The 54,142-nt window shown below is 71.2% G+C and carries 61 protein-coding genes (2 of these 61 running past the window's edge); 38 read left to right on the top strand and 23 right to left on the bottom strand.

Translation table 11 applies throughout. The features are described 5' to 3' along the window. Positions 1-434, bottom strand: partial view of a response regulator transcription factor gene (locus tag ACFWHU_RS26920; protein WP_385796342.1) — the 5' portion only. Its footprint begins 397 nt before the window's first position; only the first 434 of its 831 coding nucleotides appear in the window; its start codon is at positions 432-434; its stop codon lies beyond the left edge, outside the window. 382 nt (positions 435-816) lie between these two features. On the opposite strand from ACFWHU_RS26920, the gene ACFWHU_RS26915 reads away from it, so the two are divergent. The 7 genes from ACFWHU_RS26915 to ACFWHU_RS26885 all read left to right on the top strand — a co-directional run bounded on the left by ACFWHU_RS26915 (position 817) and on the right by ACFWHU_RS26885 (position 5,328). After that, a complete protein-coding gene (locus ACFWHU_RS26915; protein ID WP_385796344.1) occupies positions 817-1,071 on the top strand; it encodes a MoaD/ThiS family protein in 255 nt (84 codons plus the stop codon). Beyond that, entirely contained in the window at positions 1,007-2,365 is a 1,359-nt protein-coding gene (locus tag ACFWHU_RS26910; RefSeq protein WP_387227830.1) for an FUSC family protein, read from the top strand. Before ACFWHU_RS26915 ends, ACFWHU_RS26910 begins: the two co-directional genes overlap by 65 nt. 137 nt (positions 2,366-2,502) lie before the next feature. Next, a complete protein-coding gene (locus ACFWHU_RS26905) occupies positions 2,503-3,249 on the top strand; it encodes a DUF2993 domain-containing protein (protein ID WP_385796350.1) in 747 nt (248 codons plus the stop codon). Positions 3,250-3,493: 244 nt separating this feature from the next. Then, the gene (locus ACFWHU_RS26900) at positions 3,494-3,601 is read left to right on the top strand and encodes a putative leader peptide (RefSeq protein ID WP_023540667.1); all 108 of its coding nucleotides are present in this window, start codon (positions 3,494-3,496) and stop codon (positions 3,599-3,601) included. A gap of 145 nt (positions 3,602-3,746) precedes the next feature. After that, on the top strand, positions 3,747-4,586 hold the full coding sequence (locus ACFWHU_RS26895; protein ID WP_385796353.1) for a sulfurtransferase: 840 nt from the start codon (positions 3,747-3,749) through the stop codon (positions 4,584-4,586). A gap of 60 nt (positions 4,587-4,646) precedes the next feature. After that, the gene (locus ACFWHU_RS26890) at positions 4,647-4,934 is read left to right on the top strand and encodes a DUF1416 domain-containing protein (protein ID WP_385796356.1); all 288 of its coding nucleotides are present in this window, start codon (positions 4,647-4,649) and stop codon (positions 4,932-4,934) included. A 130-nt stretch (positions 4,935-5,064) separates the two neighbouring features. Continuing rightward, the gene (locus ACFWHU_RS26885) at positions 5,065-5,328 is read left to right on the top strand and encodes a DUF3099 domain-containing protein (RefSeq protein WP_387227827.1); all 264 of its coding nucleotides are present in this window, start codon (positions 5,065-5,067) and stop codon (positions 5,326-5,328) included. 44 nt (positions 5,329-5,372) lie between these two features. On the opposite strand, the gene ACFWHU_RS26880 is transcribed toward ACFWHU_RS26885, so the two are convergent. Continuing rightward, positions 5,373-5,735, bottom strand: a complete 363-nt coding sequence (locus ACFWHU_RS26880) for a DsrE family protein (RefSeq protein WP_385796360.1) — start codon at positions 5,733-5,735, stop codon at positions 5,373-5,375. 121 nt (positions 5,736-5,856) lie between these two features. Here ACFWHU_RS26880 and ACFWHU_RS26875 point away from each other — a divergent pair, with 121 nt between their 5' ends. From ACFWHU_RS26875 to ACFWHU_RS26850, 6 genes are all read left to right on the top strand, one after another. Further along, positions 5,857-6,624 (top strand): hypothetical protein, encoded by a 768-nt coding sequence (locus ACFWHU_RS26875; protein WP_387227825.1) that lies wholly within the window; start codon positions 5,857-5,859, stop codon positions 6,622-6,624. Beyond that, on the top strand, positions 6,621-7,412 hold the full coding sequence (locus ACFWHU_RS26870; protein ID WP_387227823.1) for a hypothetical protein: 792 nt from the start codon (positions 6,621-6,623) through the stop codon (positions 7,410-7,412). The genes ACFWHU_RS26875 and ACFWHU_RS26870 overlap by 4 nt, the downstream gene beginning before the upstream one ends. Then, positions 7,409-8,284 carry a hypothetical protein gene (locus ACFWHU_RS26865; protein ID WP_387227820.1) on the top strand — a complete coding sequence of 292 codons (876 nt, stop codon included), beginning with the start codon at positions 7,409-7,411 and terminating at the stop codon, positions 8,282-8,284. Before ACFWHU_RS26870 ends, ACFWHU_RS26865 begins: the two co-directional genes overlap by 4 nt. 250 nt (positions 8,285-8,534) lie before the next feature. Further along, entirely contained in the window at positions 8,535-9,107 is a 573-nt protein-coding gene (locus tag ACFWHU_RS26860; protein ID WP_385796369.1) for an FABP family protein, read from the top strand. A gap of 138 nt (positions 9,108-9,245) precedes the next feature. Beyond that, positions 9,246-9,683, top strand: a complete 438-nt coding sequence (locus ACFWHU_RS26855; RefSeq protein WP_078076512.1) for a Fur family transcriptional regulator — start codon at positions 9,246-9,248, stop codon at positions 9,681-9,683. Positions 9,684-9,704: 21 nt separating this feature from the next. Further along, complete coding sequence (locus ACFWHU_RS26850; protein ID WP_385796373.1) at positions 9,705-10,685, top strand: YgfZ/GcvT domain-containing protein; 981 nt, start codon at positions 9,705-9,707, stop codon at positions 10,683-10,685. Positions 10,686-10,754: 69 nt separating this feature from the next. Here ACFWHU_RS26850 and dtd read toward each other — a convergent pair whose 3' ends face one another. Further along, a complete protein-coding gene (dtd, locus tag ACFWHU_RS26845; RefSeq protein ID WP_078076514.1) occupies positions 10,755-11,192 on the bottom strand; it encodes a D-aminoacyl-tRNA deacylase in 438 nt (145 codons plus the stop codon). A 134-nt stretch (positions 11,193-11,326) separates the two neighbouring features. Between dtd and ACFWHU_RS26840 the strand changes: the two genes are divergently transcribed. The 4 genes from ACFWHU_RS26840 to ACFWHU_RS26825 all read left to right on the top strand — a co-directional run bounded on the left by ACFWHU_RS26840 (position 11,327) and on the right by ACFWHU_RS26825 (position 15,109). Next, entirely contained in the window at positions 11,327-11,926 is a 600-nt protein-coding gene (locus tag ACFWHU_RS26840; protein WP_385796376.1) for an ABC transporter substrate-binding protein, read from the top strand. 46 nt (positions 11,927-11,972) lie between these two features. Beyond that, positions 11,973-13,010 (top strand): asparaginase, encoded by a 1,038-nt coding sequence (locus ACFWHU_RS26835; RefSeq protein WP_387227817.1) that lies wholly within the window; start codon positions 11,973-11,975, stop codon positions 13,008-13,010. Positions 13,011-13,138: 128 nt separating this feature from the next. Continuing rightward, positions 13,139-14,386, top strand: coding sequence for a GNAT family N-acetyltransferase (locus tag ACFWHU_RS26830; protein WP_387227815.1), 1,248 nt, complete (start codon positions 13,139-13,141; stop codon positions 14,384-14,386). Between the two features lie 75 nt (positions 14,387-14,461). After that, complete coding sequence (locus ACFWHU_RS26825; protein WP_387227813.1) at positions 14,462-15,109, top strand: GntR family transcriptional regulator; 648 nt, start codon at positions 14,462-14,464, stop codon at positions 15,107-15,109. Positions 15,110-15,164: 55 nt separating this feature from the next. Here the strand turns inward: ACFWHU_RS26825 and ACFWHU_RS26820 are convergent, their stop codons facing one another. Further along, positions 15,165-15,356: a hypothetical protein gene (locus ACFWHU_RS26820; protein ID WP_385796383.1), complete on the bottom strand. Its 192-nt coding sequence runs from the start codon at positions 15,354-15,356 to the stop codon at positions 15,165-15,167. A 208-nt stretch (positions 15,357-15,564) separates the two neighbouring features. Between ACFWHU_RS26820 and ACFWHU_RS26815 the strand changes: the two genes are divergently transcribed. The 3 genes from ACFWHU_RS26815 to ACFWHU_RS26805 all read left to right on the top strand — a co-directional run bounded on the left by ACFWHU_RS26815 (position 15,565) and on the right by ACFWHU_RS26805 (position 18,529). After that, positions 15,565-16,521, top strand: a complete 957-nt coding sequence (locus tag ACFWHU_RS26815; protein WP_385796386.1) for a GntR family transcriptional regulator — start codon at positions 15,565-15,567, stop codon at positions 16,519-16,521. 2 nt (positions 16,522-16,523) lie between these two features. Then, positions 16,524-17,264 carry an HAD family hydrolase gene (locus ACFWHU_RS26810; RefSeq protein WP_385796388.1) on the top strand — a complete coding sequence of 247 codons (741 nt, stop codon included), beginning with the start codon at positions 16,524-16,526 and terminating at the stop codon, positions 17,262-17,264. Positions 17,265-17,449: 185 nt separating this feature from the next. Further along, positions 17,450-18,529, top strand: a complete 1,080-nt coding sequence (locus ACFWHU_RS26805) for a phosphotransferase (RefSeq protein ID WP_387227810.1) — start codon at positions 17,450-17,452, stop codon at positions 18,527-18,529. A gap of 42 nt (positions 18,530-18,571) precedes the next feature. Here ACFWHU_RS26805 and ACFWHU_RS26800 read toward each other — a convergent pair whose 3' ends face one another. Next, positions 18,572-19,360 carry an ABC transporter permease gene (locus ACFWHU_RS26800; protein WP_387227808.1) on the bottom strand — a complete coding sequence of 263 codons (789 nt, stop codon included), beginning with the start codon at positions 19,358-19,360 and terminating at the stop codon, positions 18,572-18,574. Then, the gene (locus ACFWHU_RS26795; RefSeq protein WP_385796394.1) at positions 19,353-20,315 is read right to left on the bottom strand and encodes an ATP-binding cassette domain-containing protein; all 963 of its coding nucleotides are present in this window, start codon (positions 20,313-20,315) and stop codon (positions 19,353-19,355) included. Before ACFWHU_RS26795 ends, ACFWHU_RS26800 begins: the two co-directional genes overlap by 8 nt. Positions 20,316-20,453: 138 nt before the next feature. On the opposite strand from ACFWHU_RS26795, the gene ACFWHU_RS26790 reads away from it, so the two are divergent. Genes ACFWHU_RS26790 through ACFWHU_RS26780 form a run of 3 tightly spaced genes read left to right on the top strand, consistent with a single transcriptional unit; the run spans position 20,454 to position 23,519 of the window. Continuing rightward, positions 20,454-21,377: a TetR/AcrR family transcriptional regulator gene (locus ACFWHU_RS26790; RefSeq protein WP_385796397.1), complete on the top strand. Its 924-nt coding sequence runs from the start codon at positions 20,454-20,456 to the stop codon at positions 21,375-21,377. Between the two features lie 9 nt (positions 21,378-21,386). Continuing rightward, entirely contained in the window at positions 21,387-22,964 is a 1,578-nt protein-coding gene (locus ACFWHU_RS26785) for a carboxylesterase/lipase family protein (RefSeq protein ID WP_387227804.1), read from the top strand. Between the two features lie 21 nt (positions 22,965-22,985). Beyond that, positions 22,986-23,519 (top strand): GNAT family N-acetyltransferase, encoded by a 534-nt coding sequence (locus tag ACFWHU_RS26780; RefSeq protein ID WP_385796403.1) that lies wholly within the window; start codon positions 22,986-22,988, stop codon positions 23,517-23,519. Here ACFWHU_RS26780 and ACFWHU_RS26775 read toward each other — a convergent pair. Beyond that, positions 23,500-24,960, bottom strand: a complete 1,461-nt coding sequence (locus ACFWHU_RS26775) for an MFS transporter (RefSeq protein WP_387227802.1) — start codon at positions 24,958-24,960, stop codon at positions 23,500-23,502. The genes ACFWHU_RS26780 and ACFWHU_RS26775 overlap by 20 nt on opposite strands. Positions 24,961-25,105: 145 nt before the next feature. Beyond that, the gene (locus ACFWHU_RS26770) at positions 25,106-25,594 is read right to left on the bottom strand and encodes a MarR family winged helix-turn-helix transcriptional regulator (RefSeq protein WP_387227800.1); all 489 of its coding nucleotides are present in this window, start codon (positions 25,592-25,594) and stop codon (positions 25,106-25,108) included. A gap of 85 nt (positions 25,595-25,679) precedes the next feature. Between ACFWHU_RS26770 and ACFWHU_RS26765 the strand changes: the two genes are divergently transcribed. Together ACFWHU_RS26765 and ACFWHU_RS26760 are read left to right on the top strand one after the other, a co-directional pair. Beyond that, positions 25,680-26,324 carry a TetR/AcrR family transcriptional regulator gene (locus tag ACFWHU_RS26765; RefSeq protein WP_387227797.1) on the top strand — a complete coding sequence of 215 codons (645 nt, stop codon included), beginning with the start codon at positions 25,680-25,682 and terminating at the stop codon, positions 26,322-26,324. Between the two features lie 43 nt (positions 26,325-26,367). Next, on the top strand, positions 26,368-28,452 hold the full coding sequence (locus tag ACFWHU_RS26760; protein ID WP_387227794.1) for a HelD family protein: 2,085 nt from the start codon (positions 26,368-26,370) through the stop codon (positions 28,450-28,452). 93 nt (positions 28,453-28,545) lie between these two features. Here the strand turns inward: ACFWHU_RS26760 and ACFWHU_RS26755 are convergent, their stop codons facing one another. The 3 genes from ACFWHU_RS26755 to ACFWHU_RS26745 form a co-directional block, all read right to left on the bottom strand. After that, on the bottom strand, positions 28,546-29,190 hold the full coding sequence (locus ACFWHU_RS26755) for a dihydrofolate reductase family protein (RefSeq protein WP_387227792.1): 645 nt from the start codon (positions 29,188-29,190) through the stop codon (positions 28,546-28,548). 108 nt (positions 29,191-29,298) lie between these two features. Beyond that, the gene (locus ACFWHU_RS26750; RefSeq protein ID WP_387227920.1) at positions 29,299-30,204 is read right to left on the bottom strand and encodes an aminoglycoside phosphotransferase family protein; all 906 of its coding nucleotides are present in this window, start codon (positions 30,202-30,204) and stop codon (positions 29,299-29,301) included. Next, the gene (locus ACFWHU_RS26745) at positions 30,204-30,644 is read right to left on the bottom strand and encodes a cytidine deaminase family protein (protein ID WP_387227790.1); all 441 of its coding nucleotides are present in this window, start codon (positions 30,642-30,644) and stop codon (positions 30,204-30,206) included. Before ACFWHU_RS26745 ends, ACFWHU_RS26750 begins: the two co-directional genes overlap by 1 nt. Positions 30,645-30,789: 145 nt before the next feature. Between ACFWHU_RS26745 and ACFWHU_RS26740 the strand changes: the two genes are divergently transcribed. Beyond that, positions 30,790-31,284 (top strand): GNAT family N-acetyltransferase, encoded by a 495-nt coding sequence (locus ACFWHU_RS26740; RefSeq protein ID WP_385796417.1) that lies wholly within the window; start codon positions 30,790-30,792, stop codon positions 31,282-31,284. On the opposite strand, the gene ACFWHU_RS26735 is transcribed toward ACFWHU_RS26740, so the two are convergent. After that, on the bottom strand, positions 31,263-32,033 hold the full coding sequence (locus ACFWHU_RS26735; protein ID WP_385796418.1) for a GNAT family N-acetyltransferase: 771 nt from the start codon (positions 32,031-32,033) through the stop codon (positions 31,263-31,265). The genes ACFWHU_RS26740 and ACFWHU_RS26735 overlap by 22 nt on opposite strands. Before the next feature lie 53 nt (positions 32,034-32,086). After that, entirely contained in the window at positions 32,087-32,986 is a 900-nt protein-coding gene (locus ACFWHU_RS26730) for a polysaccharide deacetylase family protein (protein ID WP_385796420.1), read from the bottom strand. Between the two features lie 71 nt (positions 32,987-33,057). Between ACFWHU_RS26730 and ACFWHU_RS26725 the strand changes: the two genes are divergently transcribed. Further along, positions 33,058-34,263: an epoxide hydrolase family protein gene (locus ACFWHU_RS26725; protein ID WP_387227787.1), complete on the top strand. Its 1,206-nt coding sequence runs from the start codon at positions 33,058-33,060 to the stop codon at positions 34,261-34,263. A gap of 9 nt (positions 34,264-34,272) precedes the next feature. On the opposite strand, the gene ACFWHU_RS26720 is transcribed toward ACFWHU_RS26725, so the two are convergent. After that, positions 34,273-35,445, bottom strand: a complete 1,173-nt coding sequence (locus ACFWHU_RS26720) for a DUF4037 domain-containing protein (protein WP_387227784.1) — start codon at positions 35,443-35,445, stop codon at positions 34,273-34,275. 105 nt (positions 35,446-35,550) lie between these two features. Next, complete coding sequence (locus ACFWHU_RS26715) at positions 35,551-36,324, bottom strand: SDR family oxidoreductase (protein ID WP_387227782.1); 774 nt, start codon at positions 36,322-36,324, stop codon at positions 35,551-35,553. Between the two features lie 97 nt (positions 36,325-36,421). Here ACFWHU_RS26715 and ACFWHU_RS26710 point away from each other — a divergent pair, with 97 nt between their 5' ends. Then, positions 36,422-37,309 (top strand): sigma-70 family RNA polymerase sigma factor, encoded by an 888-nt coding sequence (locus ACFWHU_RS26710; RefSeq protein WP_387227780.1) that lies wholly within the window; start codon positions 36,422-36,424, stop codon positions 37,307-37,309. On the opposite strand, the gene ACFWHU_RS26705 is transcribed toward ACFWHU_RS26710, so the two are convergent. Further along, positions 37,254-37,859: a hypothetical protein gene (locus ACFWHU_RS26705; protein ID WP_387227778.1), complete on the bottom strand. Its 606-nt coding sequence runs from the start codon at positions 37,857-37,859 to the stop codon at positions 37,254-37,256. The genes ACFWHU_RS26710 and ACFWHU_RS26705 overlap by 56 nt on opposite strands. 94 nt (positions 37,860-37,953) lie before the next feature. Between ACFWHU_RS26705 and ACFWHU_RS26700 the strand changes: the two genes are divergently transcribed. Then, positions 37,954-38,874: a slipin family protein gene (locus tag ACFWHU_RS26700; protein ID WP_385796435.1), complete on the top strand. Its 921-nt coding sequence runs from the start codon at positions 37,954-37,956 to the stop codon at positions 38,872-38,874. Between the two features lie 8 nt (positions 38,875-38,882). Here the strand turns inward: ACFWHU_RS26700 and ACFWHU_RS26695 are convergent, their stop codons facing one another. After that, positions 38,883-39,485 (bottom strand): response regulator, encoded by a 603-nt coding sequence (locus tag ACFWHU_RS26695; RefSeq protein ID WP_387227776.1) that lies wholly within the window; start codon positions 39,483-39,485, stop codon positions 38,883-38,885. Then, complete coding sequence (locus ACFWHU_RS26690) at positions 39,482-40,636, bottom strand: sensor histidine kinase (protein WP_387227774.1); 1,155 nt, start codon at positions 40,634-40,636, stop codon at positions 39,482-39,484. The genes ACFWHU_RS26695 and ACFWHU_RS26690 overlap by 4 nt, the downstream gene beginning before the upstream one ends. 159 nt (positions 40,637-40,795) lie before the next feature. On the opposite strand from ACFWHU_RS26690, the gene ACFWHU_RS26685 reads away from it, so the two are divergent. Both ACFWHU_RS26685 and ACFWHU_RS26680 read left to right on the top strand, forming a co-directional pair. Continuing rightward, positions 40,796-41,680, top strand: coding sequence for an ABC transporter ATP-binding protein (locus tag ACFWHU_RS26685; protein ID WP_385796441.1), 885 nt, complete (start codon positions 40,796-40,798; stop codon positions 41,678-41,680). Between the two features lie 36 nt (positions 41,681-41,716). After that, positions 41,717-42,436: an ABC transporter permease gene (locus tag ACFWHU_RS26680; protein ID WP_385796443.1), complete on the top strand. Its 720-nt coding sequence runs from the start codon at positions 41,717-41,719 to the stop codon at positions 42,434-42,436. A gap of 75 nt (positions 42,437-42,511) precedes the next feature. Here ACFWHU_RS26680 and ACFWHU_RS26675 read toward each other — a convergent pair whose 3' ends face one another. Continuing rightward, complete coding sequence (locus ACFWHU_RS26675; RefSeq protein WP_387227770.1) at positions 42,512-43,273, bottom strand: hypothetical protein; 762 nt, start codon at positions 43,271-43,273, stop codon at positions 42,512-42,514. 335 nt (positions 43,274-43,608) lie between these two features. Here ACFWHU_RS26675 and ACFWHU_RS26670 point away from each other — a divergent pair, with 335 nt between their 5' ends. From ACFWHU_RS26670 to ACFWHU_RS26660, 3 genes are all read left to right on the top strand, one after another. Further along, on the top strand, positions 43,609-44,088 hold the full coding sequence (locus ACFWHU_RS26670) for a helix-turn-helix domain-containing protein (RefSeq protein ID WP_385796448.1): 480 nt from the start codon (positions 43,609-43,611) through the stop codon (positions 44,086-44,088). A 17-nt stretch (positions 44,089-44,105) separates the two neighbouring features. Next, positions 44,106-44,786 carry a hypothetical protein gene (locus ACFWHU_RS26665; protein WP_385796450.1) on the top strand — a complete coding sequence of 227 codons (681 nt, stop codon included), beginning with the start codon at positions 44,106-44,108 and terminating at the stop codon, positions 44,784-44,786. Positions 44,787-44,889: 103 nt separating this feature from the next. Further along, complete coding sequence (locus ACFWHU_RS26660; RefSeq protein WP_385796638.1) at positions 44,890-45,231, top strand: DUF2516 family protein; 342 nt, start codon at positions 44,890-44,892, stop codon at positions 45,229-45,231. Between the two features lie 27 nt (positions 45,232-45,258). Here the strand turns inward: ACFWHU_RS26660 and ACFWHU_RS26655 are convergent, their stop codons facing one another. The 3 genes from ACFWHU_RS26655 to ACFWHU_RS26645 all read right to left on the bottom strand — a co-directional run bounded on the left by ACFWHU_RS26655 (position 45,259) and on the right by ACFWHU_RS26645 (position 49,066). After that, a complete protein-coding gene (locus tag ACFWHU_RS26655; protein ID WP_387227766.1) occupies positions 45,259-46,545 on the bottom strand; it encodes a PP2C family protein-serine/threonine phosphatase in 1,287 nt (428 codons plus the stop codon). A 301-nt stretch (positions 46,546-46,846) separates the two neighbouring features. Further along, positions 46,847-48,013: a C40 family peptidase gene (locus ACFWHU_RS26650; protein ID WP_385796455.1), complete on the bottom strand. Its 1,167-nt coding sequence runs from the start codon at positions 48,011-48,013 to the stop codon at positions 46,847-46,849. A 201-nt stretch (positions 48,014-48,214) separates the two neighbouring features. Next, positions 48,215-49,066: a class I SAM-dependent methyltransferase gene (locus ACFWHU_RS26645; protein WP_387227764.1), complete on the bottom strand. Its 852-nt coding sequence runs from the start codon at positions 49,064-49,066 to the stop codon at positions 48,215-48,217. A 234-nt stretch (positions 49,067-49,300) separates the two neighbouring features. Between ACFWHU_RS26645 and mshA the strand changes: the two genes are divergently transcribed. The 4 genes from mshA (at position 49,301) to ACFWHU_RS26625 (ending at position 52,909) form a co-directional block, all read left to right on the top strand. Beyond that, on the top strand, positions 49,301-50,644 hold the full coding sequence (mshA, locus tag ACFWHU_RS26640; protein ID WP_385796460.1) for a D-inositol-3-phosphate glycosyltransferase: 1,344 nt from the start codon (positions 49,301-49,303) through the stop codon (positions 50,642-50,644). Then, positions 50,637-51,221, top strand: a complete 585-nt coding sequence (locus tag ACFWHU_RS26635; RefSeq protein ID WP_387227761.1) for a YbjN domain-containing protein — start codon at positions 50,637-50,639, stop codon at positions 51,219-51,221. The genes mshA and ACFWHU_RS26635 overlap by 8 nt, the downstream gene beginning before the upstream one ends. 104 nt (positions 51,222-51,325) lie before the next feature. Next, positions 51,326-51,634, top strand: a complete 309-nt coding sequence (locus ACFWHU_RS26630) for a twin-arginine translocation signal domain-containing protein (protein WP_387227759.1) — start codon at positions 51,326-51,328, stop codon at positions 51,632-51,634. Between the two features lie 12 nt (positions 51,635-51,646). Next, entirely contained in the window at positions 51,647-52,909 is a 1,263-nt protein-coding gene (locus ACFWHU_RS26625) for a N,N-dimethylformamidase beta subunit family domain-containing protein (protein WP_387227757.1), read from the top strand. Positions 52,910-52,913: 4 nt separating this feature from the next. Here ACFWHU_RS26625 and ACFWHU_RS26620 read toward each other — a convergent pair whose 3' ends face one another. Next, on the bottom strand, positions 52,914-54,142 hold the 3' portion of the coding sequence (locus ACFWHU_RS26620) for an MDR family MFS transporter (RefSeq protein WP_387227755.1). The gene runs 142 nt beyond the window's last position; the window shows 1,229 of its 1,371 coding nt (coding positions 143-1,371); its start codon lies beyond the right edge, outside the window — the gene reads right to left on this strand; its stop codon occupies positions 52,914-52,916.

Raw genomic sequence — 54,142 nt, 5'->3', positions numbered from 1 at the left:
CCCTTCAGCTTCGCGCTGTAGGTCGCCTCGTCCACCGAGAGATCACCGTTGCGGATCTCCATCGGGGAGTCGTCGGTCGAGATCTGCTGGCGTCCGGTGGCCAGCCGCAGCCGCGCCTCGACCTCGGCCGGGCCCGCGGTGTCGAGCAGGACGTCGTCGATGCCCCAGTCGGCGGTGACGGCGGCGAGGCCGCCCTCGGTCACCACGAGGACCAGCGGGCAGCCGGGTCCGGTGGAGCGCAGCAGCTGGCAGAGCGACCGCACCTGGGGCAGGTCGCGCCGGCCGTCGATCAGGATGACGTCCGCGCCGGGGGTGTCGACCAGGGCCGGTCCCTCGGCCGGGGCCACTCGCACGTGGTGCAGGAGCAGGCCGAGAGCGGGCAGCACCTCCGTCGACGGCTGGAGGGCGTTCGTGAGCAGCAGCAGAGAACTCATCGCCGCCCACCTGCCTGGGTCGGACATACGTTGTGCGTCTGCGTCATTGGCTCGCCCATTACGTCGGTTCCTCCTCGGTCCCTGCAAGGGGGCACCTCCCACACCCGGAAGCGTGGGGGCGTATGTGGCATCGCCTTCCGTCCCGCGCTCGCGCTCCGGGTCGGAAAGCGCAAAAGGACCCGGGGGCTACATTGCCCGGATCCTCTTCCGGAGCAGAATAACCCACATGTGCTCAGTGTCAGAGGGTGGAAACAGCGGGTCATCTCTTTCCCGGCCCTCTCCGGATGCGGCGGATGCCGTGGCGGGGCTGGGGATCGGCCATCATGGAGGGCCGACGGAATCCGACGAGAAAATTGCCGAGAATTAGATGGAGGAGTACGCCATGGCAGCGGGGATCATCCGCTTCTGGGCCGCGGCCAAGGCGGCGGCGGGCATCGCCGAGGAGCCCTACGCGGCGGACACTCTGGCCCAGGCGCTGGACGCCGTGCGGGACAAGCACCCCGGTGAGCTGGTCCGGGTGCTCCAGAGGTGTTCGTTCCTCGTCGACGGTGACCCCGTCGGCACCCGCGGGCATGAGACCGTACGGCTTGCCGAGGGCGGCACGGTCGAAGTGCTCCCGCCGTTCGCAGGAGGGTGAGCAGCCGAGCATGAGCGACGACCAGCACAACGGACAGAGCCGGTACGACGGGCACAGCCAGCACAACGGGCAGAACCGGTACGACGGGCAGCAGGACTACGGACGGAGTTACGACTCCGAGCCGTACGGGCAGCAGCAGTACGGCGTACCGCGACCGGGCCGGCCGTCCGAGCCGTATCAGCAGCAGTACCAGCCGCAGGCACCGCAGCAACAGCATTACCAGCAGCAGCCGTACCAGGAACCGTCCGACGGTCAGGACGCGCAGACCTGGGAGGGCCAGACCTGGGACACGCAGTACCAGCCGCAGGTCCAGTACCGGCAGCCGCAGTCCCAGCCCCCTCAGCCGGCCGCCGCGGACACGGCCTATCTGCCGCAGCAGTCCGGCGCGTACCCGCTGCCCCCGGAGGTCCCGACCCCCGGACAGCAGCCGTACGTGCCCCCGGCCGCCTCCGCACCCGCACCCGCTCCCGGCCCCGCCGCCGCTCCCGCGGCGCCGGCCGCCGACAGCTACAGCTCGCCCACCACCATGGGCAACGCGCGCATCACCGACGCCCAGCGCGCCCGCGCCGAGGGCCGGTCGCCGATCATCCCGCCCGGCATCCAGCCCGCCGGGCTGACCGCCGTACTCGCCCTGCTGCTCGCGGGCGGCGCGGCCGTCGGCCCGTGGGCGCTGGTCGTCCCGCTCGTCATCCTCCAGGCGGTCACCGCCGCGGGCTGGTTCCGGCTCAACGGCATGTGGCCCGCCCGTCAGGGCATCGCGCTCGCCTTCGCGGGCGCGCTCGTCGCCGATGTCGCGGTCCTCGCCGTCGGCGACGACCACGCGCTCGCCGCGATCCTCGGCACGCTCGGCGCGTGGGTGCTGCTCACGGTCGTCCTGCAACTGCGCAGCTACGCGGGCGCCGACGAACGCATGCAGGGCCTGATGGCCACTGTCGCCTCGGCGGCGCTCGCCATCATCGCCACCGGGAATCTCGCCGCCGTGCCGGACGCCGTGACGGTGGGCGCGCTCGCCGTCGCCGCCGCGACGGTCGCCCGCGCTCTCCCGCTGCCGGGCATCGTCTCGATCGTGGTCGCGCTCGCGGCCGGCGCGGGTGCCGGGGTCGCGGCGGGCGGGCTGACGGACATCGGCGGCCAGGGCGCGCTGCTCGGCCTCGGCGCCGGGGTGTGCGCGCTGATCGGGCTGCGGGTGGCCAGCTACGACTACCCGTCGCGCTTCGTGCACATGACGGCCGGGGTGGCGCTGCCGCTGACGGTCGCCGTCCCCGCGATCTACCTGCTGGGACGGGCCCTCTGAGCCCGTCCGGCGGCTGAGGACGAACCCGCCCCGGGAACCCGCCCCAGGAACCGAACCGCCGCTGCGGACGTCGACCCATTAGGCTCACGGCGTTACGGGGGCTGGGCCGGTACGACCAGGGTGGGGGACACCGAGCAATGCGCGCACTGCGAATTCTGCTGATCTTCGTCGTAATCCTCGGCGGGCTTTTCGTCGCCGTCGACAGGGCCGCGGTGTACTTCGCCGAGACCGAGGCGGCGAGCAAGATCAAGAGCAGCCAGGGCCTCGGCAGCGAGCCCGACGTCTCCATCAAGGGCTTCCCCTTCCTCACCCAGGTCGCGAACTCGAAGCTGGACGAGATCGAGGTCAGCGTCGGCGGGATAACCGCCACCACCGAGGGCCGCGAGGTCGAGGTGACCGAGGTGAAGGCCGAGCTGCGGGACGTGAAGGTGAACAGCACCTTCTCGTCGGCGGTCGCGGGCAGCGCGGAGGGCTCGGCGCTGATCTCGTACGAGGACCTCTCCAAGTCCGCGCCGAAGGGCGCGACGGTCGGCTACGCCGGGCCGGAGCGGGCGGCGAAGGGGCAGGTCAAGGTCTCGGGGCCGCTGGGCGATCTGGTGGAGGGCGCGGGCATCGACGTGCCGGACGCGTTCAAGGGGCTGCTGCGGGACGACTTCACGGCGTACAGCACCGTCTCGCTGGAGGGCGGCGACAAGGTCCGGCTGCGCGCGGAGGACCTGCCGACCCTGCCGGTGCCGGGTGTCGAGGACAAGCTGAAGGACGTCGTCGACTACGACCTGACGATCGACGGACTGCCGTCGACCATCAAGCTCGACAAGGTCACGGCGACGGAGGACGGTCTGCGGTTCTCGGGCACGGGCCAGGACGTGGACCTCACGGGCTGAACGGCCTCACGACGGCCGCGCCGTTGAGCGGCCGGGCGGGCGGCGGAGCGGGCGGCCGGATTCCACCGGCCGCCGTATCGTGAGACGCGGATGTCCATCCCGTAGATGGAACAGCGGTACGAGAGGCCCGGGAATCGGTTCCGGGCCACCGGGAACGCCCATTGGTCCCACATCTCGGACGATCCCGTCTCACGATTCGACACACCGGTGACATCGCACCGTATCCGTCCCTACGATCGGACGCATGCAGTGCTTCATCAGCGGTCTCCAGCAGCGGGGACAGGCGAACCTCACGAAGCGGCGGGCAGTCGACCTGTGCCGCGTCGCCGCCATGCTCTGTCGCACCGCCTGAGCGGGACACGTCCGTCCCGCCACCTCTCTCCGGCCCTTCGACCACGTCAGGGCCACCCCGTGCCGTACGCAGCCCGCCGCGCCTCCGTGCCCGGAAGGCGCCGCCGCCCGCACCACCCGCCGCACACTGCCCCGGAGGAGAACAAATGAGCCGCAGCGACGTCCTGGTAGACGCCGACTGGGTCGAGGCCCACATCGACGACCCGAAGGTCGTCATCGTCGAGGTCGACGAGGACACCTCGGCGTACGAGAAGAACCACATCCGTAACGCCGTGCGCATCGACTGGAAGCAGGACCTCCAGGACCCGGTGCGCCGCGACTTCGTCGACCAGGAGGGCTTCGAGAAGCTCCTGTCCGCGAAGGGCATCGGCAACGACGACCTCGTGATCCTCTACGGCGGCAACAACAACTGGTTCGCGTCCTACGCCTACTGGTACTTCAAGCTCTACGGCCACGACGGCGTCAAGCTCCTCGACGGCGGCCGCAAGAAGTGGGAGCTGGACTCGCGCGACCTGGTCGACGCGGTGCCCGAGCGCGCGGCCACGCAGTACAAGGCCAAGGCCCAGGACACGTCCATCCGCGCCTTCCGTGACGACGTCGTCGCCGCGATCGGCAGCCTGAACCTGGTCGACGTGCGCTCGCCCGACGAGTTCAGCGGCAAGCTGCTCGCCCCGGCGCACCTCCCGCAGGAGCAGTCGCAGCGCCCCGGCCACGTGCCGAGCGCCCGCAACATCCCGTGGTCGAAGAACGCCAACGACGACGGCACCTTCAAGTCGGACGACGAGCTCAAGGCCCTCTACGAGGAGGAGCAGGTCGACCTGGCGAAGGACACCATCGCCTACTGCCGCATCGGTGAGCGCTCCGCGCTCACCTGGTTCGTCCTGCACGAGCTGCTCGGCCAGGAGAACGTCAAGAACTACGACGGCTCGTGGACCGAGTACGGCTCCCTCGTCGGCGTGCCGATCGAGCTCGGCGCCAACAAGTAGTCCAGCCCGCGCGACACCGTCCCGCGAGACCACCTGCCTGACCCGGAGGACAGATCCCATATGTGCGGAGCGAAGGCCGGCGGCCCGGACGCCTCGGCGATCAAGCCCGGTGAGACCACCATCCAGGGTTCCGTGACCCGTGACGGCGAGCCCGTCACCGGTTACGTACGCCTGCTGGACTCGACCGGAGAATTCACCGCGGAGGTTCCGACCTCGGCGACCGGACAGTTCCGCTTCTACGCGGCCGAGGGCACGTGGACCCTGCGCGCGCTCGTGCCGGGCGGTACGGCGGACCGTACGGTCGTCGCCCAGACCGGTGGGCTGGCCGAGGTGGCCATCGCGGTCTGAGGCCGGTTCCCCGGCCTCACGGCCTGAACCTGGCCACGCGGGACACGATCGGCCGGAGGGCCGCACCCCAGGGGGTTGGACGCTTCCTGAGACGGGGTGCGGTCCTCCGTGCCAGTCGTAAGCTCGATGTATGTATACGCGACGCCGTCGCCGCTACTTCGTGCTGATGGGCGGATGCATCGCCCTGTTCGTCAGCGCCTGGGCGTTCGTGCGCCTGTGGTCGGTGCCGGTGGCGATCGGCATGTGCGTGGTGGCCATGGTCATCCCCCCGATCGCCGCGATGATCGCGAACGCGCGCGGCCCCGACGACCGCTGGTGGGACGACCCGTCGGGCGACCCGAAGTCTGACGAGTGGTGGGACGAGCTGGACGGCAGGAAGAAGCCGCCGAAATGACGCGGCACGGGCCCCGGTAGCGGGCGTACGAACGGCGTGGGCCGTCAGTAGACGAGCGCCTGCGCGTCGTCCGCCATTGCCTCGCTGACGAAGACCTGGGCACCCGCGATCCGTACGCCCTCCAGCACGTCCTCCTCCGCGATCTCGCGGCGCGCCGCGCACTGCGTGCAGAGGGTGATCCGGCCCGCCGACTGGATCGACTCGATCAGGTCCGGCAGTGGCGCGGCGTGCGGCAGCTCGAAACCGGCCGCCCGGCCCGGCAGGGCGAACCACGCCGACTCGCCGGTCAGCCAGAGGGAGACCTCCACGCCACTGGCCACGGCGACCGCCGCCACGGTGAAGGCCTGGGAGCAGCGCTCGGGGGCGTCGGCGCCGGCGGTTACCTTGATCACGAGCTTCTTCGCCATGTCCCGAACTGTAATGCGCGCCTGTACAACCCCGTTGGCGCGCGGCAGGTCTGTTGGATGCGCGGGTATCGGAATCCGCGCCTCAGTCCTGTGGGGGGACCTCTTGGAATCGCCCGAAACCGTGCCTGATCAGGGAACTAGCCCTGATCCGGACGGCGCCCCGAGACCGCGCCCGCGCCGGGGACGGCGCACCACGGCTCTGATCGCGGGGGCGGCCGTGCTCGGCGTGCTCGCCGGAGCCGTCACCGGCTACGCGGTGCAGTACCAGCGCGAGCCCACGCCGCTGCCGCCGCTGGCCCAGGCCGAGCCGCGTACGCCGGAGCTCGTCCCGGCCGACGGGAGGACCACAACGCGGACGCTGTCGGCGAACCGGTGGGTCAGGACCGACGGTGACCTGCGCGAGCTGCTGGTGAAGAAGCCGAAGGGCGCGCGGACCGAGCAGAAGGCCGACTGGCTCGATCTCCCCGAGTTCGCGGCCGGGTTCAAGCGGCCCGGCGACGTCTTCGAGGACCTGGTGCGCACCGACTACAGGCGCGCCGCGACCGTCCGCTGGTCGGAGGGAGGCGCCGTCCACGTGACGGTCACGCTCGTCCAGTTCCGGGACGAGCGGAGCCGCGAGGCATCCGCGTTCGCGGCGAGCCAGCAGCGGTACATGGCTGACGACGACTGGGCCGGCAACACGGGCTCGGCCATTCCCGGCAGCGGGAACGGCCGGACGTGGGTGTTCGACGAGCCGGACCGGCAGCCGGGCTACAACCCGTACTACGAGGCGCGCGCCGTCGCCTTCCGGGGCGACGTCTTCATGCACATCCAGTACGACAACAACGCGGGGCCCGTCCCGAAGAAGGCCTTCGAGGCCCTCGCCAAGCGGCAGTTGGAGCTCCTGTGACCGATCAGCGGCCGGAGTCGCCGCAGAGTCCCGAGGACGTCATCGGCTCGGCCGCCCGGCCCCGCCGCCTCCCCAGGAGGACGGTCGTCGGGATCTCGGCCGTGCTCGCGCTCGCCGTCGCCGCCGGCGGCGGGATCTGGGCCGTCGCCAAGGTCGGCGACGCCGACCGCACCGCCCCCACCCGCGCCTGGCCGGCGTCCATGCCGGAGGGGGCGAGGCCCGCCGACGCGAAGCTCCTCGTGCCCGGCGGTGTCGCCGCCGGGCTGCTGCCGGTGGACGACGGTTACCGGCCGGACGGTTATCTGCCGGGGACGGACATCGCGTCGCTCGGCAACGACAACGTGCTGGACGCCGGACGCACCGCCGTGCACGCCAAGGACGCGGTACGAGGGCTCGAGGCGGGGGAGCGGGACCGTTTCACCAGGGCCCTGAAGAAGCTGAAGTTCACGGGCGGGGCCCAGCGCAGCTACAGCGGTGCGGACAACCTGTTCGTCGTGGAGATGCATCTCGCGCAGGTCGAGGAGGGCGGCGCGGAGCGTGCGCTCACCCGGTTCCGGACCGATGTCGGGCCCGTCCTCAAGGGCCTGCGCAAGGGCCCGTCGGCCGACTGCTTCCTGCTGCCGGACGCCGGAGACCCGGATCTCGACGCCATGCTGTGCACTCGGAGCACGCACGGCGTCCTGGCCACTGCGTACGCGTACGGCGCTTCGGGACTGGACACCAAGGAGATCAGCCGCATGTTCACCGAGCAGATCGGCCGTCTCGCGGCCTCCGGGGAGTCCGCGTGAGCGACCGGACCACCGCCATCTCGCCCGTCGAAGAGGTCGTCGCCCCGGCGGACCCGGGCACGGGCACGGACCCGGATACGGCGCCCGCGCCCGAGCCCGCGCCCCGCCGCCGTAGCACCGCGCTGTTCGCCGCCCTGCGCTGGACCGCCGCCGTGGTCGTCTTCGGCGCGCTCGGCACGACCGTCGCGTACGCCGTGACCGACCGCGAGCGCACCGACATCCCCACCCTCGCCACCGAGAGCGACGGCCGCTGGACGTACCCGCCGCTCGCCAAGCCGACCCTGCCCGCGGGCGCGGTCGGCCCGTTCGGCCGCGGCAATCGGGGTGCGATCCACTACGCGGACCTGGAGAGCTTGCTGCTGCCCGCCCCCGGGGGAAGCCGCCCCGACCCCACACTGGACGGCGAGAACAGCAGGGTGCCGGTCAGCCGCTTCCTCCAGGAGTACGAGAAGGATGTCCGCGGCACGATGGCCACCGACCTCCGCGACAACGGCCTGCGCCACATCGTGGCGCGCGGCTGGACCATGGCGGACGACGGCACGTCCACCCGCGTCTATCTGCTGCGTTTCCACTCCACCGCGTCCACGCTGTTCTTCTTCAACAGCCATCTCCGGGGCCCCAAGGAAGCACCGCTGAAGGTGACGGACGTCGAGAAGGTGTCCTCCGCCGACGAGACGTTCCCCTCCGTGGGCGTGCACGGGGCGGAGACGTACATCTACGACGAGGCCGCGCCGCGCGGCCCGGTGCATGTCCGGCACGCGTACGTCGGTGCCGGTGACACGCTCGCGCTGGTCGTCCAGTCCCGTAAGGGCTCCGCGCCCGCCGTCCCGTTCCACCAGACGGTGATCCTCCAGAGCCGGCTGCTCGGCTGAGGGCCGCAGCCGGTGGCCGGTCCCCACCCATTACGCTGGGGACCGGCCACTCACCGCCCCGACGCTCTCCTAGGAGCACCCCGTGCTTGAGAACTTCTTCTCCGCCCTGCTCGCCCTGATCGCGGTGGCGATCCTGGCGTTCACCGTGCTGGTCGTGAAGAAGCTCTACCAGGGCCAGAGCTGATCGAGGCCGGTCCCCGGCCCTCCTGCCCCCTCCCACTCGAACCCCTACAGATCGCCTGAGCTGCTCATGATCGAGATCCCGTCCGACCTGAACCCGGGCCTTGTCCCGCTCGCCTTCCTCCTCGGTGACTGGGAGGGCGTGGGTGTCTTCGACTTCCCCGGTGAGGAGAAGGCCAACTTCGGCCAGGAAGTCTCCTTCAGCCACGACGGCCGGGACTTCATCGAGTACTCCTCGCACACCTGGGCGCTGGACTCCGACGGCGAGAAGATCCGCCCCATCGAGTCCGAGTCGGGCTTCTGGCGCATCGACGAGAACCGCAAGGTCGAGGTCGTCATGGTGCGTGACCAGGGCATCGTGGAGATCTGGTACGGGGAGCTGGCCGACCAGAAGCCGCAGATCGACCTCGTCACTGACGCGGTCGCGCGTACGGCGTCCGCGGGCCCGTACAACGGCGGCAAGCGGCTCTACGGCTATGTGAAGAGCGATCTGATGTGGGTCGGCGAGAAGTCCACCCCCGAGGTCCCGCTGCGCGCGTACATGTCGGCGCACCTGAAGAAGGTCGTCACGCCGGAGCAGGTCGCGGCCTGGGCGAAGGACCTGGGCGATCTGCCGGACGACGGCATCGCGTTCTTCAAGTAGGCGTACGGGATCAAGTAGGCCAACGGGATCGAGCAGGCGTACGGAGGCAGTGCCCGTACGGGAGCCGGTACGCCTGCGGGAGCGATCGCGTACGGCTTCCGCTACGGCGAACCGGGCCGCGCTGCCTACACTGGGTGCGTGGTGAGCACCGACTGGAAGAGTGACCTGCGGCAGCGCGGCTACCGCCTGACCCCGCAGCGCCAGCTTGTCCTCGAAGCCGTCGACACCCTGGAACACGCGACGCCGGACGACATCCTGTGCGAAGTGCGCAGGACCGCGTCCGGCGTGAACATCTCCACCGTCTACCGGACGCTGGAGCTGCTGGAGGAGCTCGGCCTCGTCTCGCACGCGCATCTGGGGCACGGCGCGCCGACGTACCACCTCGCGGACCGGCACCACCACATCCATCTGGTCTGCCGGGACTGTACGAACGTCATCGAGGCGGATGTCTCCGTCGCCGCCGACTTCACCGACAAGCTGCGTGAGACGTTCGGCTTCACGACGGACATGAAACATTTCGCGATCTTCGGGACGTGCCGCGACTGCACCGCCCGTGCGGCGAGCGGCGAATCCTAGACCGGTCGTACGCTTGTCGTCATGCAGCGACACTCAACGACAAGCCCGCTCCTCTCCCTGCCCGGTGCCGTGGCCGCCGAAGGGCAGGACGAAGGTGTCGCCGCGCACTACGGCGATCTGTTCCGCGAACAACGCGCGCTCGCCGACGGCAAGGGCCTGGTGGACCTCTCGCACCACGGCGTCGTCACCGTCACCGGCGACGACCGGCTCAGCTGGCTCCATCTGCTGCTCACCCAGCACGTCAGCGAGCTGCCCGTCGGCCGGGCCACCGAGGCGCTGATCCTCTCCGCCAACGGCCACATCGAGCACGCGCTGTACCTCGTGGACGACGGCGAGACGGTCTGGACGCACGTCGAGCCGGGCACGCGGGAGGCGCTGATCGCCTACCTGGAGTCGATGAAGTTCTTCTACCGCGTGGACGTCGCCGACCGTACGGACGAATTCGCCGTGGTCCACGTCCCCGCCGGGTCCATCGCGGAGGCGCCGGAGGGGGCCGTCGTACGGGAGACGCCGTACGGCCGGGACATCTTCCTGCCGCGCGCCGACCTGGAGTCGTACGCGCGGGAGAACGGCCCCCCGGCCGGGATCCTCGCGTACGAGGCCCTGCGCATCGAGGGCCACCGGCCGCGTCTGGGCTTCGAGACCGATCACCGGACCATCCCGCACGAGCTGGGCCTGATCGGCACGGCCGTTCATCTGGAGAAGGGCTGCTACCGGGGCCAGGAGACCGTGGCGCGCGTCCACAACCTGGGGAAGCCGCCGCGCCGGCTGGTCTTCCTGCACCTGGACGGCAGCGAGGTGTTGCTGCCCGGGCACGGCACGCCGGTACGGCTCGCCGCCGACGGCGAGGAGGGCCGCCAGCTCGGCTTCATCACGACCTCGGCCCGCCACCACGAACTGGGGCCGATCGCGCTGGCGCTGGTCAAGCGCAATGTGCCGGTGGACGCGCCGCTGATGGCGGGGAACACGGCGGCGTCGCAGGAAGTGGTCGTGGAGGCCTGAGCCGCCGCCGCCCCGGTCCTCGGGTTTCTCCGGGTCCGGGGGCCCGGTCCGGGAGCGGATGCCGGGTGCTCACATCTCCAACTGCACCGTGAACGGGCCGTGGTTCGTGAGCGAGACGCGCATGTCCGCTCCGAACCGGCCCGTCCCGACGGTCGCCCCCAGCTCACGCAGCCGCGCCACGACCTCGTCCACCAGCGGTTCGGCCACCTCGCCCGGCGCCGCAGCGTTCCAGGTGGGGCGGCGGCCCTTGCGGGCGTCCCCGTAGAGAGTGAACTGCGAAATCACCAGGAGCGGGGCGTTCGCCTCGGAACAGGACTTCTCGCCCTCCAGGATCCGTAGCGTCCAGAGTTTGCGGGCCAGTTGGGCCGCCTTCTCCTTCGTGTCCCCGTGGGCGACTCCCACCAGCACACACAACCCCTCGCCGACGATCTCGCCGACCGTCTCGATCCCCGAATCCGTCACCACGGCGACGCTCGCGCCGTCGACCCTCTGCACCACTGCTCGCATACGGCCAACCTATCCGGGCCCTGTTCGGGTCCCGTCCGGCGCCCATCCAGGGCCGAACGGGTGCAGATCGCCTGCAGGTGCACGTGCAGGAGTGGCACGATGCACGCAGGCGGAGCGAGGGGAAGTAAGCACGCATGAGCACATCTGGTGCCGGGCAGTCGCCCGGTCCTGTACCGATCACCGGCAGTACGGCGTCCGGCGAGGGCGCCGGGGCGAGTGCCGGTGCGGCGACGGTCCGGCCCCCCGCACAGCGGGCCACGGGCGGTGAGAACGCCCTGCGGCTGCCCGAGTTGCGTGCCCTGCGCCGGGACGCGACGCGTGACGAGGCCGACCTCAGCTATCTGCGCCGGCTGCTCCAGGGCCGGATCGACATCCTGCGGGCCGAACTGGCCCGCCGGTCGGCGCCCGAGACGCCGGTCGTGGACCGGCTCTCCGAGATCCTGGCCGACACCCCGTCGCTCCACCGCTCCTCCGCCCGGCATGTGACTCTTTCCACACCACGCAACGAGGAGTTCCGGCTGCTGGCCGCCGAAGCGCTCGCCGAAGTGGAGCTCTCCGACCTGGAGGCCCGTACGGATGAGGAGTTGCGGGCCGCGATGGGCCGGCTGGTCCGCCACGAGCAGCAGATTTCGAAGCGCCGGCACGATCTCCAGCGGACGGCGGACGATTGCAGCGCGGAGATCGCCCGCAGGTACCGTGAAGGCGAAGCACAAGTAGACGACCTGCTCACGTAACGCCGTGGCTGCCTTCCGGAGCGGTCCCCGCCCGGAAGGCCCGTTGATGACGACTCGCAGGACGACGACGCCCACGACCGGGGCGGCGACCAAGGGCGCGGCCGCCACCGCCGCGGCGGCCGAGGTCGCGACGGAGGTCACCACTGGGTCCCCGGTCCTCGCGGAGATCGTGCGCTCCGGCTTCGTGGAGGGCAGGCACCGCGGCTCGCTGGTGCTGCTCGCGGCCGACGGCAGCGTGGAGTTCGCGCTCGGCGACCCGGACCTGCCGGTCTTCCCGCGCTCCAGCAACAAGCCCCTCCAGGCCGCCGCCGTGCTGCGCGCCGGGGTCGAACTGTCGGGTGAGCGGCTGGCGTTGGCGGCGGCGAGCCACTCCGGCGAGGACTTCCACCTCGCCCTCGTACAGAAGATGCTCGCCGAGTCCGGACTGACGGCGGACGATCTGCTGAACCCGGCCGACCTGCCGCTGGACCGGGTCGAGGCCGAGGCGTATCTGGCGGCGGGACGCATCCGGGACCGCGTCACCATGAACTGCTCCGGCAAACACGCGGCGATGCTCGCGGCCTGTGTACGCAACGACTGGCCGCTGGACACGTATCTGGAGCCGTCCCACCCGTTGCAGCGGCTCGTGGCCACAGTGGTCGAGGAGACGTCGGGGGAGCGGGTCGCGGCGGTCGGTACGGACGGCTGCGGCGCCCCGCTGATGGCCATCAGCCTCACCGGACTCGCCCGCTCCTTCCGCCACTTCGTCCTCGCGGAGCCCGGCACGGCCGAGCGCCGGGTGGCGGACGCGATGCGGGCGCATCCGTCGTACGTCGCCGGCACGCGCAGGGCCGACACCTGGCTGATGCGCGAGGTGCCGGGCGCGCTGTCGAAGATGGGCGCGGAGGCGGTGCAGGCGGTGGCGCTGGAGGACGGCCGCGCGCTGGCGTTCAAGGTGGACGACGGCGGCCTGCGCGCGCTGGGGCCGGTGCTGGCGCGGGCGCTGGGACTGCTGGGGGTCGAGGGACCGATACTGAAGCGGATCGGCCGGGCGCCGTTGCTGGGGGGCGACGCGGAGGTCGGCCAGGTACGCGCGGCGTTCTGACCACTGGCCCCTCGGGTGGCGGGTGCGAGGGCCCGGCGGCGGGCGTGCGGGCGGCGGACGGCCCGGCGGGCGTGCGGGCGGCGGAAATCCGCAGGACTTTCCACCCCGCCTGTGTTTAGCGTACGAGCATGGCCATCGACGTCCGTGTGATCAGCGAATCCGACTTCCCCGCCTGGCTCCGCGCCCTGAACACCGGCTTTCTCAGGTCGCCCGCGGTGAGCGAGGAGGCCGTCGCGGACCGCGGGGCGTACATGGACACGCGCCGTATGCGGGGCGCGTTCGACGAGGGCCGCTGTGTCGCGACGTACCGCACCTTCCCGCAGGAGCTGACCGCCGTCGGCGGCGCCCCGCTGCCGTCCAGCGCCATCTCCAACGTCACGGTCTCGGCCACGCACCGCCGCCGCGGGCTGCTCAGCCGGATGATCAACGACGATCTGGCGGAGGCGAAGGAGCGCGGCGACGTCGTGTCCACGCTGATCGCGGCGGAGTACCCGATCTACGGGCGGTACGGCTTCGGCCCGGCCGCCTGGATCACCGACTGGTCGATCGACGTGCCACGCGCCGGCCTCGACCCGCGCGCGTCAGGCCAACCGGACGACGGCGGCCGGGTCGACCTGGTCGACGGCGCGGACGTGACGAAGCTGGGCCCCGAACTGCACGACCGGCTGCGCTCCCTGAGGCACGGCGTGATCAGCCGCAACGAGCGCTGGTGGCGGGTCCACACCGGCACGGCCACCTCGCACGGCGCACCGTGGACCGAGCCGTTCTACGCGGTGTACCGCTCGGCGTCGGGCGAGGTGGAGGGCCTGCTGACGTACAAGGCGGACGAGGTGTGGGGCGACGCCAAGCAGCCGCTGAACACGGCGACGGTGCTCGACGCGATCGCCGTGACGACGGCGGCGGAGCGCGCGCTGTGGCGCTACGTCTGCTCGATCGACTGGATCACCACGGTCCGCACCGGCTACCGCGCCCCCGACGACCTGCTCCCCCTCTTCCTCCCGGACCCGCGCGCGGCCAGGATCGTCACGCACGCGGACTTCCTGTGGGTGCGGATCCTCGACACCGTGCGGGCGCTCGAATCCCGCACGTACGCGTCCTCCGGCACCCTGGTCCTGGACGTCCACGACCGCTCGTCCCTCGCCTCGGGCCGCTACCGCCTGGACACGTCCCCAACGGGCACGACCTGCGCCCCGACGACGCGGTCGCCCGATCTGACGCTGGACGTCCGGGAGTTGGGCGCGCTCTACCTGGGCGACGAATCGGCGGTCCGGCTGGCGGCGCTGGGCACGGTGACGGAGGAGAAGCCCGGCGCGGCCTCCCGCACGGACGCACTGTTCCGCACCTCACGACGGCCCTGGTGCCCGGACATCTTCTGAGCGGGGCATCCGCCGGTCAACGGTCGGGCGTCACGTCATCTCCCGCTTGGTGGGGCCGAGTTGTAGCGTCGTTGTGTGACCTCTGAGCGCAGTCAGGGCGACGGCACTCCCCGGCAGACGATGGTCGCGCTGGGCCCCCGGATCAGCGCGGCCTTCGGCGCCGAGGACGTCCGCATAGACGCGCTCTGTCTCACGGCCGAGTCGCTGAGCGCGGCCCTCGGCGAGCAGCGGACCCTCATCCACACGCGCAGGTCCATGCCGGCCACGATCACGGTGCGCGTGCTGCTGCCCAACCGGGACATCGACCTGGCCTTCCCCCGCATGATCAGCGACCCGGAGGAGCCCGACCCCGTCCACCGCCGCTGGCTGGCGCAGCGCAACGCGCACGGCATCGTCCTCAGCGACCATCTGCGGGGGCTGGGCGCGGTGCACGGAATCGACGTGGACATCCAGTTCAAGGCGCTGCCCTTCACCCCGCCGGTGAAGCTGTATCTCCTCAACGGCACGGAGGCGCTGTTCGCGTACTACCAGGTCACGGAGCGCGAGGAACAGATCGGCCGGGAGTCGGTGGCGATGTACGACGCACTGGGGGGCGTGTCGCCGCTCTTCTCGTTCGGCGCGGGAGACAGCCAGGCTCGTCGGGACCACGCGTTCGTGGTGCAGTCGCAGGCCTGGTTCGACGCACTCTGGACAACCATCGCGACCGACCTCGTGCTCTCTTGACGGTCGGCCGATGCGTGGATGTCCCTTGACGGGTCGGCCGGTGGGTCCGCTGTGGTCAGCCGGTGCCCGGTTGCATCAGCAGCAGGGCCAGCACGACCGCGCCGATGCCCGCGCAGGTGGGGTTCTTGGCCTTGATCCCGATGCTCAGCAGGACCAGTGCGATGACCCCCATGGCACCGAAGTGCCAGGCGACGAGCTGTTCGAAGCCGAGGGCGAAGGTGGCGAGGACGAGGGCTATCAGGGGCATGACGGTTCTCCTTCAGGCGGACTGCCGGGGAAGTAAGCCGATCAACTCCCGTACAACTTGCTGTAGTTGACTGCATTGTTCATGCCCGCTGGCAAGCACCCGGCAAACTTGTGTAGTTGTATGTCTTTTAGGCAGGCAAGGTCGGGTGAGTTGGGCAGGTTGTCGGTCTCATCTACACGCAACTGAGGCGTGGTTGTACGGTTGCGGGGTGGTACATCGAGAGTCAGGTCACGAAGAGCCCAGGTACCGGTACGCGACGATCGCGGATGGTCTGCGTGCCGCGATCAATCGCGGCGACTTCCGGGCGACCGGACGGCTTCCGACCAACGAGGAACTGGTCGAGCGTTTCGGCGCGTCCAGGTCGACAGTCCTGAAGGCGCTCGACGTGCTCCGAGAGGAGCGGCTGATCGAGAGTCGGCGCGGCAGCGGGACGTTCGTGGCTCCCGGGCTGCCCGGCGGCGCGGCGCCCGCTGAGGCGGAGGGTGAGGCCGTCGCCTCGGAGAGCGTGCCCGCGGTGATGCTGGGTCCGTCTCTCGACAAGGCGTTCAAGGCGCCCGCGGTGACGCTCGACGTCTACTCGATGACCACGGAGGTGCTGGCGAACCGTATCTCGGACCAGGCCCAGCGTATCCAGGAGGACAGGGCAACGGCTGCCCCGTCGAGCATCACGGCGCGTCTGATGCTGCCGGACACCCGCGCCAAGCTGTGGGTGCCGACGAACGTTGACGATCCCGAGGACCCGCGCCCGCTCCAGCGGCTTCAGGGCATCCTCTACCGAAGCGTTTCGCAGATCCGGCAGGCACTGTTCGATCTTCAGGCCAAGAATTTCGTCCCTGAGGTAACGGTCGACGTCAGGGTCGTGTCCTCGATTCCGGACTTCAAGTTGTACATCCTGAACGGGAACTTGGCCCTTCAGGGGCTCTACGAGATCACGGAGCACGACGTCATGTGGGAGAAGACCGGAGAGGTGATGACGATCAAGGACGCCATCGGTCTGGGATCGGCCTCACTGCTGCATCCGTACCGTGCGGGCGCCGACTCCCCGCCGGGCGCCGACGCCTTGCCCGGTGCCGGCTCCGCGTCCAGCCGGATGGGTTTCGTGGGACGGGCGCAGAAGTTCTTCGACTCGCGCTGGGAGCACCTGGCGACAGAGGCGGACTTCTGATCGTGGCTTCTCTTCCGCAGGTTGCCTCCTCCCGGCACCAGGCGCTGAAGCTGGTGCTGAGCCGCGCCAGATGCGTCGTACTGGACCTGGACGGGCCCGTCGTACGGTTCTTCGCCCGGCCCGACGGGTCGCCGGACAGCGTCGCTCCCGCCATCGCCGCCGAACTGCTCGACATCGCGCGGGTGAACGGCACCGTACTGCCCGAACTGGAAGGCGTGGAGGACCCCCACCGGATCCTCACGGTCCATGACCGGCACCCGGGAACCGGCGTATGGCGCAGGGTCGCCCTGGAGATGCGTGACACGCTCGACAGCGCGGAGTGGAAGGCGGCGGAGCACGGCACGGAGACCGACGGTGCCACCGACTTCATCCGGGAGTGGCGGGGGCGGGGGCGGCATCTCTCCGTCGCGTCCAACAACCACCCGGTCGCCGTCACCCGCGTCCTGGAGCGGCTGCGTGTGCTCGACAGCTTCGACGGCCCGGTCGTCGGCCGCGCCCCGGACACCAGGCTGATGAAGCCTCATCCGCACGCGCTCCGGCTGGCGATGGTGCCGGCGGCGGGAGGCCCCGAGCGGCACGTGATGATCGGTGACTCGCGGTCGGATCTCGCCACGGCCCGGGCAGTGGGCATGCCCTTCATCGGCTACCACCGCAAGGCGGGGGCGCGGGAATTGCTCGCCGCCGCGGGCGCCCCCGTGGTGCTGGAATCGATGAGGGAACTGCTGGCTGCCCTCCCGGACTGAGCACGCTGCCCCGGGGAGCGTCCTGTCCCCCTGGTGCCCTCCTCTCGTTTACATGTTCCCTCCCTATTGGGAGTGGTTGAGGGCAAGATGGTGTATAGAGGCGCCGCTTTCGTGCCCCTCCGACCCGACGGACGGAGCGACGTGACCGACCCGAACATGACCGACCCGGTATGACAGTTGACGCGGTGTCCGACGTACGTCGGCGGGCGGCCGGGTTGAGTGGCGGAGACCACGAAGTCGTACGGCCGCTCACGGGCTACCACCACGAGGCGTACGCCATTCCGCTACCGCGGGGGAGCGCGCTCGGTGGCCGCTACGACCGGGCCAATCTCCGGGTCCCGCGGCCGGGGGTGCTCTGGTTCGACAGGCGGTACTTCGCGTCGGAGGACCGGCTCCTGTTGGCGTTGCACGGCCGGATCGACCGGATTCCCGAAGTCATACGCACCGACGGCAGCGGTGTCCTACGGGGTTTTGTCGAGGGCCGGACCCTGGGGACCGGGTGGCCGGGAGGCCGACGGCTGTCCGCGCTTCACCTCAATCAGCTGGGCTCCTTCTTCCACCAGTTGGTCTCCGTCGATCCGTACGGCGCGGACATCGCGCGGGTCCCCGTGGTGGGGCCCGGACCGGACGACGGGGATTCGGCCGCCGCACTGGGACAACTCGTTGACTTCACCGAACGGCGGGTCTACCGCAAGCACGAGCAGCGGTACGGTCCGCTCTTCGCGGCGCTCGGGGTCGTCGGTACGGAGGGCATCGACCGGCTGCGTGAGCGGTCCCGGACCCTGCGGAGACGCCCGTTCGCCCTGCTTCACGGAGATCTGCACCGCGAGAATTTCGTCATCGACCTCGCCGGGGACCTGTGGGTCATCGACTGGGAACTCGCCATGGTCGGCGACCCGCTCTACGACCTCGCGACACACCTCCACCTGATGCGTCACCCGGCCCGCGAGGCCGCCAGGACGGCCCGCATCTGGTGCGACGCGGTGGAGAGGGCGCGGCCCGGCAGCTCGGCCGGCTGGCAGCGGGACCTTCCGGTACTGCTCGCGTACAAGCGGCTGCAGTCCGTCTACACCGACGTCATCCGCGCCGCCCGGTCCCTGGAGGACGACAGTGAGGTGAACCGGCGACGGCTGTCGGCGGTGTCGTGGCGGATCCAGCGGGTCCTGGATACAGCGCGCGAGCCGCTGGGGCCGGTGCCCGTACCGACACGCAGACAGATCATGTCCGCCTACCGGAACTGGCTGGCGGTGACGCCCGCGCGGTGACGTGCCGACCAGCGGTCGCTCACGCCCCAGGGCGGGCCCGGCTCACGCCGTCCGTCTCGCGAAGAGCCGCCCCGACACCCCCACCGCCACCAGCAGGATCCCCCCGCACCAGGCCAGTGCCACCCAGGGGTCCGTGCCCACCGGTTGGTTCAGGAGGAGGCCGCGGAGGGACTCGATCACGGGGGTGACCGGCTGGTTGTAGGCGAAGCCGTGGAGCCAGGGCGGCATCGCGGCGATCGGGGCGAACGTGCTGCTCGGGTAGGTCAGGAACATCATGAAGAACGAGAAGGAGCCCGCCGCCTCCGGGGACTTGGTGAGCAGGCCCACCGCCGCCGCCAGCCAGGAGATCGCCACGATGAAGGCGAGCAGCAGGCCGGCCGCCGCGAGGGCGGCCGGGAGGGTCGGGGTCGGGCGGAAGCCGATCAGCAGGGCCACGCCGAGGACCAGGACCGTCGAGACGACGTTGCGGACGGTGCTGGAGGCGACATGCCCGGCCAGGATCGCCGCGGCGCCGACGTCGAGCGAGCGGAGGCGGTCGATGATGCCGCCTTTCATGTCCTCGTTGACGCTCACCGCCGTGCCGGACGAGCCGAAACCGGCGCAGAGCAGCAGGACACCGGGCACGACGTACGAGACGTACGGCCCGCCCGTGCCGGTGTCGATGGCTCCGCCGAAGAGGTAGACGAAGATCAGCATCAGCATGACCGGCAGCATCAGCGAGGTGAAGACGGCGTCGACGTTACGGCTGCTCAGCCGGATCGAACGGCCCGTCATGACAAGGGTGTTGTTCAGCGCCCGGCCGGCCGGGGTCATCGTCGCGGCGTCAGACATGGGTCGGCTCCTCAGGGGTCTTCGCCCGGCCCGTCAGGGCCAGGAACACGTCGTCGAGCGTCACGCTGTGCACGGCGAAGCTCACGACGTCGCGGCGCGCCGGATCGACCTCGTCCAGCAGCTCCCGTACCCGCGTCGCCGTGCCGTCCGTCGGGAGGCCGAGCGTGAGTGTGTCGGGGGAGCGCCGTACGGCGAGCGGCGCGAGGCGCTCGTACGCCGCCACGTCGGCGACCACCAGATCGAGACGGTGCCCCGAGACCCGGCTCTTCAGCTCCGGCGCCGTGCCCTCGGCGACCAGCCGGCCGCCGTCGAGTACGGCGATACGGTCCGCCAACTGGTCCGCCTCCTCCAGGTACTGGGTGGTGAGGAAGACCGTGGAGCCGCCCGCCGACAGCTCGCGCACCACCTGCCACAGCTCCTGCCGGCTGCGCAGGTCGAGCCCGGTCGTCGGCTCGTCGAGGAAGATGACCTCCGGCTCGCCGACCAGCCCGGCGGCCAGATCGAGCCGCCGCCGCATGCCGCCCGAGTACGTACGGGTGAGCCGCCGCCCGGCGGCGCCGAGGTCGAACCGCTCCAGCAGATCAGCGGCCCGGCGGCGAGCGTCCGCGCGTGACAGGCCGTGGAGGCGCGCCATCATGCGCAGGTTCTCCTCGCCGGTCTGCTTCTCGTCGACCGAGGCGAACTGGCCGGTCAGGCTCACGGCCCGGCGCACCTGACGCCGCTGGGTCCGTACGTCGTAACCCGCCACCCGGGCCGTGCCGCCGTCGGCGTCGGCGAGCGTGGCGAGGATCCGTACGGCGGTGGTCTTGCCGGCGCCGTTCGGGCCGAGGAGGGAGAAGACCGTGCCGCGCTCGACGGACAGGTCGATGCCGTCGAGCACCTTCACCCGCTCGTCCCCACGCCCGTAGGACTTCTCCAGACCGATGGCGCTGATAGCTCGTCTCTGGGGGCTCATGGCCACCGCTCCTCCGTCGCACGCAATGGCTTGACGCCTTATGCGTAGCCCTTACGCTTGATGTGTAAGGGTTACGCATAACTAGGATGGCGTCAAGCGGGAGCGGCAGCACGAGCGGGGGAAGGCGGAGGCGCGGACGTGGCGGACGAGAGCACGGAGGAGAGCACGGGGGAGAACGGTGACGGCGGTACGGGGCTGCCGCCCAGCATCGAAGCCGCCTGGGGGCTGCGCGAACGCCCGACGAAGGGGCGCAAGCCCGGCCTCAGCCTGGCCCGGATCGTCGACACGGCCGTCACCGTCGCCGCCACCGAGGGGCTGCCCGCGGTCTCGATGGGCCGGATCGCCAAGAAGCTCGGCGTCTCGCCCATGTCGCTCTACCGGTACGTGGCGGCCAAGGACGAGCTGTACGTACTGATGCAGGAGGCGATCATCGGCGACCCGCCGGCGCTGCCCGCGCCGGGCACCGACTGGCGTACGGCGATGGCCGAGTGGGCGTGGGAGATGCGCCGGATCTTCTACGAGAACCTGTGGGCGCTCCGTATCCCGGTGTCCAGCCCGCCTGCCACGCCCCGGATGGTGGCCTGGTGGGAGTGGGGCCTGGTCGCGCTGGAGGGGACCCGGCTCGACTGGAGCGAGAAGCTGTCGGTGATCCTGATGGTCAACGGCTATGTGCGGCACGAGGCGACGCTGATGGCGGACCTGGCCGCCGCCGTGGCGGCGAGCGGCAGATCGGCGGACGCCGTACTCGCCGGATACGGGCACACGATCCAGAAGCTGGCCGACCCGGCGCGCTTCCCGTCCGTCGCGGAGATGCTGGCGGCCGGAGTGATGGACGTACCGGAGGAACCGGAGAGCCCCGACCACGAGTTCGTCTTCGGTCTTGAGCGCATGCTGGACGGCATCGACCTGCTGGTGCGCGAGCGGGGCGGGGACAGCGGTGTGGGCGCCAACAGGGGTGTTGGCGGGGGCAGGGACGAGGGCAAGGGCGGGGACAGGGGTGTGGGCCGGGACACGGCCACGGGCGGGCGCGGCGGTGAAAACGGCGCAAAACCCGTCGCATAAAGTGCCTGGGTGGATCATCTCTTCTCGACAGTCAACGGGCGGGTACGAGGCCGCCGGACCGCCTCCGACGTGGTCGCGGTGCTCGGTATCCCCTACGCCGCACCGCCGTTCGGCGCCGACCGGTTCAAGGCGCCCCGGCCCGCGCCCGCCTGGCAGGGCGTACGGGAGTGCGTCGACTTCGGGCCGATCGCGCCGCAGTCGGCGGAGCTTCCGGGCATGCCGGCGTGGTCGCCCGGCGACGAGGGCGTGCTGAATCTCAACGTCTGGACGAGTGACGGGTCGGACAGTTCGGCGGGCGACGGCGACGGCGCGGCCGAGGACGCGGCCGAGGACGCGGCCGCCCGGCCCGTGTTCGTCTGGATCCACGGTGGCGCCTACACCTTCGGCGCCTCCGCCCAGCCGGACTTCGACGGTACGGCGCTGGTCCGCGCCGGACTGGTCGTCGTCACCCTCAACTACCGGCTCGGCTTCGAGGGCTTCGGCCACATCCCCGGCTCGGGCGCCCCCGGCACCGACTTCCCCGAGAACCGTGGTCTGCTCGACCAGATCGCCGCCCTGGAGTGGGTGCGCGACAACATCGCGGCCTTCGGCGGCGACCCCGCCAACGTCACCGTCGCCGGGCAGTCGTCGGGGGCGTCGTCCGTCGCCTGTCTGACGGTGATGGACCGGGCGCGCGGGCTGTTCCGCCGCGCCGTCGCCCACAGCCTGGTCGGCCCGGTCTACCCGCCCCGGCTGGCCGCCGAGACCACGCGCCGCGTGGCAGCCGCCGCAGGAGTCCCGGCGACCGCCGAGGGGCTGGCGGTGGCGACCCCGTACGACCTGGTCCGCGCGTCCGACCAGGTCGTCGCCGACTTCCGCGCCGACCCGGCGGCGGGGGCGCGGCACTACGACCCGGTGCTGTACGGCCCGGTCGCGGACGGGGTCCTGCTGCCCGCGGACCCCCTGGCCGTCGAAGCGGCGGACCGCGCCGACGTCGACCTGCTGGTCTGCCACACGACCGAGGAGTACTGGCTGCTGGACGCGGTCGGCAGCAGCAAGAGGATCACGACGGACAGCCAACTGGACCAGTTCGCCGAGGACTTCGGGCTGCCCGGCGATCTCGTACCGGCGTACCGGGCGCTGATGCCCGACGCGCCGGTGCTCGACCTGTACCTCGCGATCCACGGCGACATGTCCTTCGGCGAGTACAGCAGCCGGTTCGCCGAGCGCCACGCCGCCTCGGCCGGCGGCGGCCGGACGTATCTGTCGCGCTTCGCCAGGCGGCGCGTCACGAACAGCGGAGTCGTACGCCCCTGGCACTGCGCCGACGTCCCCTTCGCCTTCGGCACCCTCGCCGACCCCGCACTCGCCTTCCTCATCGGCGGCCCCCCGCTCCCCGAGGACCACGAGCTGTCGCACCGCATGGTGCGGGCGTGGGCGGACTTCGCCGCGACCGGGGATCCGGGCTGGCGGCCGCTGGACGCGGACGGCGGGCCGGAGCACGTACGGATCTGGGGCTCAGGGGCCGGGACGGTGGCCGACGGAGGTCTGTACGGCGCCTTCCGCGCCGCATGGCGGACGGCCGACTACGCGCGCGTCCACCCCTGACGGGCCTGACAGGATGGGCGCATGACCGAGATCCGCACGCCCCGCCTCCTCCTCCGCCGCTGGACCGACGACGACCTCGCCCCCATGGCCGAGATCAACTCGGACACGCAGGTCATGCGCTGGATCGGCGACGGCTCGGTCCGCGACCTGGACGAGACCGCCGAGGACATCGAGCGCTGGGAGGAGGAGTGGGACGAGGAGGGCTTCGGGCTGTTCGCGGTCGAACTGCTCGCCTCGGGCGAACTGATCGGGTTCACCGGCCTCTCCGTGCCCGAGTATCTGCCGGAGGTACTGCCGGACGTGGAGATCAGCTGGCGGCTCGGCGCCCAGTTCTGGGGCCAGGGCTACGCCTCCGAGGCCGCCCAGGCCGTGCTGGAGTTCGCCCTCCAGGACCGGGGCCTCGACCGCGTCGTCGCAGTGAACCGGATGGGCAACGACGAGTCCGAGAACGTGCTGCGCAAGCTGGACCTGGTCCTCGAACGTGAGACGAAGCACCCGCAGTACGGCTTCGCGCTGAACATCCACTCCATCGACCTCACCGAGTACGAGGCCTGAGCACCGCGAACGCCACGGCGAACGCGGCCACCAGCAGCCCGGCCCCGACGCCGAAGGCGAGGTGGTAGCCGCCGGTCAGCGCTTCGGCCTCGCTCGCGCCGCCCGCCAGCATGCGCTCGCTGCGCGAGGCCGCCAGGGTCGACAGGACGGCGACGCCGACCGCCATTCCTATCTGCTGCGCGGTGTTGAACAGACCCGACGCCAGCCCCGCGTCCTCCTCCCCGGCGCCGGACATGCCGAGCGACGTCAGCGCCGGGAGGGCGAGCCCGAAACCGGCGGCAAGCAGCATCAGCGGCAGCAGATCGGTCACGTAGTCGGCGTGCACAGGCACCCGGCTCAGCAGTACGAGGAGCGTGATCAGCAGCAGGAGGCCGGTCAGCAGCACGTTCCGCTCGCCGAAGCGGGCGATCAGCCGGGCCGAGACACCCAGTGACACGGCGCCGATGACGATCGCGGCCGGGAGCATCGCGAGGCCGGTCTCGCCCGCGCCGTATCCGAGCACCCGCTGGAGGTGCAGCGCCAGGATGATCTGGAACGAGAACAGTGCGGCGACCATCAGCATCTGGACGGCGTTCGCCCCGACCACGGTGCGTGAACGGAGGATCCGCAGCGGCATGAGCGGGGTCCTGGCGGTCGCCTGACGGGCGACGAACGCGCCGATGAGGGCGACGGCGAGGGCGCCGAGACCCAGGGTGTGGCCCGAGACCCAGCCGTACCGCTCGACCTCGACGACGGTGTAGATGCCCAGCATCAGCCCGGCCGTGATGAGCAGCGCGCCCATGACGTCGGCGCCGGCGGCGAGACCGCGCGGGCCGGTCCTGGCGTCTCCGTCGCCGGGCAGGACGCGGACGGCGAGCGCGAGGGCGGCGAGCCCGATCGGCAGATTGATGAAGAAGATCCAGTGCCAGCTCAGGGCGTCGGTGAGCAGTCCGCCCACCACCTGGCCGATGGAGGCACCGGCAGCGCCGGTGAAGCTGAAGACGGCGATTGCCCTGGCCCGTTCCCCCGGCTCGGTGAACAGCGTGACGAGGATGCCGAGGCTGACCGCCGCCGCCATCGCGCTGCCGACACCTTGCAGGAAGCGGGCCGCGATCAGTACGGCGGGCGAGGTCGCGGCGCCCGCCAGCAGCGAGGCGGCGGTGAACACTCCGGTGCCCGCGAGGAACATGCGCTTGCGCCCCAGCAGATCGCCGAGCCGTCCCGCCAGGAGCAGCAGGCTGCCGAACGCGATCAGATAGGCGTTCACGACCCAGCTCAGACCGGCGGGGGAGAAGCCGAGGTCGTCCTGGATGGCGGGCATCGCGACGGTGACGATGGAGCCGTCGAGGACGATCATCAGCATGCCGGAGGCGAGCACGCCGAGTGCGAGCGCGCGGGTGCGTGAGCTCCGGGGCGGGTGCGGGGCGGCGGCTTCGGGTGTTTTCGTGGCGGACTCGGACATGGGTCTCTCCTGTCGGTGGATCGCCTCATGAGGTCGACAGAAAAGACACTAGCGGATAGTTCCGTTGCAGACTATCTCTCTCGGGAGTTCCTTTGGTTCGTCCTGTGCTCTGTGTCCTGCGTCCTCCGCCCGTTGTCTCCGGCGGCTACTTCTCGCGCTGGCGCGCCCGCCTCGCCGTCCCCGGAGTCTCGGACGGAGCGGCCAACTCCCCGCCGGCCAGGCCGTTCATGAACCGCAGGAAGGTCTCGCGGTCCGCGTCGGAGAAGCCCGACAGCGCCTGCCGGTGCACGCCGTCGACGATCTCCTGGCTCCGTACGGCGAGCCGCGCGCCCTCCTTTGTGACCGCGATGATCCGCGCGCGCCGGTCCGTGCCGGACGGTTTGCGCTCGGCGAGCCCGGCCTTCTCCAGGGCGTCCACGGTGACGACCATCGTGGTCTTGTCCATGTCGCCGATCTCGGCGAGCTGGATCTGGGTGCGCTCCTCCTCCAGGGCGTGCACCAGGACGCAGTGCATACGCGCGGTCAGCCCGATCTCGGCGAGCGCGGCCGACATCCGGGTGCGCAGGACGTGGCTGGTGTGGTCGAGGAGGTAGGAGAGGTCCGGTTCGGTGCGGGTGGGCGTCATGGCGGTCATGCTCGTCAGCGTAACAATTCGGTCCGTCGCGGATTATCCGGAAGGGGATCTGATATGGGCTAGGCCGCTGCGTAGCCTTCGTCCCATGGACGAGACAACGGGCGCGGCGGACGGTCTGCGCGAGCGCAAGAAGCGGCAGACGTACGAGCGTCTGTCGGAGACGGCGATCGGACTCTTCCTGGAGAGGGGCTTCGAGAAGGTGTCGGTGGCCGAGATCGCCGCCGCCGCCGATGTCTCCAAGCCGACGCTGTTCCGCTACTTCGCCGCCAAGGAGGACCTGGTCCTGCACCGTTTCGCCGACCACGAGGACGAGGCGGCGCGGGTGGTCGCCGGAGCCGGTGCCGGCTCTCCGCTGGAGGCGCTGCGCCACCACTTCGCCGACGGTCTCGCCCGCCGGGACCCGGTGACCGGCCTCAACGACGATCCGCGGGTGCTGGCCTTCCACGGTCTGCTGTACGGGACTCCGTCCCTCGTCGCGCGGGCGTACGCGTACCAGGGTCGGTCGGAGGCCGCGCTGGCGGGCGCGCTGGCGGCGGCGCGTCCCGCGGCCGGACCGGTGGCCGCGCGGCTCGCGGCCGGGCAGATCGCCGCGGTGCAGCGCGTGCTCGCCGAGGAGAACTGGCGGCGGATCGCGGCCGGTGAGAGCGCCGACCAGGTCTGCCCGGACGCGGTGGCGGCGGCGGAAGTGGGGTTCGGGCAGCTGCGGGGCGGACTCGGCCCATACAACTGAGCCTCGGTATCAAATGTAACCGGGTTGCGTTATTCTCGGTGGAATGACGTCAGTCGACCATGAGCCGAGCCGTGCGCTCGGCGAAGAGCGGACCTACCACGACATCTGCCGTACGGCCCTGAAGGGCATGATCGACGGGGCGGAGGAACGGGTCGTCACCGGCGCCGACGTCTCGGCCTCCGGGGCGGACGCGGAAGTCCTCGGCTACCAATTCCGCAGCCACGCCAAGGAGTTGGCCGAACTCCCGGAAGGCCCGCTGTTCTTCGGCCGGCTGGACTTCGGAGCCGTACACAGCGGTGGCGACCACGCCGGCCAGAGCTACCACATCGGCCGTATCCGGATCAGCGAACATCCCGCGTCCCCACCCCTCGTGATCGACTGGCGCGCCCCGGTCTCGCGAGCCTTCTACCAGGCCCGCGCCGCCGACCCGCAGGGTGTCGCGGTCCGCCGCCGGTTCGGCTGGGCGCCGTGGAGCAAGGGACTGTCGGAGGACCTGACGGGGCTGGAAGACGAAACCCTCCAGAGCGAAGGCCGTGCCGATGCGACGGACGTGACAACGGGCGCGGCGCCGGGCTCGACGACCGGACCGGCCCCCGGCGCGATCCTCGCCGACGAGATCGAGCGCCCCCGCGTCGGCCCGATGCGCGACATCGTCGCCACGATCCAGCCCGAGCAGGACGATCTCGTACGGGACGAACTCACCGTGTCCGTCTGCGTCCAGGGCGCCCCCGGCACCGGCAAGACCGCCGTCGGCCTGCACCGCGCCGCGTATCTCCTCTACACCCACCCCGACCGGATCAAGCGCGGCGGACTGCTCATCCTCGGGCCCAACCGCACGTTCCTCTCCTACATCGCCGAGGTCCTGCCCGCCCTCGGCGAGACGGGCGTCCGCCAGTCGACGATCGAGGACGAGGTCGCTCGCCACCCGGTCAGGGCCGAGGACGACGAGGCCGCCGCGCTCGTCAAACACGACGTGCGGATGGCGGCCGTGCTGCGCCGCGCGCTGTACGGGCGGGTGCGCGCACCCGCCAACTCCCTCGAGGTGCCCGACGGTTCGTACCGCTGGCGGCTGACGGCCGCCGACCTGGAGCGGATCGTCGCCGACGTACGGGAGGAGGCGCCGCCGTACGCGATCGGCCGCGAACGCGTCCGCACCCGCGCCGTACGGCTGATCCAGCAGCAGGCCGAACGGCGCTCGGGCGTCAGGAGCAACGCCTGGCTGCAGAAGATCTCCCGGTCGCGGTCGATGTCCGCGTTCGTGGACGAGGTCTGGCCGAAGGCGAGCCCGGAGGAGGTGGTGGCCGGGTTGCTGTCCGACCCCGCCGGCCCGGCGGAAGGCATCCTCGAACCGGCGGAGTGGCGCGCGCTGACATGGGCGCGGCCCCGTTCCGCACGTACGGCCCCCTGGTCGGCGGCCGATCTGCTGCTCCTCGACGAGGTGGCCGGACTCCTCGAACGCCAGGACAGCTACGGCCACATCGTGGTCGACGAGGCGCAGGACCTCTCCCCGATGCAGTGCCGCGCCATCGCCCGCCGCGCCGGATTCGGCTCGCTGACCGTACTCGGCGACCTCGCGCAGGGCACCACCCCGTGGGCCGCCCGCGACTGGCGTGAACACCTGGCGCAGCTGGGCGCGCCCGATGCCCCGGTGGCCCGGCTGACCGTCGGATTCCGCGTACCCGGCGCGATCGTGGCGCTGACGAACCGGCTGCTCGGCACGTTGGAGGTGGACGTACCGCCCGCGCGGTCGCTGCGCGCGGACGGCGAACTGCGCGTCGAGCAGGTCCCGGAGGCGGCGGCGATGGGTGCGGCGGTGGCCGACGCGGTCCGCGCGGCGCTGCCGTACGAGGGGTCGGTCGCCGTCATCGCCGCCGACACCGACATCGCGCGGCTGCGCGAGGCCCTGACCGGAGCGGGTCTGGCGCCCGCGTCCCCCGGCGAACTCGGCGCCCGGGTCACGCTGTTGCCCGCGTCGCTGGCCAAGGGCCTCGAATACGACCACGTGATCGCCGTCGAACCGGCCACGATCGCGTCATCGGAGCGGCGCGGTGCGCACCGGCTGTACGTGGTGCTGACGAGGGCGGTGTCCCGGCTGCATGTGCTGCACAGCGCGGAGCTGCCGTTCTGAGGCGCCGGGTGCCGGGCGGGGACCTGGCCCGCCCGGTGGCCGGTTCGTCCTCAATCGCCGGGCGGGCTTGAAATGCCGGGCGGGCCGGGAGTGTTACTTCCGCCAGAACAGGTGGTGTGCGACGCCGCTCGCGCTCGGCACGACCTCCAGATGGAACCGGTCGAGCAGATCGTCCGGTGACTCCCAGAGGCGAAGGCCGGAGCCGAGTTCCACCGGTACGACCGCCACGTGCATCGTGTCGACGAGGTCGGCGGCAAGGAACTCCCGGATGGTGGTGACCCCGCCGCCGAGCCGGACGTCCTTGCCCTGCGCCGTCTCCCGCGCCTGTTCGAGGACCGTGACCGGGTCGCCGTCGACGAAGTGGAATGTGGTGTCGGAGAGCGTGCACGAAGGACGTTCGTGGTGGGTCATGACGAACACCGGGGTGTGGAACGGGGGCTCGTCACCCCACCAGCCGCGCCAGTCGTGGTCCTGCCAGGGCCCGCGCTGGGGGCCGAACTTGTTGCGGCCCATGATCTCGGCGCCGATGCCGCGTGCGAAGTCCCGCGTGAAGTAGTCGTCGAGGCCGCGGCTGCCGCCGGGGGCGGTCCGCATGGGCCAGCTCGCCGTGGCGCCTGCCCAGGCGAACAGCCTCCCCGGATCGACGTGACCGAACGGACGATCGAGGCTCTGGTCCTCACCGGCACCGATTCCGTCACTCGAAACGCTGAAGTTCATGACTTTGAGTAGCTGATCCATGTGTTTTCCTCGTCCGGTCCTGTCGCATCCACGTGCGGCGAAGCGCCCCACATCAGGACGTCGAACGGGACATGGCCGGATCGACAGCGGCCCGCGGCTTTTTTCAACCTACCGCGACGCCGTCGCGTGATCCGTGAGGACCTCGGTGATCACGTGTCGCGCGTTCGCCGCGAGCGTCGGGTTGGTGTGGAGGTAGTACGGGAGCTGGATGAGCGCCATCGACAGCGCCCAGCCGCGACCGCGCGCCCACGTCGCGTCGTCCGCGGCCAGGGCGGTGCGGAAGCCGTCGCGTACACCGGCCGGGAGGAGGTTCCACGCGGGGATCAGGTCGGACGCGGGTTCGCCCACCCCCACCGTGCCGAAGTCGATGACTCCGCCGAGCCGTCCTCTCCCGGCGCTGTCCGACAGGAGATTGCCCGGCATCAGATCGGAGTGGACCCACACGGGCGGCCCGTCCCACCCGGGCGCCCGCAGCGAGACCTCCCACGCCGCGGTCGCCGCTTCGGTGTCGATGATCCCGCCCATTTCACGGAGCCGTCCGAGCGCGTCGCGCGTCTCGTCGTCCTGCGCGGACAGCGGCCCGCCCCGGTAGGCCGGCGGCCCGTCCGTGGGGTCGATCCGGCGCAGCGCCATGACGAACTCGGCCAAGTCCGCCGCCATCAGCGCGGGCCGGGTGAGCTGCCCGGCCTCCGGGTTCGCGCCGTCGAGCCAGCGGTGGACCGACCACGGCCAGGGGTAGCCCTCGGCGGGTGTGCCCGCGCCGAGGACGGCGGGGACGGGCACCGGCAGGTGCGGGGCGAGCCACGGCAGCCAGCGCCGCTCCTTCGCCAGGTCCTCGACTCCGCCCTCGATACGGGGGAGCCGTACGGCCATGTCGTCGCCGAGCCGGTACACGGCGTTGACGGTGCCGCCGGACGGGAAGGGCACGACGGGCAGCCCGGCCCACTGCGGGAACTGCGCGGCCAGCAGCCGGCGTACGAGAGCGACATCGGTCGGGACCTCGTCGGCGTGCATCATGCGGGGTCCGTGGGGTCCGTCGGGTGCGCGGCATCCGGGACGCGCTCGTACGCGTACGGCAGCAACTCCCTTACCGGCACGGCCCGCAGGCCGCCCTCCGTTCCCACGACGACCTCGATCCGCGGGAAGTGGTCCAGCAGCACCTGCCGACAGCGCCCGCACGGCGGCAGCACCCCCCGGCCGTCGTTCCCGACGGCCACGACGGCCACGACGGCCGTGAGGTCGTACGCGCCGACGGCCGCCGCCGCACCGATCGTCACCAGCTCGGCGCAGGGGCCGCCGGTGAAGTGGTACACGTTCAGACCGGTGATGATCCGGCCGTCCCGGTCGCGGGCGGCGCAGGCCACGGTGTGGTCGTCGCCCTTGGCGTGGGCCACGACGAGCCGGGTCGCCGCTTCGACGAGTTCGGCGAGGTCATGATCGAGGTCGGCAGTCACGCGACGGAACGGTACTCGCGGGCGCCCGGCGCCCACACCGAATATGGCGCCGGGCGCCCCCGCTACGACCCGGCACGCTTCTGACGTGCGCCGCAGGGCGAAAATCCCGAGCCATGACCCGGCCGCCGCCGGGTAGCGTGCCTATATGCCCGAACTTCAACTGCTCCGACTCGACCACGCTCCGGCACTGCTCGCATTCGAGCAGGAGAACCGGGCCTACTTCACCGCCTCGATCTCCGACCGGGGCGATTCCTACTTCACCGATTTCGCCGCACGGCACGGCGATCTGCTCACCGAGCAGGGCGCCGGACTCCACTACTTCCATGTGCTGGTCAGCGGCGACGGCAGTACGACCGACGAGGTGATCGGGCGCTTCAATCTCGTCGACGTGGCGGACGGGTCGGCCGAGCTGGGGTACCGGATGGCCGAGAAGGCCGCGGGCAAGGGCCTGGCGACGGAAGCCGTCCGGGCGGTCTGCCTGCTGGCCGCCGACACGTACGGACTGACCTCGCTGCGCGCGATGACGACCCACGACAACCTCGCTTCGCGCGCGGTGCTGAACCGTACGGGATTCGTCGCCACCGGCGAGACCGAGGTCGGCGGCCGCCCCGCCACGACCTACATCCGCACGCTGAGCTGAGCGCCCAGCTCCTGGAAACCCAGGGCCGCGGCCACCCTCCGCGACGGATACGGCCGGGCCCGCCACTGCGGCAGCAGACCCGCGTCGAGCGCGTGCGACACCGCGGCCGACGCCACGATCCCCGCCAGCCGCCGGCGCCGCCGGTGCGGGGCGACCAGCACACACACATGGGCGACCGAGCGCGGCCAGGCCACATAACCGGCCGCCGCCACGACGTCCCCGGCACCGTCCCCGGCACCTTCGCCATCCCCGGCCGTACTCCCGTCCGCGGCCTCGCGGAGCAGGAACGCGGGTGAGGTGATCTCGTCCAGGCCGCTCTCGTCCGCGTCGCCCTTCCCGACGCCCGCCAGCAGCGCGGCCAGCGCGGGGCCGTCCGGCGCCGTCCGCTCGACGGTCTGACCCGCCTCATCGGGAAGCGCGGGCACGAACGCGGCCCGGTCCAGGTAGGAGAGCGTGGCGGGTCCCAGCACGTCGAGCACCGGTGCGGCCGTACCGCTCAGCGCCTCGCCGAGCCGGACCGGGTCGACCAGGTCCGCGTACGCCAGCTTCCGTACCGCCTCGTTCAGCGCCTCGGCGCCCCGCGCGTCCGGCGCGGTGACGACGGCGGCGTCGCCGATCCGTACGATCCCGGCCCAGCCCGGCGGACAGAGCCGCGAGCCGGGCGCGGTCACGACGGCGGTGGGGGAGGTGAACTCGACCGGGACACCGGCGAGTTCACTCCACAGCGCGCGGGCGTGGTCCAAGTCCATACCCTCAACGGTAGGGCGGAACGCCGCCGTGGCGCGAGCGACTTCTCCGCGCTTCACCCCCTCGGCAGTTCACTTTCCTCGACCGTCCGCGCGTAGTGCTCGGCGATCTCGTCGCTCGTCGTCAGCCAGACGCCCGGGTGGTTCGCGATGTGCTCCAGCGCCCGGTCCAGGTACTTGTGCCGGAACGGCTGGTTGATGACGAACGGATGCAGCACCAGCGACATCACCCGGCCGCTGTCCGCCGAGTCCTCGTAGAGCTGATCCAGCTGGTCCTCGACGATCCGCACGAAGTCGGGCCCGCTGAGGCTCTTGCCGACGAACAGACTGATGTCGTTGACCTCGATGGAGTACGGAACGCTCAGCATGCCGGGTACGTCGAGCCGGTACGGCTGGTCGTCGTTCGACCAGTCCAGTACATACTCCAGACCCAGCTCGGCGAGCAGCTCCGGAGTCCGGAAGGTCTCGGTGAGCGCCGGTCCCAGCCAGCCGCGCGGGCGCCGGCCGGTGTCCCTCTCGATGGTGTCGACCACCTCGGTGAGATAGGCGCGTTCCTCGTCCCGCTCCATGTCGGCCTGGAAGATGGAGTTGTTCCTGCCGTGCGCGATCCACGCCCAGTCCCGGTCGCGTCCCGCGCGGACGATCTGCGGATAGCGGGTGCCGACGTCGGAGTTGAGCATCACGCTCGCGCGGATACGGTGCCGGTCGAGGCTGTCGATCAGCCGCCAGATGCCGACGCGGGGGCCGTAGTCGCGCCAGCCGTAGTTCAACGGGTCGGGCGCCAGAGCGGCGGTGCCCGCGAAGATGCTCGTGGAGGGGCGGTCGACCTGGTAGTGCTCGACGTTGAGTCCTACGTAGAAGGCGACGCGGGCGCCGTCCGGCCAGTGGATGGGGGGACGTTCGGTGATCGGGCTGTAGCCGAAGAGCTGATTGTCCATGGCCACAGGCTCAGACATTGACATCAGTGTGAGGGTCAAGACGGAAATGGGTGGGGCCGTCCGGGCGGCCGGAATTACGATGCGCCGCTATGAGCCCCACCCCGTCCCGCCCCGACGCCTCCCGCCCCGGCCCTTCCCGTATCGAGCCGTTCCGTATCGACATCCCGCAGAGCGAGCTGGACGATCTCCACGACCGTCTCGACCGCACCCGCTGGCCCGACGAACTGCCGGGGGCGGGCTGGGCGTACGGTGTCCCGCTCGGTCATCTCCAGGCCCTGGCGCACCACTGGCGGCACACGTACGACTGGCGGGCGGCCGAGGCCGAGCTGAACCGGTGGCCGCAGTTCACCACCACGATCGACGGGGCGACCGTCCACTTCGCCCACATCCGGTCGCCGGAGGCGGACGCGACGCCGCTGATCATGACGCACGGTTGGCCCGGTTCGATCGTCGAGTTCGCCGACGTGGCGGGCCCGCTCACCGACCCCCGCGCGCACGGCGGCGATCCCGCCGACGCGTTCCACCTGGTGCTGCCGAGCATCCCCGGCTTCGGTCTCTCCGGCCCCACGCGGGAGAAGGGCTGGGAGTACCAGCGGGTGGCCGCGGCGTTCGCGGAGCTGATGGCGCGCCTGGGGTACGAGCGCTACGGCACCCAGGGCGGCGACTGGGGAGCGGCGATCTCCCGCGAGCTGGGCCGCATCAGACCGGACCGGGTCGTCGGCGTACATCTCAACCTGCTGCCTGGCGGGGGCGCGACGCACGAGCCGAGCGCGGCGGAACTGGCCGCGCTGAGCCCGGAGGAGGGCCGGCGCGCGGTGGCTTCCTGGGAGCGGGGGCGGGAGTTCGCCCGCGAACGCCAGGGGTACGCCGACATCCAGTCGACGCGCCCGCAGACACTGGCGTACGGCCTCACGGACTCGCCGGTCGGCCAACTCGCCTGGATCGCCGAGAAGTTCCACGAGTGGACGGACACCGCCGACGCGATCGACCGGGACCGGCTGCTCACGAACGTGATGCTGTACTGGCTGACCGGCACGGCGGGCTCGTCCGCCCGTATCTACTACGAGCGGGCGCACGCCGCGTACCGGGGGTCGCCGGCCGAGCCGTCCACGGTCCCGACCGCACTGGCCGACTTCCCGCGCGACAACTTCATCCCGCTGCGCCACATCGCCGACCGGACGAACAACATCACGCGGTGGACCTCGTACGACCGCGGCGGCCACTTCCCGGCGATGGAGGTGCCGGAGCTGCTGGTGGGTGACGTACGGGCGTTCTTCCGGACCCTCCGGAGCTGACGCCATGGGTCAAGGAGATCGCGTAGCGGTGCGGGCGAGCGCGTCGACCGCCGCGCGCCGGGGCCCGCACAGCCCGAGGAAGTCCGTGCTGTCCGCCCACTGGTCCACCCCGCCGGTCAGCGGCAGGCCGCGCAGTTCGGGGTCGGTGACGGTCGCCGCGAGGGCCTGTGCGAAGCGTTCGGCGTGCAGGACCTGGAACGGTCTGCTGTGGTACGGCCGACGGGCCGGGTTCACCGGGTCCGCGAGGCCCGTCGCGTTCTGGAGCCCGGCCACGTACTCGTACGCGTCACACAGATGCCGCTCCCGCACCGGGTACTCCGTCGCGGCCAGCGCGCCCGCCAGCGACGGCCGCAGACCGTCGGCGGCCGTGAGCCGCCCGAACGCGCTGCCCAGCCACTTCCCGTACGGGGCGTACGTCCGCTCCAGCAGCAGGCACAGCCGCATCAGATCGCGCACCAGCCGCGCCGCGACGACCGCCGACCCGAGGTCGTCCCCCACCTCGGCGCACCGGCCGACGAGCGCCTCCTCCTGGGAGATCCGCTGCCACTGGCAGGCCAGCAGATGGCGCCACACCTGGTCGGGGTACCACGCCAGCCGCGCCCGTACCGCGCCGAGAGTGCCGACCTCGCCGGGCGTGCGCGGCGTGCGCGGCGTGCCGAGACCGTCGTGGAACACCGCGCCGCCGGTGACCTCCGCGAGCCGCTGCTGTGGCATCGCGAGCCAGTCGCGGACCGTGGGCCCATCCGCCGTCGCCGCGTTCACGCCGAGCTGGGTACGCAGCCAGTCGCCGAGGCCGTCGACCGACACCCGGTGGTTGACCGCGCCGTCCGTCAACTCCATCCGACCGATGGGGACTTCGGGATCCGCGTGCCGGAAGTGCGTGGGCCAGCCGCGTACGTGCTTCGGCAGCCGCCGCGCGAGCAGCCGGTGCAGTTCGGCCCCGTGCTCGGCGGCGTCGTCCGGCGCGAGGAACAGATTCAGCCGCGGCCCCCACTCGTGGTCGGCGGACCGGGCCGTGTCGAACCCCAGCACCTCCGACCCGGAGCCGACCCGCGCGGCGGTGTACCGCAGTCCCGGATACGCGCTGTCGAGGACGGGCCGCACCGCCTCCTCGTAGAGGAGGCGTGACAGGTCGAGACCGGGGATGAAGTCGGCGCCGAGGTGCGAGCGTTCGTTGTCCACGGGCCCACTGTGCCGGAGGCGGACGGGCCCCGGCCACGCGATATGCGCGCCCCCGGCCCCGCTCCAGCCCGAGCCCCCGGCCCCGCTCCCGCCCCCGCGTACGGCTCAGTGCGACGCGCCGCCCACCCGCTCCGCGAGGAAGTCCTCCCAGGTCCGCCGCCCGACGTCGGCCCCGTCGAGGGCCAGATTCGCCCCGGCCCGGAACGCGCGGCCCGCTTTGCCCGGCACCGGGAGCGTCACCATCGGCCGGCGCTTTCCGCTCGCCCGGAGGTAGCCGCCGCACAGTTCCCGGAGCCCGTACACCTTCGGCCCGGCGAGGTCGGCCACACGGCCGGCCGGTTCGCCGAGGGTCAGCTCCACGAGGCGGTCCGCCACTTCGCGGGTGTCGACCGGCTGCATCCGCAGCCCGCCGGGGACCGGGATCACCGGCAGCTTCGCCATGCCGCGCATCATGGTCAGAATCAGATCGTGGAACTGGGCCGCCCGCAGCGTCGTCCAGGGCAGCCCCGAATCGGCCACGGCCCGCTCCGCGCCGAGCTTGGCTCTGGGATAGCCGAGCGGAAGCCGGTCGGCGCCGATGACCGAGATGTAGACCAGGTGCCGTACGCCGGTGCGCGACGCGGCCCGCACCAGATTCCGGGTCGCCTCGTCGTCGCCCTTGGCGGCTCCCGCGAGATGCAGGACGATCTCGGCGCCGTCCACCGCGGCCTCGATCCCCTCGCCCTTGAGCAGATCGGCGGCGATGTACTCGACGCCGTCCTCGGACGCGCGGCCGTGCCGGCTCAGCACCCGTACCGGGTGACCGGTGTCGCGCAGCAGAGGTGTGACAAGGCGGCCGAGGGTGCCCGTGCCGCCCGTGACCAGAATCGATGACGTCATGGTTTCTCCAAGGTCTCGCGGACCGGGTGTCCCGGTCGCATCGGCGGGTTGAGAGGGTCTACTTCAGTGACACCCGGCGAGCGAGGAATGTGACGTGATGGACGAGAGCACTTGGCTTCTGGAGCGTTTCGAGGAAGACCGGACTCGTCTGCGCGCGGTCGCCTACCGGATGCTCGGCTCCGCGAGCGAGGCCGACGACGCCGTCCAGGAGACCTGGCTGCGCCTCAGCGGCGCCGACGCCGGCGGGATCGGGAATCTGCGCGGCTGGCTGACGACCGTGGTGGCGCGGGTGTGCCTGAACATGCTCCGTACGCGCGCCTCCCGGCGTGAGGAACCGCTCGACGTACCGAGCCGGCCGGACCCGGCCGGCTCGCGCCGGGGGGAGTACGACCCGGAGGAGGAGGCGCTGCTGGCCGACTCCGTCGGGCTGGCACTGCTGGTGGTGCTCGACACTCTGACGCCGGCCGAGCGGCTGGCGTTCGTCCTGCACGACATGTTCGCCGTCCCCTTCGACGACATCGCCCCGATGATCGAGCGCTCCCCGGCGGCGGCGCGACAGCTCGCGAGCCGGGCGCGCCGCCGGGTCAAGGGGGCCTCGCCGGTGCCCGAAGCTGATCTGGCGCGCCGCCGCCATGTCGTCGAGGCGTTCCTGGCGGCGTCGCGGGGCGGCGACTTCGAGGCGCTGGTCACGCTGCTCGACGCGGATGTGATCCTGCGCGCGGACCGGGCGGCCGGCCCCACCCCCGCACCGCTGCTGCTCCGCGGCGCCCAGCAGGTGGGCAAGGGCGCGTCGATGGCTGCGGAACGGGTCAGGTTCACCCAGTCGGCGCTGGTGAACGGGTCGCCGGGGCTGGTGATGGCCCCCGGCGGACGGCTGTTCCTGGTGCTCGCCTTCACGATCAGGGACGACAAGGTCGCCGAGATCGACATCATCGCGGACGCGGACCGGCTGGAGCGGGTGGAGGTGGCGGTCCTCGACGCGTGAGGGCGGGTGCTGGTGGCGGTCGGTCCGGCCAGGTCGGTCGGTCCGGCCAGGTCGGTCGGTCCGGCAACGAGGACGCCTCGCCGAACCCGGCCAGCAGCTGGATCGGCCACTCGGGATCGGCCTGGCCGACGGCGAGTGCCAGCCATCGGCCGGCAGGAGTCGGCCGCCACACGCGCATGCTGCCCGCGAGTCCGCACAGGAAGCCCATCGGCTCGGGCACCACGAGATCGGATTCGGGACCGAGGCCGGGATCGTGGCTGTCGACTCCGAGGTAGGGGGAGAGATCGACGGTCTCGGGCTCGCCCCAGCGACCCGTCAGGATCGCGGCCAGTGCGTCGAAGGCGGCTTCGATCTCCCGCTCGGCCTCCTCCACGATCTCCTCACCGCGCTCCTCCCAGAAGTCGCGGCTCTCCGTGAGTACGGCCACGTGGTAGCCGGGACCGCTCCAGATGTCGTCCTCGGTCCGTTTCTCCTCGCGCTCGGGGAACGGCAGGGCGTTCAGGCTGTCGATCATGGACAACTGGTCTCGCGTGGAGGGCGCCGGGTGCATGGGCGGAGCCTAGAACGCGACCGGCGATCGCCCATCGGGTCATTTCGGGCATATCGTTGTGAGTGGGACCTTCGTCTGGCACCAGGGGGTCATCATGGTCGAGGGACTGGTCATTGCGGTCATAGCCGTGATCTGCGTGTGCGTGATATTCGCGATGGCGTCCGCCCGGGTCGTCAAGCAGTACGAGCGCGGCGTGGTCTTCCGTCTGGGTCGGCTGCGCGAGGGCATCCGAGGACCCGGATTCACGCTGATCACCCCGTTCGTGGACAGGCTGAGCAAGGTCAACATGCAGATCGTGACGATGCCCGTCCCCGCACAGGACGGCATCACACGCGACAACGTCACCGTGCGCGTCGACGCGGTGATCTATTTCAAGGTGGTCGACGCGGCGGACGCGCTGATCCGGGTCGAGGACTACCGGTTCGCGGTCTCGCAGATGGCGCAGACCTCACTCCGGTCGATCATCGGTAAGAGCGATCTGGACGATCTGCTCTCGAACCGGGAGAAGCTGAACCAGGGCCTGGAGCTGATGATCGACAGCCCGTCCATCGGCTGGGGCGTACAGATCGACCGGGTCGAGATCAAGGACGTGTCGCTGCCGGAGACCATGAAGCGGTCCATGGCACGTCAGGCCGAGGCGGACCGTGAGCGCCGCGCACGAGTGATCAACGCGGACGCGGAGCTCCAGGCGTCGAAGAAGCTCGCCGAGGCGGCCGGGCAGATGTCCGACCAGCCTGCCGCGCTTCAACTGCGGCTGCTTCAGACCGTGGTGGCTGTCGCGGCCGAGAAGAACTCCACGCTGGTCCTGCCGTTCCCGGTCGAACTGCTCCGCTTCCTGGAGCGTGCCACACCCGCCGAAACGGCCCATGCCGTCGAGGCGGCCTCGGCCGCTCTGCGCTCCGAACCCCCTCCGGCCTCCAAGGCGGGAGGGCCGGAGAAGCAGGCGCCCGACAAGCAGGAGCTGGAGAAGCAGCCCATGGAGAAGCAACAGGGACGGGAGACGACGACCGTCTGAATCCGCGGTCAGAGCCAGTCGTGTTCCCGCGCGTACCGCGCCGCTTCGTGCCGGGTCCGCGTCTGCGTCTTCTGCATGGCGTGCGAGAGGTAGTTGCGTACGGTCCCTTCCGCCAGGTGCAGGCGGGAGGCGATCTCGGCGGCGGAGTACCCGTCGCCGGTCGCCCGCAGGACGTCGATCTCCCGCTCGGTGAGCGGGCAGTCGTCGACGACGGCGAGCGCGGAGACGTCCGGGTCGATCCAGCGCCTGCCCGCGTGCAGCGTGTTGATGACCGACGTGATGTGCGCGGGCTCGGCCGACTTGCTGACGAAGCCCTGGACTCCGAGTCTCAGGGCTTTTCGGAGCACTCCGGGTCTGGCATGGCGGGTCAGCATGAGGACCACCTGGTCCGGCCGCTCACGGCGGATCTGTTCGACGGCGCCGAGTCCGTCCACACCGGGCATCTCCAGGTCGATGACGAGCACGTCGGGCCGGTGCCGCAGCGTGGCACGTACGGCCGATTCGCCGTCGTGCGCCTCGGCGACCACGGTGATCTCGCCTTCGAGGGTCAGCAGCGCCGCGAGCGCCTTGCGGAGGAGCGCCTCGTCGTCGGCGAGCACCACGGTGGTCATCGGTCGTCGTCCTTCCGTGCCGAGGAGCGCGGCGCCGCCGCGCCCAGGTGGGCGAACTCGGCGGCCGTGACGAAGCGCCCGTTCTCCATCTCCACCGTCAGCTCGCCTCCGCTGTCACCCACGCGTTCCTTGAGAGTCGCCAGTCCGCCGAGCTCCGGCAGGGGAGCGTCCGGCGCACCGTCGTTGACGATGGTGATGCCCGACCGCGAGAGGGTGATCCGCACCCGCGTGGCCTGCGCGTGGCGCAGGATGTTGGTCGTCGTCTCGCGGAGCACCTGGCCGAGCAGCCCGTCGACCCTCTCGTCGACGGCCGCCTCACGGTTGACGCGTACGCGGATGCCCGCGGCCTCGAAGAGATTCTTCGCGTTCTCCAGCTCCACGGACAGATTGAGCCGCCGCTGTGCGTAGGCGAGTTGTTTCGTCTGGGCGATGGTGTCGCTGACCAGGGCGTACACCTCCCGCAGCTCCTCCTCCACGCGCCCGGTGTCGCGCCGCAGCAGCTTCTCGGCCAGCGCGATCTTCAGTTTCACCACATGCAGTGTGTGGCCCTGGATGTCGTGCAGATCGCCGGCGAACCGGACGCGTTCCCGGTAGACGGCCAGCTCCGCCTCGCGTTCCCGTGCCTCCTCGATGATCTCGTAGAAACGCCGGTTGGCGAACATGAGGCAGGTCGTCACGACGACGATGACCGTGGGGACGAGGACGTACCGGAGCAGAACGCCGGGAACGTCGTCCGGCGATTCCAGCAGCTTCGCCGCGCCCACGGCGGCGACGAACGCGGCCAGTCCCGCGGTCACCGCGCCCCGGTGGCGCGGCAGCCGGGCGACGAAGAACGGGACCACGATCGTCATGCCGTAGAACGCCCGGTGACTGTCGGCCACCAGCACGCCGAACGGCCACACCGCGGCGGTGACGATCAGACAGGGGAGTACGACGCGCGAGGTGTCGCCCGCCGTCCACCGTTCGAGGACCACCAGGGCCGCCACCACACCCAGGGCCAGGACGGCGGCTTCCCACCAGGTCCGGGCGTCGGCCGCGACCAGCGCCGCCCCGACGCCGGCGAGCGGCGGCAGGAACACGGCGAGGTTCCATCCACGCAGCCGCCCGTGCGTCGTCCCGATGTGCGCCAGGTGCGAGGGGCTGGTGTCCATGTGCGGCTTTCCGGATAGAACGGCGGAGTCGGCCCAGTATTCTTCCGGCGCCGCGGGTGACGCCAGTGACACCGTGTCATGCGTTCGCCCGAGGAATGTCATCACGAGTGATGACAGCACGCACTGCCGGACGGGCGTGATCACGGCTGGGATTGAGGCATGACCTCGACACCCGTCATCGACGTTGAACGTCTGAACCTCAACTACGGCGACTTCCACGCCGTGAAAGACCTGTCCTTCCAGGTGGGGAAGGGGGAGCTGTACGCGCTGCTCGGCACGAACGGGGCCGGTAAGACCTCGACCCTGGAGACGATCGAAGGCCACCGCAAGGCCACCTCGGGCACCGTCCGGGTCTTCGGGCACAGCCCGCGCGACCGGCGCGCCGTACGGCCCCGGATGGGCATCATGCTCCAGGAGAGCGGCTTCTCCCCGGACCTGACCGTAAGGGAGTCGGTCCGGCTGATCGGAAAGCTCTCCCAGCGCACGGACAGGGTCGAACGGGTGCTCAGCATCGTCGACCTCACACACAAGGCCACCACCATGGTGTCCCAGCTCTCCGGCGGCGAGAAGCGGCGTCTGGACTTCGCCACCGCCGTGTACGGGAGCCCCGAGCTGATCTTCCTGGACGAGCCCACCACCGGCCTGGACATCCAGTCGCGGGACGCTCTGTGGGACGCCGTGGACAAACTGCGCGAGGACGGTTCCACCGTCGTGCTCACCACGCACTACCTGGAAGAGGCCCAGCAGCGCGCCGATCGCATCGGGCTCATGCACAAGGGCACCTTTCACCAGGAAGGGACCGTCTCCGAGCTGACGCGGACCCTGCCCGCCGCCATCCGCTTCTCCCTTCCGGCCTCCGCGCCCGCACTGCCGCTGGGGGCCGCGCGCGACAGCGACGGGAACTTCCTCGTCGAGACCTTCGGCCTCCAGAACGACCTGTACGCCCTGCTCGGCTGGGCGCACGCCAACGCGATCGAGCTGCGGGAACTCCAGGCCGGACCGACCCGGCTCGACGACGTCTTCCGCTCCATCGGCAGCGAATAGACCACTCCCGGAACTTCCCAGAAGAGGACCTTCACCATGCTCTCCATCGCTCAGAGCGAGCTGACCCAGATCTCCCGGAACCGGCTGGTGCTGTTCAACAGCTTCATCATCCCGGTGGCGGCCTGCGCGTTCTTCGTCTACCAGCACGAGACCTTCGCCGACCTGCACAGCCTCGGGTACATCGCGGCGGTGGTGATGTACACCGTCACCGCGTTCGGGCTCTACGCCACCACGGTGACCACACTCGCCGCACGCCGGCAGAACCTCTTCCTCAAGCGGCTGCGCTCCACCCCGGCGAGCGACGCCGGTATTCTCTCCGGGCTGCTGCTCCCGGTCACCGTCCTCGCGGTGGTCCAGGTGACCGCGATCCTCGCCGTGCTGGCCGTGGTCGCGGGTTCACCGGCCAACGTTCCCTTGCTGGCGGCGGCGGTCGTCTCGTCGGTGATCATGATGCTCGGCCTGGGACTGGCCACGGCGGGAGTGACGAACTCCCCCGAGCACGCCCAGGTGACGACGCTGCCCGTCAGCCTCGGCGCCATCGCCGTCTCCAACTGGGTGGGCATCGCGGGCACCGAGGAGATGACCCTGCTCAAGCGGCTGCTCCCCGGCGGCTCGGCCACCGAACTGGCCATGAACGCCTGGAACGGCGGCGTTCCCGTGGCGGACTCCCTGCTTCTGCTGCTGCCCACCCTGGGCTGGGTCGTCGCCGCCGTCGCTCTGGCCTCCCGCTTCTTCCGCTGGGAACCGCGCCGCTGACCGGGCTGATGACCGCGCCGCTGACCGCACCGCCCCGGCGCCCCGAACACCTGAGCCCACTGCGACAACGGTGCCTCACTCCACGACGGGCGCGCTCACGCCGAGCCGGCCCGACAGCCGGACCAGCTCCTTCCGGGCGTTCTCGTACTCCACGACGTGCCCGGTCGTCCGGCGTGCCAGCGCCGCGTGGAGGCCGACGCTCTCGGCCCCGAGCCGCATCGCCTCACCCGCCGCATCCAGGCCCGCGCAACTGGGCAGCACCGCCCGGCGGAAGTCGCGCCGGTCCCGGTAGGCCGCGCTGAGTCCGGTCCCCGATTCCTCCGTCACGAGCCACCGTCTGCCTCTGACGCCCACGGCGGGCGGATGTCCGACGATCAGGCGGGCCATGACCATGCGGACCTCGGCGGCGCCCGCGATCCGTTCGGCCGGTGGGACGGAACCGATTCCGTACGGGTCGAAGCGGTCGAGCGCGGGCCCCTCCAACACATGGGCGACCTGCTGGGGGGCGCCGTGCGCGGGATCGGCCAGGTCACCGGCGGCGAGGGCGATGCGGGCATGGATGACGGCGTGCCGGTGGGCACCCGAGGCCGCGGCCGCCGGCATGGATTCACGGCTCAGGACTGTCAGCGCGTGACACGCGGCACTCAACTCGTCCTGTACCTCGGGCCGCGGGTGCGGGCCGGTCCGCAGCAGGCTGATGTACCAGTGCAGACGGTTGACGGCCAGGTGATAGGCGAGGCCGGTACGCCGTGCGTCGAAACCCTCCCCGGCGATCCGGGCCTGCCGCCAGGCGGTGAGCGCGGACTGAAGGGGCGCGCGTAAGTGCCGCCGGTTCACCCGGCGTCCCGCTCCGGGCGCTTCCCCGCGTCGAACTCGGGCGCGACCGTGCTCAGTTCCGCGTGGAGGGCGTCCGCCTCCAGCGCCTTACGCGGGTACCCGTCGACCGACATCCGCGACACCCCCTGGCGCGCCGCTCCGCGCACTTGGTGCGACTGACTGATACCCCAGCGTAATGGGGGTGGCGACACCGCACGTGGGAGTAGCCGAAATTGCCCGGCGCCTGGGGGCTGGGGCCAGGTCCCGCTGTCCGCCCCCGGCGGGTCGCTTGTTGCGTGGAACACTTTTGCAAGCGGGTGCTTGCAAAAGTTAGCAAGAGTGGGCACCCTGGAGCCATGGCATCACTCAACGTCGGCAATCTCGGTGGGTATCTGCGCGAACAGCGGCGCAACGCGCAGCTGTCGTTGCGGCAGCTCTCCGAGGCAGCCGGGGTGTCCAATCCGTATCTCAGCCAGATCGAACGCGGTCTGCGCAAGCCGAGCGCGGACATCCTGCAGCAGCTCGCCAAGGCGCTGCGGATCTCCGCCGAGACGCTGTACGTGCAGGCCGGGATGCTCGACGAGCGGGAGCGCGAGGAGCTGGAGACGCGTGCCGTCATCCTCGCCGACCCGTCGATCAACGAGCGGCAGAAGCAGGTGCTCCTGCAGATCTACGAGTCCTTCCGCAAGGAGAACGGGCTCGGCACGGAGACTACGGAGAGCGCGGAGGCGACCGCGGGACCGGCCGGTAAGGGCGCCGGTACCGGTGGCGGGGACGCCGACGAGGACACGCCCGGTACGGCCGGCGGCGGTGCCGTCACCCCACCCTCACACTGATCCGGAGGACCACAGTCATGGCCATCGCCGATGACCTGCGCAAGACGTTCAGCGACCCGACCCCCCTCTACTTCGCGGCCGGTACGGCGGATCTCGCCGTAGAGCAGGCCAAGAAGGTTCCGGGGCTGATCGAGCAGCTGCGCGCGGAGGCGCCGGGCCGTATCGACGCGGTGCGGAACGCCGACCCCAAGCTCGTCCAGGACAAGGTCGCCTCGCAGGCCAGGGAGGCGCAGACGACCGTTCAGTCCAAGGTCACCGAGGTGCTCGGATCGCTCGACACCGACCTGAAGAAGCTGGGCGAGAACGCTCAGGACCTGGCGCTGCGGAGCGTGGGCGTGGCCGCGGAGTACGCGGTCAGGGCCCGTGAGACGTACGAGAGGGTCGCCGAGCGCGGCGAGCAGTCCGTACGGAGCTGGCGCGGCGACGCCGCGGACGAGATGACGGAGATCGCCATCGCCGTCGAGCCCGGCACGAAGCAGACGGCCAAGCCGGCCGCGGCGAAGCCCGCCCAGGCCAGGTCCGCGCCCGCCAGGACCGCCCCGGCCAAGTCCGCGCCCGCCAAGCCCGCGGTCAAGAGCGAGACGAAGGCGGTGAAGCCGGAGGCCAAGGCCGCCGGGGCGAAGCCCGCCGCCAAGAAGGCGCCCGCCGCCCGTAAGCCGGCCGCCGCCAAGAAGGCCACGCCGCCCGCGGGCAAGTGACAGCGATATGGACGGACCGGGCACCCCACGGGTGTCCGGTCCGTTGTACGGGTACCTTGTCGGCACATGATTCGGACAGAAACAGGCGGTGGGCAACGTGTTGATGGCCGGCTTCGACGGGCTTGTGGCCATGTTGAGCATTCCGCTGACCGTGTTCGCCTGCTTCGCGCTGGTCGACGCGTTCATCCGGCGTGAGGACGCCTTCCGCGCCGCGGACAAGCAGACCAAGCCGTTCTGGCTGATCATTCTGGGCATCGCGCTCGTGGTGAGCCTGATCTTCCCGCTCCTCTCCTTCCTGCCGATCATCGGGCTCATCGCGGTCATCGTGTACTTCGTCGATGTGCGCCCCGCGATCAAGCAGACCGGCGGTGGCGGTGGCGGCCGGGGCCGCAGCGGGGGCTCCAGCAGCGACGGTCCCTACGGGCCGTACAACGGCGGCCGGTGACCACGGCCGACTCCGAGTGAGCCGGGGTCAGTGACCGCGCGGTGGTGAGACGGGCGTCTGCTCGGTCACCCGGCCGCGGTCCAGCAGCAGTACGGCCACGTCGTCCGTCAGCTCGCCGCCGTTCAGCTCCCGCACCTGCGCCACCGCGGCCTCCAGCAGCTCCTCGCCGCTGAGGCCCCGTGCCAGCTGGGCGGTGATCATCTCGACCATGCCGTCCTGGCCCAGCCGCTGCTTCGTGCCCGCTCCGACGTGGCCCTCTATCAGCCCGTCCGTGTACATCATCAGGCTCCACGCCTCACCCAGCTCGACCTCGCGGCGCGGCCAGCGGGCGCGCGGGAGCAGGCCGAGTGCGGGGCCGCCCTCGTCGTACGGCAGCAGCTCGGGCGCCCGGCCGGCGCGGACGACCAGCGGGGACGGGTGGCCGGCCAGACAGAGCCCCGCCCGCCGCCCGTCGGGCGCGATGTCGACCGTGCAGAGCGTCGCGAAGATCTCCTCGCTCTCCCGCTCGTGCTCCAGCACCTTCTGGAGCGTCGAGAGCAGGATGTCCCCGCTGAGCCCGGCGAAGGTCAGCGCCCGCCAGGCGATACGGAGCTCCACCCCCAGCGCGGCCTCGTCCGGGCCGTGGCCGCAGACGTCGCCGATCATCACGTGGACCGTGCCGTCGGGCGTACGGACCGTGTCGTAGAAGTCGCCGCCGAGCAGGGCGCGGGAGCGGCCGGGCCGGTATTTCGAGGCGAACCGCAGGTTCGACCCCTGGAGGAGCGGCGTGGGCAGCAGCCCGCGCTCCAGCCGGGCGTTCTCCTGCGCCCGCAGCCGGGACTCGGTGAGCTGGCGCTGCGCGACGTCCGCGCGTTTGCGTTCGACGGCGTAGCGGATGGCGCGGCTCAGCAGTCGGCTGTCGAGCTCGTCGCGGAAGAGGTAGTCCTGCGCGCCCACCCGTACGGCGGCGGCGGCGCGCTCGCTGTCGCCCTCGGCGGCCAGCGCGAGTACGGCGTGGCGGGGCGCGAGGCGCAGCACATGCTTGAGCGGCGCGAGTCCGTCGAGGTCGCCGTCGTCCCGGCCCGACAGGGCGAGGTCCACGAGGATGCACTGGATGTCGTCGGTGAGCAGCCGCTCGGCCTCGGTGAGGTTACGTGCGGTGCGGATACGGACCCGGGTGCCGGCCGCGTCGGGGAGTTCCGGTGCGCTGAAGGTGCCCGCGGGGTCGTCCTCGATGACGAGCAGCGTGAGGTCGCCGCCGGAGGTCTCCCGGGCGGGCGCACTCTCGACTGTCGAGCCCGTGCGCTGTCGCGGCACAGGTACAGGTACGGCCATCGGTCTGTGTGTCCTTCCCTCCCCCCGAGGGCGCGGTGCGGCGACGATCGACGCCCCACCGACCGGGACCTTAGCGGTAGCCGACGCCGGAAAGGAATGGCGTAAGGAACGCCGCGCGGAGAAGAACCCGCGTCATATGCCGCTTCCCGTCACGCATCCGGCGCGATCGGGGAGCCGGGGCGGGTCGAAACGGCCATGACAAACATCACGTGGGAGGAGAGCCGCGTGGGACGCACGGGGCAATCGCATCAAAAGGGGGCATAGGAGGCCGAGGGGTGGAGGGGGCGGCCAGGCGCCGTTCCTACTTGTCCGGCCTGACGACCCCGAGAATCACCATCGAACCCGCCCCCGTCAGCGTCACGTGCCGGCCCGGCCGCGGCGCGTGGACGATCGAGCCGTCGCCCACGTACATGCCGACATGGCTCGCGTCGTCGTGGTAGATGATCAGGTCGCCGGGCCGCATGTCCGCGAGGGGGATCCGGGGGAGCAGCCGCCACTGTTCCTGCGAGGTGCGCGGAATCACCGTGCCGGCCGCCGACCACGCCTCGGACGTCAGCCCCGAGCAGTCGAACGACGCCGGGCCCTCGGCGCCCCATACGTACGGCTTGCCGACCTGCGCCATCGCGTACTCGATCGCCTTCTTGCCCTGCGCGCTCGCCTCGCCGTTGATGTCCTTGAGCGCGCCCGAACTCAGCCAGGCCGCCTGCGCCTTGGCCGCGTCCTCCTGCTCAAGCATGAGCAACCGGTCGCGCTCCTCCTTCTCCAGCCCCGCCTCTATCTTCTTGGCGGCCTTGATCTGGCGCTGGATCTCCTTCTTCGCCTTCGCCTGCTTGACCCGGCTGGCTTCGAGCTTGGTCCACTCGGCGCCGGCCTTCTTCGTGTACGCCGTCAAGTCGTCCTGCGCATTGGTCATCTGACCGAGCAGGTCCCTGGTCGCCTTCTGGCCGCGCTGGACCCTGCCCGCCCCGTCGAGGAAGAGCTGCGGGTCGTCGGTGAGCATCAGCTGGGCCTCGGGCGGCAGTCCGCCCGCGCGGTACTGGGCGCGGGCCGCGGCGCCCGCCTGCTGCTTGAGCTTGTCGATCCGGACCTGGCCGTTGACGATCTCGCTGGCCAGCCTGACCAGTTCGGCCGACTGGTTGTCGGCGCGCTCCTCGGCGAGGTTGTACGCGTCGGTGGCCGAGGTGGCCCTGCCGTACAGCCCGTCGATCTTCCTGCGCACCGCTTCGAGCTTCGAGTCGTCCGCGGCGGGGGACTTGCCGTCCGCACCGGGCGGCAGGGACCGGTCGAAGGGGCGGGGCGCGACCGGCGGGTCGCTCGGCGAGGCCGGGGACGCCGGGGACATGGGGGAGGCGGGAGACGCTGGGGACGCGGGAGCCGCGTACGCCTGGTTCAGCAACGCCGGTGACGTGAGCACCGACAGAGCGCAGACGACCGTGATCGCGACTCTGACGCAGCGGCGTCGGTTCACAAGCTCCCCCTCCGGACAACTGTCTCGGCGACTGCTCTGCCGACTCTCGAAACTTTCTGCACATGTAAGGCCGAATACATCTGACTTACTGTCAGTAACTGTTCCCCGCCGACGTGATCGTGCCATGCCGGCCTCCGGAACGACAGAGGGCGATACCGGCCGACGGTCACATCTACCCCTCAGGGACGAACGGCCCGCCGCTCACGTTCCCTTGGGCGCGTCCCTTTCGCCCGAACCCGGCGCCAGCGCCGCCCACTCCACCGTCACTTCCCCCTGCCGCCATCTGCTCACGCCGCCGCCCGACGCCGGGCCGGCCAGCGGCCAGTCCGCCGACAGATCCCGTACGGCCCTGATCCACCGCTGCCGCGCGCCCAGCGATGCGTACGGGGCGGCAGCCGCCCACGCCCGGTCGAAGTCCCGCAGGAACGCGTGCACCGGTTCGCCCGGCACATTGCGGTGGATCAGCGCCTTCGGCAGCCGCTCGGCCAGATCCGATGGGCGGTCCAGCGAGCCGAGCCGGGTCGCGAAGGTGACCGTGCGCGGACCCTCCGTACCGAGGGCGACCCAGACATGGCGCCGCCCGATCTCGTCGCACGTCCCCTCTACCAGCAGCCCGCCGGGCGCGAGGCGCGCGCGGAGCCGGTCCCAGACCGCCGCGACCTCGCTCTCGTCGTACTGCCGCAGGACGTTCGCCGCCCGGATCAGCAGCGGCCGGCGGCCGTCGGGCAGGGGGGTCTCGAAGCCGCCGTGGACGAAGCTGAGCCCGTCCTCCTCGTACGGAAGCGCCGCCGCCACCCGCGCGGGCTCGATCTCGACGCCCACCACCTCGGTGCGCGGCTCGGCGGCCCGCAGTCGTTTCAGCAGTTCGACGGCGGTCCAGGGCGCGGCGCCGTATCCGAGGTCGACTGCGACGGGATCGGCCGAGCGGCGCAGCGCGGGGCCGTGTACGGCGGCGATCCAGCGGTCCATGCGGCGCAGCCGATTCGGGTTGGTTGTGCCGCGTGTGACCGTGCCCACGGGGCGGCGGGGCGAGGAGGGCGGGCGCGCGGGCATGGGGACGAGCCTAACGACGCGCCGGACGCCGCCCGCCGGACGGTTGGCCGCCGTCGCCCCCTTCGCGACCGCCCTCACCGCCCGCCGGGTCCCCGGAACCCCTGTCCAGGGTTGAGCAACCAACGGCAATGATTCGGTAAAGCCGGAAATGAAAGAGAGCATTCCGGTGTTGCCCCGTCCCAGAGGGTTCCCACGCCCTCTCCTTGCCATGCTCCGAGCGAGAGGTCCTTCGACGTGAGCCAGTACGTGTCCAGGCTTGCCGGCACCCTGGTGTCACCACCCCGGCTCCGGATTCCCGGCCACCCCCGCAAACCGCGGCGGATCGCCATGCTCAGCGTCCACACCTCCCCGCTGCACCAGCCGGGGACGGGCGACGCGGGCGGCATGAACGTCTACATCGTCGAGCTGGCCAAGCGGCTGGCCGCCATCAACATCGAGGTCGAGATCTTCACGCGCTCGACCATCGGCGGGCTGCCGCCGAGCGTGGAGCTGGCGCCGGGTGTGCTCGTACGGCACGTGGACGCCGGTCCGTACGAGGGCCTGGCCAAGGAGGAGCTTCCCGCGCAGCTGTGCGCGTTCACGCACGGTGTGATGCAGGCGTGGGCCGGCCAGCGCCCCGGCTACTACGACCTCGTCCACTCCCACTACTGGCTCTCCGGCCACGTCGGCTGGCTCGCCGCCGAGCGCTGGGGCGCGCCCCTCGTGCATGCCATGCACACCATGGCCAAGGTCAAGAACGCCGCTCTCGCCGAAGGCGACACACCTGAGCCCCCGGCCCGGGTCATCGGCGAGACACAGATCGTGCGCGCCGCCGACCGGCTGATCGCGAACACCTCCGAGGAGGCCGACGAACTCGTCCGCTTCTACGAAGCGGACCCCGGCAAGGTCGCGGTCGTCCACCCCGGTGTGAACCTCGACCTCTTCACTCCCGCCGACGGCCGCGCGGCGGCGCGCGCCCGGCTCGGGCTGCCGCAGGACGCGTTCGTCCCGCTCTTCGCCGGCCGGATCCAGCCGCTCAAGGCCCCCGACGTCCTGCTACGGGCCGTGGCCGTCCTGCTGGACCGTGACCCCTCCCTCCGTAGAAGGCTGGTCGTCCCGGTCGTGGGCGGGCCGAGCGGCAGCGGTCTGGCGAAGCCGGAGGGGCTGCACAAGCTCGCGGCCAGGCTCGGTATCGCCGACGTCGTACGGTTCCGTCCGCCGGTCGGCCAGGAAGGGCTCGCCGACTGGTTCCGCGCGGCGTCCGTGCTGGTCATGCCGTCGTACAGCGAGTCCTTCGGACTCGTCGCCATCGAGGCGCAGGCGGCGGGGACGCCGGTGGTCGCGGCCGCCGTGGGCGGTCTGCCGGTGGCGGTGCGCAACGGCCAGACCGGCTTCCTGATCCCCGGCCACGAGCCGGAGGCGTACGCCCAGGCGCTCGCCCGCTTCATCGACCGGCCCGAACTCGTGGACCGGATGGGGCTGGCGGCCTCGCGGCACGCGCAGTCCTTCGGCTGGGACACGGCGGCCTCCGCGACGGCGGACGTCTACACGGCAGCCGTGCATGATCACCGGGGTCGCGTACGCTCGCACCATGGCTGACGAAGCGCGAGCCGACGCGAACGGAAGCACCCCCGCCGCCGGGAGGGTCCCCACCGGGACCGTCCCAGCCGCCGACCTCGTCGAACGGGCCCTGAAATCCGCCGCCCACGACTCCGGGCTGAAGTGGGAGAGCCCCGAACCCGGCTCCTTCGTCGTCACGCTGCCCGGCACCCGCAAACTCTCCACGACCTGCTCCCTGCGCGTCGGCAGGCACTCCCTGTCGGTCAACGCCTTCGTCATCCGGCACCCGGACGAGAACCAGGAAGGCGTCCACCGCTGGCTGCTGGAGCGCAACCTCAAGCTGTACGGGGTGGCGTACGCGGTCGACCGGCTCGGCGACATCTACCTCTCCGGCAAGCTGCCGCTGTCCGCCGTCGGCGAGGACGAGGTGGACCGGCTGCTCGGCTCCGTACTCGAAGAGGCCGACGGCTCCTTCAACACCCTGCTGGAACTGGGGTTCGCGGCCGCGATCCGCAAGGAGTACGCGTGGCGGGTCTCCCGTGGCGAGTCCACGCGGAACCTCGACGCCTTCACGCATCTGACGCGGCAGCCGAACGGGACCCCGCCGACCGGCTGAAGTCGCCCCCGGACCGGGCACATTCGGCCCTCCCGGGGTCGCCCGCCGGCACGTGCCCGCCGAAGATCGTGCTGACAGTTGGGGGCTGACACCGGGACGGGCCGATGGGCGACGACGCAGAGCACCGTGACCACCGGGAGCACGGGGAGCCCCCGGAGCACGGCGAGCACCCCGGGCGACTGGACCGTCGGCGCTTTCTGGGCGCCGCCGCCGCGGGAGCCGCCGGGATCGCCGTGGGCGCGGTGGCCGGCTGCGACTCCCCGGCGGACGGGGGCCCCGAGGTCGCGCCCAGCCGTACCGGCGCCGACGCGACGGCCGACGGGGCGGCCGAGCGGGCGCGGTCCGGCAGTCCCGACTGGCGCATCCGGCCCGTGGGACCGCCCGAGGCGGTCGAGGGGTACACGGCACGGTGAGCGTGGAGCCGGGTGACGAGTTCGGTCTCCACGTCTCGACCACCGCACCCCGCTTCCGGGTCTCGGCCTACCGGGTCGGCTGGTACGGCGGGGCCCAGGCCCGGCTCCGTGCGGGCGGACTGGGAACATACGCTCACCGTCCGCGCCGACGGCTGGCCGGAGGGCGCGTACCTGCTGCGGCTGGACGCTTCGAGCGGACACCAGCGATACGTCCCGCTGATCGTCCGCTCGCCGAGCGCCGCCGGCCGGACGGTGCTGATGCACGCCCCCGCGACCTGGCAGGCGTACAACCTGTGGGGCGGTTACAACCTCTACCAGGGCAAGGACGGCGCGTACGGGGCCCGCTCACTGGCCGTCAGCTTCGACCGGCCGTACGACAAGAACGGCGCCGACAACTTCCTGGTCTACGAACGCGCCGCCGTGGTCCTCGCCGAACGCCTCGGCATCCCGCTGGCGTACACCACGGGCGTGGACGTCCACCTCACCCCGGCGGTGCTGCGCGGCGCCTCGGCCGTGGTCTCGCTGGGCCACGACGAGTACTGGACCCCCGAGCAGCGACAGCACGTCACCCGGGCCCGCGACACCGGAACCAACCTGGTCTTCCTCGGCGCCAACACCTGCTTCCGCCGGATCCGGCTGGAGCGGGAGGGCGACAGCGGTCCCGTCCGTACGGTCGTCTGCTTCAAGACCGACTACGAGAAGGATCCGTACCTCGTCGAGCACCGCACCATGGTGACCACCGACTTCCGCGCGGCCCCCGCCGCCGACCCGGAGTCGTCCCTGACCGGCGTCCTGTACGAGGGCTTCCCCACCGACGCCCCCTATGTCGTCCACGGCGCGGACCACTGGATCTTCGAGGGGACCGGGGTGCGGCGCGGCGACTCCTTCGACCACCTGGTCGGCGTGGAGTACGACCGGGTGACCCCGGAACAGCCCACGCCGTCGCCGCTGGAGATCGTCGCCCACTCCCCGCTGGTCTGCCAAGGCCGTGACAGCCACGCCGATTCCGCGTACTACACCGTCCCCAGCGGTGCGGGCGTCTTCGCCTCCGGGACGATGCGGTGGGTCGAGGGCCTGATGGCGGGGAGCGGGGAGAACGGCCGCAACCACAGGATGGACGCGCGCACCGGCGCCTTCGTCACCCGTACCACCGAGAACGTGCTCCGGGCCTTCGCGGCGGGTCCGGCCGGGCGGACCAGACCGGCGAAGGACAACGTGCGGAGCGTGTACGGGCACGAGGCGACGGAGAGCCGGTCATCGGCCACGGTGACCTGAGCGCTCAGAGCCGTTCGGTCGCCTCGCTCAACACGACCGGAGCCGCGACGGGTTCGGCGCCCTCGTCCGCCCCGTTCCCGTCCACGTCCGCCCCGTTCCCGTCGACCCCGTTCCGGTCCACGTCCGCCACGCCCTGGTCCACCACGCTCCGGTCGACCTCGCCCGCCGGCAACGCCCGCATCAGCAGCCAGTAGCCGCCCGCCGCGACCGTCCCCAGCACCGCGCACGCGCCCCACAGCCAGTCGGCGCCGTAGTGGTCGATCAGGAAACCCGCCATCAACGGCGCGATCAGACCGGCCACCGCCCACGACATCGTGTACATGCCCTGGTAGCGGCCCCGCCCGTCGACCGGCGAGAGCCGGACCACGAGGCTGGTCTGCGTCGGGGCGTTGACGATCTCGGCCAGGGTCCACACGCACACCGCCAGCGCGTAGACGGCCAGCGACCCGGCGAAGGCCGTCAGCCCGAAGCCGTACCCCGCGACCGCCGAGGAGAGGATCAGCAGCCGGCGGGTGTCACGGTGCTCGATGAAACGGGTCACCGGGATTTGGAGGACCACGATCAGTACGCCGTTGAACGCGATGACCATCCCGAAGTCGGAGCTGCTGAACCCGTCCGCCCCCATCGCGACCGGCAGCCCCACGAACGCCTGCTGGAAGATCAGCGCGACCACGAACGACAGCCCGACGACACCCATGAAACGGCCGTCCCGCAGGACCGTCCCCATCCCGGTCTCCGGCGCGCTCCTGCCGTCCACGAGGACGCGTTCGGGCCGGGACTCCGGCAGTTTGATGTAGATCAGTACGGCGCAGGCCAGCGTCAGCGCGGCCTCGCCGAGGAATCCGGCCAGATAGCTGTACTCGGCGATGAAGCCCGCCACACCCGCCGAGACCGCGAACCCCAGGTTGATCGCCCAGTAGTTGAGCGAGAACGCCCGCACCCGGTCCTCGGGCTTCACGATGTCCGCCATCATCGCCTGTACCGCGGGGCGCGAGGCGTTGGAGGTCATACCGACCAGGCACGCGACGCCGGCGATGGCCACGGGGTGCTGCACGAAGCCGAGCAGCGCCACGGACGCGGCCGTCGACGACTGCGCGATCAGCAGTGTGGGCCGCCGCCCGAGCCGGTCGGTCATCACCCCCGCGCCGACCGCGGAGATGACACCGCCGAGCCCGTGGAGCGCGGCGACGAGACCGGCGTACGACGCCGAATAGCCGCGCTCCACGGTCAGAT

This window comes from Streptomyces sp. NPDC060366 (assembly GCF_042725135.1).
Taxonomy (GTDB): domain Bacteria; phylum Actinomycetota; class Actinomycetes; order Streptomycetales; family Streptomycetaceae; genus Streptomyces.
The sequence above is the reverse complement of the archived record's forward strand: the minus strand, read 5'-3'. Positions and strand labels throughout refer to the sequence as shown.

Coding starts and splice junctions, on each gene's coding strand:
- ACFWHU_RS26915 (WP_385796344.1), top strand. CDS start 817: ATGGCAGCGGGGATCATCCGCTTCTGGGCCGCGGCCAAGGCGGCGGCG.
- ACFWHU_RS26910 (WP_387227830.1), top strand. CDS start 1,007: ATGAGACCGTACGGCTTGCCGAGGGCGGCACGGTCGAAGTGCTCCCGC.
- ACFWHU_RS26905 (WP_385796350.1), top strand. CDS start 2,503: ATGCGCGCACTGCGAATTCTGCTGATCTTCGTCGTAATCCTCGGCGGG.
- ACFWHU_RS26900 (WP_023540667.1), top strand. CDS start 3,494: ATGCAGTGCTTCATCAGCGGTCTCCAGCAGCGGGGACAGGCGAACCTC.
- ACFWHU_RS26895 (WP_385796353.1), top strand. CDS start 3,747: ATGAGCCGCAGCGACGTCCTGGTAGACGCCGACTGGGTCGAGGCCCAC.
- ACFWHU_RS26890 (WP_385796356.1), top strand. CDS start 4,647: ATGTGCGGAGCGAAGGCCGGCGGCCCGGACGCCTCGGCGATCAAGCCC.
- ACFWHU_RS26885 (WP_387227827.1), top strand. CDS start 5,065: ATGTATACGCGACGCCGTCGCCGCTACTTCGTGCTGATGGGCGGATGC.
- ACFWHU_RS26880 (WP_385796360.1), bottom strand. CDS start 5,735: ATGGCGAAGAAGCTCGTGATCAAGGTAACCGCCGGCGCCGACGCCCCC.
- ACFWHU_RS26860 (WP_385796369.1), top strand. CDS start 8,535: ATGATCGAGATCCCGTCCGACCTGAACCCGGGCCTTGTCCCGCTCGCC.
- ACFWHU_RS26850 (WP_385796373.1), top strand. CDS start 9,705: ATGCAGCGACACTCAACGACAAGCCCGCTCCTCTCCCTGCCCGGTGCC.
- dtd (WP_078076514.1), bottom strand. CDS start 11,192: ATGCGAGCAGTGGTGCAGAGGGTCGACGGCGCGAGCGTCGCCGTGGTG.
- ACFWHU_RS26840 (WP_385796376.1), top strand. CDS start 11,327: ATGAGCACATCTGGTGCCGGGCAGTCGCCCGGTCCTGTACCGATCACC.
- ACFWHU_RS26835 (WP_387227817.1), top strand. CDS start 11,973: ATGACGACTCGCAGGACGACGACGCCCACGACCGGGGCGGCGACCAAG.
- ACFWHU_RS26830 (WP_387227815.1), top strand. CDS start 13,139: ATGGCCATCGACGTCCGTGTGATCAGCGAATCCGACTTCCCCGCCTGG.
- ACFWHU_RS26820 (WP_385796383.1), bottom strand. CDS start 15,356: ATGCCCCTGATAGCCCTCGTCCTCGCCACCTTCGCCCTCGGCTTCGAA.
- ACFWHU_RS26800 (WP_387227808.1), bottom strand. CDS start 19,360: ATGTCTGACGCCGCGACGATGACCCCGGCCGGCCGGGCGCTGAACAAC.
- ACFWHU_RS26795 (WP_385796394.1), bottom strand. CDS start 20,315: ATGAGCCCCCAGAGACGAGCTATCAGCGCCATCGGTCTGGAGAAGTCC.
- ACFWHU_RS26780 (WP_385796403.1), top strand. CDS start 22,986: ATGACCGAGATCCGCACGCCCCGCCTCCTCCTCCGCCGCTGGACCGAC.
- ACFWHU_RS26775 (WP_387227802.1), bottom strand. CDS start 24,960: ATGTCCGAGTCCGCCACGAAAACACCCGAAGCCGCCGCCCCGCACCCG.
- ACFWHU_RS26770 (WP_387227800.1), bottom strand. CDS start 25,594: ATGACCGCCATGACGCCCACCCGCACCGAACCGGACCTCTCCTACCTC.
- ACFWHU_RS26765 (WP_387227797.1), top strand. CDS start 25,680: ATGGACGAGACAACGGGCGCGGCGGACGGTCTGCGCGAGCGCAAGAAG.
- ACFWHU_RS26760 (WP_387227794.1), top strand. CDS start 26,368: ATGACGTCAGTCGACCATGAGCCGAGCCGTGCGCTCGGCGAAGAGCGG.
- ACFWHU_RS26755 (WP_387227792.1), bottom strand. CDS start 29,190: ATGGATCAGCTACTCAAAGTCATGAACTTCAGCGTTTCGAGTGACGGA.
- ACFWHU_RS26750 (WP_387227920.1), bottom strand. CDS start 30,204: ATGCACGCCGACGAGGTCCCGACCGATGTCGCTCTCGTACGCCGGCTG.
- ACFWHU_RS26740 (WP_385796417.1), top strand. CDS start 30,790: ATGCCCGAACTTCAACTGCTCCGACTCGACCACGCTCCGGCACTGCTC.
- ACFWHU_RS26735 (WP_385796418.1), bottom strand. CDS start 32,033: ATGGACTTGGACCACGCCCGCGCGCTGTGGAGTGAACTCGCCGGTGTC.
- ACFWHU_RS26730 (WP_385796420.1), bottom strand. CDS start 32,986: ATGTCTGAGCCTGTGGCCATGGACAATCAGCTCTTCGGCTACAGCCCG.
- ACFWHU_RS26725 (WP_387227787.1), top strand. CDS start 33,058: ATGAGCCCCACCCCGTCCCGCCCCGACGCCTCCCGCCCCGGCCCTTCC.
- ACFWHU_RS26715 (WP_387227782.1), bottom strand. CDS start 36,324: ATGACGTCATCGATTCTGGTCACGGGCGGCACGGGCACCCTCGGCCGC.
- ACFWHU_RS26710 (WP_387227780.1), top strand. CDS start 36,422: ATGGACGAGAGCACTTGGCTTCTGGAGCGTTTCGAGGAAGACCGGACT.
- ACFWHU_RS26705 (WP_387227778.1), bottom strand. CDS start 37,859: ATGCACCCGGCGCCCTCCACGCGAGACCAGTTGTCCATGATCGACAGC.
- ACFWHU_RS26700 (WP_385796435.1), top strand. CDS start 37,954: ATGGTCGAGGGACTGGTCATTGCGGTCATAGCCGTGATCTGCGTGTGC.
- ACFWHU_RS26695 (WP_387227776.1), bottom strand. CDS start 39,485: ATGACCACCGTGGTGCTCGCCGACGACGAGGCGCTCCTCCGCAAGGCG.
- ACFWHU_RS26690 (WP_387227774.1), bottom strand. CDS start 40,636: ATGGACACCAGCCCCTCGCACCTGGCGCACATCGGGACGACGCACGGG.
- ACFWHU_RS26685 (WP_385796441.1), top strand. CDS start 40,796: ATGACCTCGACACCCGTCATCGACGTTGAACGTCTGAACCTCAACTAC.
- ACFWHU_RS26680 (WP_385796443.1), top strand. CDS start 41,717: ATGCTCTCCATCGCTCAGAGCGAGCTGACCCAGATCTCCCGGAACCGG.
- ACFWHU_RS26670 (WP_385796448.1), top strand. CDS start 43,609: ATGGCATCACTCAACGTCGGCAATCTCGGTGGGTATCTGCGCGAACAG.
- ACFWHU_RS26665 (WP_385796450.1), top strand. CDS start 44,106: ATGGCCATCGCCGATGACCTGCGCAAGACGTTCAGCGACCCGACCCCC.
- ACFWHU_RS26660 (WP_385796638.1), top strand. CDS start 44,890: ATGGCCGGCTTCGACGGGCTTGTGGCCATGTTGAGCATTCCGCTGACC.
- ACFWHU_RS26655 (WP_387227766.1), bottom strand. CDS start 46,545: ATGGCCGTACCTGTACCTGTGCCGCGACAGCGCACGGGCTCGACAGTC.
- ACFWHU_RS26645 (WP_387227764.1), bottom strand. CDS start 49,066: ATGCCCGCGCGCCCGCCCTCCTCGCCCCGCCGCCCCGTGGGCACGGTC.
- ACFWHU_RS26635 (WP_387227761.1), top strand. CDS start 50,637: ATGGCTGACGAAGCGCGAGCCGACGCGAACGGAAGCACCCCCGCCGCC.
- ACFWHU_RS26630 (WP_387227759.1), top strand. CDS start 51,326: ATGGGCGACGACGCAGAGCACCGTGACCACCGGGAGCACGGGGAGCCC.